Here is a 57,671-nt window from a genome sequence, read left to right on the forward strand (position 1 = left end):
TACCGAATACACACTTCAAGGTCTCCAACATCATTCTGGGGCTGATGCGGATCGTTCCCCTCGCCGACGAAGAGATCCGATCCTTGGTTGGAGCGTCCAGAGAGGCCGGCATAAATTTCTTCGATCACGCCGACGTGTACGGCAGCGAACCCCACGAATGTGAGCGGCGTTTTGGCGACGCCGTATCGTTTTCGGCAGAAGATCGGGCACGTGTCGCCATCCAGTCAAAGGTCGGCATTCGATCGGGCTTCTGGGACTTCTCCAGGGAGCACATCCTTCGATCGGTCGACGAGTCGCTCACGGCGTTGAAGACCGATTACCTCGACATGCTGCTGCTGCACCGCCCTGACGCCCTGGTGGAACCCGACGAGGTCGCGGAGGCGTTCAACATTTTGCACAATGCGGGAAAAGTACTCAATTTCGGCGTCTCCAATCACACTCCGGGACAGGTAGAGCTATTGAAAAGCTCGGTGGCCCAGCCGCTCATCGTCAACCAGGTGCAGTTGAGCATCACGCATGCGCCCCTGATTGCCGCCGGCGTCTCGGCCAACATGGGTGGCCTGGACCAGTCCATCGACCGGGACAACGGCATTCTCGACTACTGCCGACTAAACAACATCACCCTGCAGGCATGGTCGCCGTTCCAGAAGGGTTTCTTCGACGGTATTTTCCTGAACGATCGAGAAAACTATGCCGCGTTGAACAACGTCATCGAGGACCTTGCTCTGACCTACGATGCTCCCCCGGCTGCCATCGCCGTAGCCTGGATCACTCGTCATCCTGCCCACATGCAGGTTGTACTCGGCACGACCAGCGTTCACCATCTGATCGATTCGGCCGCAGGGTCTGATATCGCCCTCACGCGCGAAGAATGGTATCGACTCTTCACGGCCGCTGGACATATCTTGCCGTAGTCAGGCACCTGAAACTCTTGGCGGCAAATGATGGACGTATCGCTCGGTCTTCTCACTCTCGTCGTTGTCGTCTGCGCGGCCAGCGCACTCGGTAGACGCTTGAACCTGTCTGTTCCACTGCTGCTCGTTGTGGTCGGTGTCATCGGCTCATATCTGCCGTTCATTCCAGCGGTGAAGTTGGATCCGGAACTGGTGTTGGTGGGAATTCTTCCTCCACTGCTGTACGCGGCCGCTATCCGTACCTCCCTGGTTGAATTTCGCACGAACCTGCGGTCTATCGGCCTGCTGTCGGTCGGATATGTCATTTTTGGCACCGTGGCGATCGGCCTGATCGTCTGGTGGTTGATCCCAGAAATTCCCGTGGCTGCTGCATTTGCCCTGGGTGCGGTGGTGGCTCCGCCGGATGCAGTCGCGGCGACCACGATCGCGCGCCGAGTTGGGCTCCCGCGGCGGGTTGTAAGCCTTTTGGAGGGTGAGTCGCTGGTCAATGATGCGACCGCGCTGGTGCTTCTTCGCACGGCGATCGTCGCCATTGGCGGGAGCGTCACCGTCTGGCAAGTGGCGTCAGACCTCGCTTTTGCTGCCGGTGGGGCTGTAGTGATCGGCTTGGTCGCGGCGTGGCTCCTGCTGCAGATCCGAAAACGGGTCCGCAACGTGGCCATAAACACGTCTATGTCTCTTGCAGCCCCGTTTGTGGCCTATATTCCTGCTGAGGGAGTCAACGCATCTGGCGTGTTGGCTGTCGTTGTCGCCGGCCTCGTGATCGGTACAAGAACGCCAGCTATGCCCGGCGGTGCGTCGCGATTGAGCCAGCGCAGCAACTGGGCGACGGTGCAGTTTCTGCTCGAGAACTCCGTTTTTCTTCTGATCGGATTACAGGTACGGTCGATCATTGAGGCGACCTCAGGCGACTCGCTCGGTGCCGGGCGTATCTGGGGCGCTTGCGCTGTCATCCTCGTCGCGGTTCTCCTGTTGCGCCCGATTTGGGTGTTCCCAGCGATTTATCTCCCTCGGCTGATACCCAAAATTCGACAGGTCGACCCCGCACCGCCCTGGCAGTTGCCCACCATCGTGTCGTGGGCTGGCATGCGCGGTGTCGTCACCCTGGCTGCGGTGTTCGCCCTACCGGAAGGCGTCGCCCACCGTCCCGTCCTCGTTCTCGCCGCCCTAGGAGTGGTGGCCGGAACCCTGGTTGTGCAGGGCCTGAGCTTGCCGCGGCTCGTTCGCCTGCTGGGGGTACGTGGTCCTGATACCAAAGCGGATGCGCTCAGCCAGGCTGCGCTAATGGATCAGGCCACCGCTGCAGGAATAGAAAACTTGCGGCGGCACACTCGGCCCGACGATCCGCCTGAGGTGCTCGACATGCTCGAACGCCGCACCCAGGAACGCAACCGGGCGGCCTGGGAACGCCTCGGACGATCGGAGTTCGCGGACCGCACTCCCAGTAAACGCTACGTACAGTTGCGGCTGGCTATGCTTGATGCGGAGCGCGCCCGGGTTCTGAAACTGCGCCGCTCGGGAGAATACGCCCACGAGGTAATCAGCGAAGTGCTTGAGATGCTCGATGTTGAAGAATCTATGTTGGACACCTCGCCTGACGACGCGGGCAGCACCTTCAGTGCCGAAGCTCCTGCCGCGATCCGGCCCGACACCGCTGGAGTCCCCCTGGGCGCCGGCGGCTGCGAGCATTTACGGGCCGTCGGTGAGCATCCAGTGCCACCGGACTCGAAATGCTACGACTGTGTACGCGAAGGCACTACCCCGGTACACCTTCGGATGTGCCTACTGTGCGGCAAGGTGGGGTGCTGCGATTCATCCGTCGGTCAGCACGCGACCAGACATTTCCAAGAGTCCGGCCACCCCATCATGTGCAGCGCCGAGCCGAGGGAATTGTGGCGTTGGTGTTACGTTGACGAGCTCCTCGGTTAGCGCGAGCTCGTCGACGCGCCTCGAGATGTGTCCCCGAGGGCTGTAGCCTCGGTAGGGGCGTGCACGAGCTTGAGGCCGACGACGCACCCGATGAGCCCGACAAGCAAAGCGATCTACAGCCAGGAAATGCTCCTGCTGACCATCGCCCAGACCACCGTTAGAGGTGCGCCAATGCCAACCCCGACGGCATAGGCCTTCCCAATTAGGATTTCGCGCATTGCCCCGGCCAGGCCTCCCATGCTGAGCGCGAGCCCTGCACCGAAAATGACGGTCGGCCACAATTTGGTGAAACCCACGGACTTGCCGAGCGCAGTCGTCCAAACGGCCTCCTCGACTATAAGGAGACCCACTGGGCACCCCCGTGCACACTGGCCAGACCCGGGAATGCGGAAGCATCCACTCAGCGCCACTTCGCCCTGACGACTTAGGCGTGCGAGTGGTGAATCACCATTCCGAATTCATTGACCGGCTCGAAAGCGTCTCGGTCCCAGGCGCCGGGGTGCGGAACCGGGCAGTCGACCACGGTATTTCGCGACGAATGGTCGATGGCGTGTTCTCGCATGGCGTGTGAGCAGATCGGGCATGACCGAAAATCGGTCGCGTCCCACTGTTCCGGGCCTCGTGGGGTCTTCCTGTCCTGAATCATGCCATTACGATACGCCGAATTGGACAATTAGGCACGTAACTGCTATACGACTTTGCGGCAAACCTCTGGAGTCTGGCCTACTCTTCCCCGAAACCTGATTCCAACAGTTCTGCGAGGGCGGTGATCGCCGGGCCGGCCGACGGGTCAGTCGACGACAGCTGCACGCTGCTTCCCCGAGCCAGACCGAGGGACATGATGCTCAGCAGGCTGCTGGCGTCCGTGCCGTTCACGGTGATCGGAACCGAGAACGTGCTCACCAGATTCACGAATTCTGCGGCGGGTCGTGCATGCAATCCGTCTTTGTTGACGAGGATCACGGTGCGCGAGACCCCGGCCGGTGCGGGCTGTTCAGCGGCCGGTGGGGCGCTACTCGACGGGTGCAGCGCTGACTGCGCGGCCGCCACGACCGCATCGAGGTCTCCCCCGATCTCTGCGGCCACGGCTGCGGCCACCCCGCCCTCGACCAGCGGCGCGTCCACAATTCGCACCTGGTTTTGCTCGGCATCGTCAAGAAAATCACGCGCGGTTTCCGCGGTCAGAATCGCCGAACCCAAATCACACAGAATCACCACGCCGACGCCGCCGTTCGCCGCGGTGATGCCGTCGCTGATCTTCTCAAAGCTGGTACCGATCCCCCCGGTATCCGTTCCTCCCGCAGCGACCAGTTGCACCGTCGGCGCCATCTGACGCGCAAGTTCAACCAGCCCCGCCGCGATCTTCTCGCTGTGCGAGACAAAAACCAGGCCAACGCGGTCAGCGGATACCGCCGCGCTCACTCGCGGACCATCACGCGGTCGCCAGCACGTCGAAAGCGGCGCGGAGCAGCAGCGACGTCGACTGAGAACCCGGATCCCGGTGGCCGATCGCCCGCTCACCGAGATAGCTCGCCCGTCCCTTGCGTGCCACCAACGGCTCGGTGGCTTGCGCGCCGCGCGCTGCGGCATCCGCTGCGGCCAGCAAGACGACGTCGACGCCGGTACCGGCCGCTTGCGCAGACCACGCCGCGTTCACGGCCGGTGTCCAGGCGTCGATCATGGTCTTATCGCCCTCATCCGCTTTGCCACGCAGCACGATGCCGTCGCGGGCTGCAGCCAGAAGGGAAACCAGAGCGGCAGCATCCACCCACTCGGCGTCCCCGACAGCACCGGAGGCCTTCAGAAAAGCCGTGCCGTACAGCGGACCGGCAGCACCGCCAACCGTTGAGATCAACGTCGTGGCGACCAGTTTCAGCACCGCTCCGGGCGTTGTCTCGTCGGGCAGAGCGTCGAGCTTCGGCAGGATCGCCTGAAAGCCGCGATCCATATTCTCACCGTGATCGCCATCGCCGATTTCCCGGTCGAGGGTATTCAGGGCGGCACGGTTGGCCGCGAGCACCTCAGCGCTTCGGCGAATCCAGCGCACAGTCCAGGCGGTGTCCAGCGTTGGCGCCGCGTCAGCGAAAACGGAGTCTGGTTGATCGTTCAGGGTCATCGAATCTCCTTCTACCGTCCCCACCGTAGCGCCGCAGTCTGCACCGGGGCGTCCCACAGCCCCGTGAGCTCGTCGTCGAGTTTCAGAACGGAGATGGACGTTCCCGCCATCTCGAGGCTGGTCGTGTAGTTGCCGACGAGGCTCCGGGTGACCGTGATTCCCTTCTCTTTGAGCACTTCGGCGGCCCGGCGGAAGACGATGTAGAGCTCGATCTGCGGTGTACCGCCCATGCCGTTGACGAACAGGAGTACTTCGTCGCCGCTTACAAAGGGCAGGTCTTCAAGGATCGGGCCGAGCAGCCGGTCCACGATCGCGTCGGCGGGCTCGAGCTTGATCCGCTCCCGCCCCGGCTCGCCGTGAATTCCAATGCCGATCTCGATCTCATCGTCGGCGAGCACGAAACTCGGCTCCCCGGCGTGCGGCACCACACAGGGAGAGAGCGCGACTCCCATTGTGCGCACGCGGGAATTCACCTTTTCGGCGACGGCGACCACGGCATCGAGGTCATCGCCGCGTTCGGCGGCGGCCCCGGTGATCTTCTCGACCAGAACCGTGCCCGCCACGCCCCGGCGACCTGCCGTGTAGAGCGAGTCCTTGACGGCGACATCGTCGTTAATGATGACCGCGCGCACGTCGATACCCTCAGCGGATGCCAGATCGGCCGCCGTCTCAAAGTTCAACACGTCCCCGGTGTAGTTTTTCACGATGTGCAGCACGCCGGCGCCGCCATCGACGGCCTGGGTTGCCGCGAGGATCGGGTCGGGAGTCGGTGAGGTGAAAACAGCTCCGGGCACCGCGGCATCCAGCATGCCGTAGCCGACGAAACCGCCGTGCAGCGGTTCGTGCCCGCTTCCACCACCGCTGACGATTCCCACCTTTCCCTGCACCGGGGCATCGTTACGCACAATATAGACCGGATCGTGCGAGATACGCACAATGTCACCGTGCGCCGCCTCGAATCCGGCGACGGCCTCGTTGACCACGTTCTTGGGATCGTTGATGAGCTTCTTCATGACCATCCATTCACTCGGTGATGCCACGGTTCGACAGAGAGAGGACCACGGCAAGGCCCGGGCAGCACCGCCCGGGACAGCCATTTTCCCAAAATTACCATACGCGCTGAAACCACGCCCGGAAAGGGGGCCAATGAACCTCGCCAGCCCATTCCCCTCGACGACACCGCGCGCTATGTTATTGCCAACCGCTCGCCGCAGAGGGGCAGCTTCGGCGTCCCCGACCTGATCAGAAAGGTTCTCGTGGAAAATATCGGAGCTGTATTCGTCTCGGAGGTCGTGGGCACTGCAATGCTGGTTCTCCTCGGAACCGGCGTCGTCGCCAACGTCGCCCTGGCCAAGAATAAGGGCCTTGGCGGTGGGTTCCTTATGGTGACCATCGGCTGGGGCTTCGCAGTGTTTGCCGGAGTCGTGGTCGCCTACCGTTCGGGGGCACACCTCAACCCCGCCGTCACCCTGGGGCTCGTCGCCAACGGAGCCAAGGAATTCGGGATGGGAGTCCCCGTCAACGTGGTGTCCGTGCTCGCGTATATCGGGGCGCAGCTGATTGGAGCCATCCTGGGCGCTGTCGCCTGCTGGCTCGCCTACAAGCAGCACTTCGACGCCGAACCCGACCCGGCCAACAAGCTCGGGGTATTCTCCACCGGGCCAGCCATCCGCTCCTACGGCTGGAACCTCGTCACGGAAATCATCGGCACGTTCGTGCTGGTCTTCGTCGTCATCGCCTTCGGTGGAGACCGGCAGGGCGCCAACGGCGGTCTGGCTTCTCTTGGAGCGCTTCCCGTGGCCCTGTTGGTCATCGTCATCGGTACCTCGCTCGGTGGGCCCACCGGGTACGCCATCAACCCGGCCCGTGACCTTGGTCCGCGCATCGCGCACTTCATCCTGCCGATCAAGGGCAAGGGCACCTCCGACTGGGCCTACTCCTGGGTACCCGTAGTCGGGCCCGTCATCGGCGGTCTGCTCGCCGGCTGGGTGGCTATCCCGCTCCTTCCCCTGCTCACCTGACCTGAACAAACGGGCCGGTCCCCGCGGACCGGTCCGTTGTCGTGCGACCAGATCTGCACACGCGCAAACGCCAAGCACACTCACAAGGAGGACACGCACCAATGACTGACTACATTCTCGCCATCGACCAGGGAACTACCAGTTCCCGGGCCATCATCTTCGATAAGGCCGGATCGATCGTGTCGACCGGGCAGCTCGAACACGAGCAGATTTTCCCGCAAGCCGGCTGGGTCGAGCACGACCCGAAGGAAATCTGGGACAACACCCGCGAAGTGATCGGGCAGGCGCTCTCCAAGGCCAACCTCACCCGGCACGATATCAAAGCCATCGGAATAACCAACCAGCGTGAAACCGCGGTGGTCTGGGACAAGACAACCGGAGTCCCCGTCTACAACGCCATCGTCTGGCAGGACACCCGCACCCAGCCCATCGTCGACCGCCTCGCCGCTGACGGTGGGGTCGAACGGTTCAAGAAGAAGGTCGGGCTGCCGCTGGCGACTTACTTCTCCGGCACCAAGATCGTCTGGATCCTCGAAAACGTCGAGGGCGCTCGCGCCAAAGCGGATGCCGGCGACCTTTTGTTCGGCACCACCGATTCCTGGGTCCTGTGGAACCTCACCGGCGGCGTTGACGGCGGAGTGCACGCCACCGACGTCACCAACGCCAGTCGCACGCTATTTATGGACCTTGAAACCCTGCAATGGGACGATGAGATCGTAGCCATCTTTGACGTTCCGAAGTCAATGCTGCCGTCGATCCGTTCCTCGTCGGAGATCTATGGCACTGCGCACACCTCGAGCCTGCTGCGCGAGGTCCCCGTCGCCGGTATCCTCGGCGACCAGCAGGCCGCGACCTTCGGTCAGGCAGCGTTCGATCAGGGCGAGGCCAAGAACACCTACGGCACCGGAAACTTCCTGATTTTCAACACCGGCACCGAAATTGTGCACTCCAAGAACGGCCTGTTGACCACCCTTGGGTACAAGCTCGGCGATGACGCCCCGCACTACGCCCTGGAGGGTTCCATCGCGGTAACCGGTGCGCTGGTGCAGTGGATGCGCGACAACCTCGGCATGATCAGCTCAGCCTCAGAAATTGAGGCCCTCGCGAAAACAGTCGACGACAACGGCGGAGCATATTTCGTTCCCGCATTCTCGGGACTGTTCGCGCCGTACTGGCGTTCAGACGCCCGCGGGGCCCTGGTCGGGCTCACCCGGTTTGTGAACAAGGGGCACATCGCGCGAGCGGCACTCGAGGCGACGGCTTTTCAAACGCGGGAGGTCATCGATGCGGTCAACGCCGACTCGGGTGTCCCCCTCACCGAGATCAAGGTCGACGGAGGCATGATCGCGAACAATCTGCTCATGCAATTCCAGGCCGACATCCTCGGTGTTCCAGTGGTCCGACCGGTCGTCGCCGAAACGACGGCGCTGGGCGCAGCCTACGCTGCCGGCCTCGCCGTCGGTTTCTGGAGCGGCCTGGACGAGCTGCGCACCAACTGGCAGGAAGACAGCCGGTGGACGCCGCAGATGGACGAAGCCGAACGCAGCCGCCAGCTGCGCAACTGGAAGAAGGCGGTCACGAAGACCTTCGGGTGGGTCGACGAGGACGTCCTCTAACGAACAGCCCAAAACTGCGGCGGCCCGGTCTCAGACCTGGGTCGCCGCAATCCACGACGCCAGCTTGGCCGTGGCCGCCCCGGAATCAATCGCCTCGGCAGCCACCGCCAATTTGCTGCGAAAACGGTCCAGGATGGCGATCTGCACCTGCGACGCATCATTGGCCAGGTCGAACGCAACCAGTCCGGCCGCGGCGTTCAGCAGCACGATGTCACGAATTGGGCCCGGCTCGCCGGCGAGCACGGCGTGCACGATATCCGCGTTGTGCTGGGGCGAACCGCCCACCAGCTCGCTGATGTGCGCTCGCTTCAGGCCGAGATCCCGCGGGTCGATGTCGTGTTCGGTCACGAGGCCGCGCGAGACCTCCCAGACGTGACTGTGCCCGGTGGTCGTCATTTCGTCGAGCCCATCATCCCCGCGAAAGACCAGTGCCGTCGCGCCTCGGGTCTGAAAGACGCCGACGAAGAGCGGCACTCGATCGAGGTCGGCGACCCCCACAGCGGATGCCTCCGGCCGCGCCGGGTTGCACAGCGGGCCGAGATAGTTGAACACGGTGGGGATCCCCAACTCCTTGCGGGTGAGGGCCGCGTGGCGGAATCCGGGATGAAAAGCAGCCGCGAAGGCGAAAGTGATCCCGGTTTCTTTGAAGACCTGGGCGACCCGGGTCGCGTCTCGGGACAAATCGATGCCCAATTCGCCGAGTACATCGGATGACCCGGATGCGGAACTGGCAGCCCGGTTGCCGTGTTTGACGACCGGAACACCGGCCGCTGCGCAAACTATAGACGCCATCGTCGAGATGTTCACGGTGCCGAACTGGTCACCACCGGTCCCGACAATGTCGAGTGCCATCGGATTGACCGGCAGCACAATGGCCTGTTCAAGAATCGCATCCCGGAATCCGACAATCTCATCGACGGTTTCCCCTTTGGCGCGAAGGGCAACGAGAAAAGCGCCCAGTTGGGAAGGAGAGGCCTCGCCGAGCATGATGCGTTCCATGCTCCAGGCGGCGTCTGCCACACTCAGGTCCCTGCCAGAAAGAAGAGAATTTAATATGTTGGGCCAAGACTGCGATTCAAGCATGATTCCGATCATAGGAGAACGGGCCCAACTCCCCCGAATTCACGGCCTGTGAGTGCTGAATTTGCCCACCCCGACGGGGTAGAAACTCTCACTTGCACGCCTGTTTGAGAAAAAACTGTGGGAATATCGGCCATAATAGAAGGGTGACCAGCACCTCAATTACTCAGACGGCGAGTGCGCCCGTCGTGAACCGGCCCAACAGCGTGGCTGTAGGCACCATTGTGTGGTTGGGCAGCGAGGTGATGTTTTTCGCGGGGCTCTTCGCAATCTACTTCACGCTCCGTTCAACCTCCCCCGAGCTGTGGCTCTTTGAGGCCGACAAGCACAACTTCACCTTCGCATTGATCAATACTCTGGTGCTGGTGTCGTCGTCGGTGACCTGCCAGTTTGGAGTATTCGCCGCCGAACGGCTGCAGGCTCGTTCAACCGGCTGGAAGCCGAGTGAGTGGGGCATGGTTGAGTGGTTCTTCCTGACCTACGCTCTCGGCGCAATCTTCGTCACCGGCCAGGTGTTTGAATACGCCACCTTGGTGTCCGAGGGTATTTCACTCTCCTCCAACGCCTACGGCTCAGCGTTCTACATCACGACCGGCTTCCACGGCATTCACGTGACCGCTGGCTTGCTGGCCTTCCTTCTTGTGATTGGGCGCGGCTTCGCGGTCAAGAACTTCGGCCATAAAGAAGCCACCAGCGCGATCGTGGTTTCCTACTATTGGCACTTCGTCGACGTCGTCTGGATCGGGCTCTTCCTGGTCATCTACGTTCTCAAATAGAAGTACATACCTAGAAACGGGAGCGGACTACTTCAGCATGACCACGATCAAAACCCCTAGGGCACGCCGGCCACGCAAGACCGGGCGTCGCCATCCACTCGCCAGCGTTGCGCTCATTGCCATCGGACTGCTCTTTACGGGAGGCGCCTATGTCGCCTTCAGCAGCAGCACTGCCCTTGCGACAACGGATGCTTCCTCCCAGCAGACCATCGCCCAGGGTGAAAAACTCTTTGCGGCAAACTGCGCCACCTGCCACGGCCTCAGCGCTCAGGGCTCGTCAGAAGGTCCCAGCCTGATCGGAGTCGGCGCTGCCTCGGTCGACTTCCAGGTCGGCACCGGCCGCATGCCGATGCAGATGCAGGGTCCGCAAGCGCAGAAGAAGCCGGTGCAGTTCACGGCCGAGCAGACTGCAGCGCTGGCGGCCTACGTGGCCTCGCTGGCTCCCGGTCCGGGTATTCCCGCCGCCGAGCTGCTGGACGCTGCCGGCGATGCCGCAACCGGAGCTGAGCTGTTCCGCATCAACTGCGCTATGTGCCACAACGTTGCCGGTGCCGGTGGCGCACTGACCGAGGGCAAGTTTGCTCCTGCCATCGAAAACGTTTCTGCCCAGCACATTTACGAGGCCATGATCACCGGCCCGCAGAACATGCCCGTCTTCAACGACATGAACATCTCGCCTGAAGACAAGCGCGACATCATCACGTACCTCAAGTACGTCGAGGACAACCCGTCACCGGGCGGGCTAGCTCTCGGTTCTCTGGGGCCGGTAGCTGAAGGACTCTTCATCTGGATCTTCGGACTGGGCGCAATCGTGGCCCTCACCGTGTGGATCACTGCAAAATCAAACTAAGAGTCGGTATCCGGTCTTGACACTTCATTCGATACCGATTGAACGTCGCGTAGCACCACAGTGCACAGTATTTACACCCACAAAGGAGACCCATGCCCAAGGACGATAACGGCGCGGAGGACGTAACCGGCGCCGACTCGCCTGGCGCGCAGCTCGCGACATCCGCCGCAAGCACAGCCGTCGTTACACGGGATGCCCTGGCTAACCCAGGATTCCCGCCGCACCGTCCGCGCATCACCGACCTTGAACACAAGGAAGAGCGCAAGGCTGAGCGCACCGTTTATACGCTGTTCTATGTATCCATCGTGGGTAGTGTCTTCGCAATTGCCGCGTACATGGCCTTTCCGATCGTGGCCGAGGATCCGGGGTCGGTTCGACTGAACAACCTCTTCATCGGTCTCGGCCTCAGCCTCGCGTTGCTCGCCATCGGTATCGGCGCTGTTCACTGGGGCAAGGCGCTCATGAGCGACCATGAGGGTGTTGACGAACGCCACCCCGTGCGTGGAACCGAGCCAGTTCGGGCCCGTGCCGTAGAAATCTTCCAGCAGGCCAATGAGGAATCGGGCTTCGGCCGCCGCACACTCATTCGCAATAGCCTCATCGGCGCGCTCGTCGTCTTCCCGCTCCCGGCGGTCGTTCTGTTTCGTGGCCTCGGCCCGATGGACCAGGATCCGGTGGCCCTGCTCAACGAGACCATGTGGAAAAAGGGCGTTCGCCTCACCATGGACCCGAGCGGAACCCCGATCAAGGCAGCGGATGTCACGCTTGGCTCGTCGTTCCACGTCATTCCCGAAGGCCTGTCCGAAATGGGCCACGGCCGTTTGGAAGAGAAGGCGAAAGCAGCCGTTCTGCTCATCCGAATGGATCCGGAAGACCTGATCGAAACGGAAGACCGCAAGTCCTGGTCCTATGACGGCATCGTGGCATATTCTAAGATATGCACCCACGTTGGATGCCCGGTTGCCCTTTATGAACAGCACACGCACCACCTGCTCTGCCCGTGCCACCAGTCGCAGTTCGACGTTGAGAACCACTGCAAGGTCATCTTCGGTCCGGCCAAACGGGCACTACCCCAGCTCCCGATCGCCGTGGACGCTGAGGGATACCTGATCGCGCAAAGCGATTTCACTGAACCAGTCGGCCCGAGCTTCTGGGAGCGAGCATGACCACGATAACCACCCGCGAATCCGCTGAGGACCAAGGCGTCGGGGTGAAGAAAACCGGTGGCTTCACCGCCTCCGCCGCCAACTACATTGACGAACGTACGAGTATCTCGGGCGCAGTCAAGGAGTTGGGCCGCAAGATCTTCCCCGACCACTGGTCGTTCCTTCTCGGTGAGGTGGCGCTGTACAGCTTCGTCATCATTCTGCTCTCGGGGTCATTCCTGACCTTCTTCTTCCAGGCCTCCATGGCAGAAGTCGTCTATAACGGCTCCTATGCCCCGCTCAAGGGCATCCCCATGTCGGCGGCAATGTCCTCCACGATGGACATCTCGTTTGACGTTCGTGGTGGCCTCCTGATGCGTCAGGTGCACCACTGGGCGGCCCTGCTGTTCGTGGCCGCCATCGGCCTGCACATGCTGCGCATCTACTTCACGGGCGCGTTCCGCAAGCCGCGTGAGCTTAACTGGGTCATCGGTTTCATCCTCTTCATCCTGGCCATGGCCGAAGGCTTCACCGGCTATTCCCTCCCCGATGACCTGCTCTCCGGTAACGGACTGCGCATCATCGACGGCCTGATCAAGGGCATCCCGGTCGTTGGTACCTGGGTCTCCTTCCTGCTTTTCGGTGGCGAATTTCCCGGTACCGACATCGTTGGACGGCTGTATTCGTTGCATATTCTGCTGCTGCCGGCCATCATCGTCGCGTTGATCGCCATGCACCTTCTGTTCGTCGTCGTGCACAAGCACACCCAGTACCCGGCTGCCGGACACACCAACCAGAACGTGGTCGGCTACCCGGTTCTGCCGGTATACGCCGCCAAGGCCGGTGGATTCTTCTTCATCGTGTTCGGCGTGGTCATGCTCATCGCCTCGCTCTTCACGATCAACCCGATCTGGAACTATGGCCCATACGACCCGTCACCGGTATCAGCCGGTACCCAGCCCGACTGGTATATTGGCTTCGCCGACGGTGCAATGCGGCTGATCCCGACCGGGTGGGAGTTCGTCTGGCTCAACCACACCTACTCGCTTAACATCCTTGTGGTGCTCATCGTGGTCGGACTGTTCATTGTGACAGTCATGGTCTACCCGTTCATCGAGGCGTGGATCACCGGCGACAAGCGTGAGCACCACGTGCTCGATCGCCCGCGCAACGCTCCGACCCGCACCGCAATCGGCGCGGCCGGCGTGACGTTCTACGCGTCCTTGTGGGCGGCAGCGTCGTCGGATATCATGGCCACGCATTTCCACCTGACCATGGAGGGCGTCATTCACACGCTCCAGGCCACCACGTTGCTTGGACCGTTCCTTGCGTTCTTCATCGCCAAGCGGGTCTGCCTCGCTCTGCAGAAGAAGGATCGCGAGATTGTCCTGCACGGCTACGAATCCGGCCGCATCGTTCGGCTGCCCGGTGGCGAATTCGTCGAGGTACACCAGCCGGTTGACGAGTACGAACGCTGGAAGCTGGTCAGCTACAGCGACTTCAAGCCGCTCATGCTGCGCCCGAACGCTCAGGGCAAGATCGGCCCGGCCGAGAAGGTGCGTGCCGGACTATCCCGCTGGTTCTTCGAGGACCGGATTACTCCGGTCACGCAGGCTGAGCTGAACCAGGCTCATGGCGATCACCCCGCGGAGATCACCGACAAGTAGACAGAAATCAAACAGAACGGGCATCGATGTCACTCCAGACGTTATCGGAGTGGCTTCGGTGCCCGAACTGTTTTCTCCCCCTGCATCCCCGCGGCGAACTCATGCTGGCCTGTGAACAAGGTCATTCCTTCGACGTGAATAAACGGGGGTTCGTCAACCTGCTCACCGGCCCCCGCAAATTCATCGGCGATAGCGCGGCCATGCTGGAGGCCAGGGACCGATTCCTTCGCGCCGGGTGGTACGAACCACTGCGAGACGCCATCCACACTGTCGTCGCCGGTGAGTCCCCCCGGCGGCTTCTCGACGTTGGTTGCGGGACCGGCTACTACCTGGGCGCAGCACTGCCCGCGGGAGCCGACGTGCGAGCGCTGGGAATGGACCTCTCCCCCACTGCCGTGAGTCGCACCATCCGCTCGCACGATCGCGTTGACGGGCTGGTGGCGGATGTCTGGTCGCCCCTTCCCATTCGCGCCGGCGCCGCCGACGTGATTCTGAACGTGTTCGCACCGCGCAACGGTGCGGAATTCCAACGCATTCTGCGGCCCGACGGTCTACTGCTCGTCGTAGTGCCGCAGCCGACGCACCTGCGTCAGCTTCGGGAGTCGGGGCTGGCCGTAGAGATGCAAGCCGACAAAGCCGCCCATTTGACCACGCGCCTGGCCGCCTGGTTCCGCCTCGAGCGTCATGACCAACTCGACCGCACCGTGCACCTGTCACCATTCGAGGTGGCATCACTCATCGGAATGGGACCGTCCTCGCACCATTCCCGCTCTTCCGCCGACGAGGACAGCACGGGTCTCGACCAACTCGTGACGGTTGCCTTCGATATCTTCGGCTTTCGGCGTCGATAGCAGGCCGCTGGATGCCCCGGCGAAACGGGCACGTTAAACGACAATACCGACCACCCGTGAGGGAGATCAGTATCGTCCGCGTAGTGTGCTTAGCGGGCGAACAAGCCCCGGTAGTACTCGTAGACCCAGCCGGTCAGGGCCACCAGGCCGAGCCCCAGTCCGATGAAGCAGATCCAGATTCCGACTGCGAGCCCGAGAAAGAGCAGCGCTGTGGATGCGGCCAGGAAGATCGGCCACCAGCTCCACGGGCTGAAAAAGCCCATCTCCGGGTCACCGTCATCGATGTTGCCATCCAGACGGTCTTCGGGCAGTTCCCCGCCCTGGGCGGCATGGACCTTGTCCAGGTAGAAGGCGATGAACGCTACCAGCAAGGTTGACAACCCCAGCGTGAACGTTCCCGCCCATTCCACTCTTCCGTGGGCTGGGTCGAGCAGGCTCCACGCCACGTAGACGACCGTGACGATTCCGAAGAAGGCGGTGAGGACCCAAAGGATGTTGACGTTGGTCTTCATTTATTTGACCTGATTCGAATCGATGTCGTAGACCGCGGCGTCGGGCGCATCCTTGCCAGGGCCGATGCCGACGGGCAGGCCGGCCTCGGGGTGGTTCAGGTCGAAGGCCGGACGCTCGGAACGGATACGGGGAATAGAAGTGAAGTTGTGGCGCGGCGGCGGGCACGAGGTGGCCCACTCCAGCGACGAACCGTAACCCCACGGGTCGTTCACGGTCACCAGCGGAGCCTTGCGGGCCGTGATGTAAACGTTGAGGAAGAACGGAATCATCGACACGGCCAGGATCATGGCGCCAATCGTCGATACCTGGTTCATCCAGGTGAACCCGTCTTCAGGTGAGTAGGTCGCGTACCGGCGCGGCATGCCCATGACACCGAGCCAGTGCTGGATCAGGAAGGTGGTGTGGAAGCCGATGAAAAGCAACCAGAAGTGCCATTTCCCAAGGCTCTCGTTGAGCATCTTGCCGGTCCACTTCGGCCACCAGAAGTAGAACCCGCTGAACATTGCGAACACCACTGTACCGAAGACCACGTAGTGGAAGTGGGCGACAACAAAGTAGGTATCAGACACGTGGAAGTCGAGCGGCGGCGAAGCCAAGATGACGCCGGTCAAGCCGCCGAAAGTAAACGTGACGAGAAAGCCGATGGCCCAGATCATGGGGGTCTCGAAGGTGATCGACCCTCGCCACATGGTGCCGATCCAGTTGAAGATCTTCACCCCGGTGGGTACCGCGATGAGCATCGTCATGAGCGAGAAGAACGGGAGCAGAACCGAGCCTGTGACGTACATGTGGTGCGCCCAGACGGAGACGGACAGCGCGGCGATCGAGATGGTCGCGTAGATCAGCGTCTTGTACCCGAACATTGGTTTGCGGCTGAAGACCGGGAACACTTCAGAGACGATGCCAAAGAACGGCAACGCGATGATATACACCTCGGGATGGCCGAAGAACCAGAACAAGTGTTGCCACAGGATGGCACCACCGTTGGCCGGATCATAGATGTGCGAACCGAATATGCGGTCGGAGGCTGCGGCGAGCATCGCTGCAGCGAGCACCGGGAAGACCATGAGCGCGAGGAGCGACGTGATGAGAGAGTTCCAGGTGAAGACCGGCATGCGCCACATCGTCATACCCGGGGCACGCATCGTGATGATGGTGGTGATGAAGTTCACGGAGCCGAGAATTGTCCCGAAACCGGAGAGACCCAAACCAACCATCCACAGGTTGCCGCCGACACCCGGCGAGAACGTCGTGCTGGCCAGGGGCTGATAGGCGAACCAGCCGAAGGATGCCGCCCCCTGCGGGGTGAGGAACCCGGCGACGGCGATGAGGCTGCCGAAGTTGAAGAACCAGTACGCGAGTGCGTTCAGGCGCGGGAACGCGACGTCAGGGGCGCCGATCTGCAGCGGAACCAGAAAGTTCGCGAAGCCGAAGAAGAGCGGCGTCGCGAACATCAAAAGCATGATCGTGCCGTGCATCGTGAACAGTTGGTTGTACTGTTCCTTCGTTTGCACGACGTCAAGGCCGGGGGCGAACAGCTGTGCGCGAATGATCAGCGCCATGACGCCGCCGAGGCAAAAGTAGATGAACGAGGTGATCAGGTACATATACCCGATCACCTTGTGGTCGGTGGAGGTGATCCACCGAACAAGGACGTTGCCCTTGCGCTCCGCCGACGTGGAGACCGGCGCGGTCGGGCGAGACTCCACTGGTGCGATGGTCGTAGTCATGGCTTAGTTGCCCTCCGGAGCCGTCGGGGCACTGGTGCCCGGCTGATTCTGATTGCGATCGAACTGATTGTCGAGCTGACCGACGTTACCCGCGGTGCGCAGGGACCCGATGTACGTGTCGTAGTCAGCCTGGGAGACGACCTTGACGTTGAAGAGCATGAGGGAGTGGTATTCGCCGCAGAGTTCAGCACACTTGCCCGCATAGGTTCCGATGCGCTGGGGGGTGACCGACATGTAGTTGGTCTTGCCGGGAATGACGTCTTTCTTGTACAGGAAGTCGATAACCCAGAACGAGTGGATGACGTCCCGAGATTCCAGTGCTATCTCAATGGTCTTGTCGACCGGGAGTACCAGCACGGGAAGCTCGGACTGGTTGATCGCGCCGGTTTCACCGTTGGGATCAAGCTGGCCCTGGATTCCGGGCGAGTACACGTCTTCGTCGACGTAGTTGAAGTCCCAGGCCCACTGCTTGGCCTGAACTTCAATCGTCACATCGGGATTGTCGTAGCGTGTCTCGATGGCGATCTGGTCGCGCACGGTGAAGGCGAAGAAGCCGACGACGAGAATGAGCGGCACGATGGTGTAGAAGATCTCGATCGGCATGTTGTACCGAAGCTGAACCGGAAGCCCGGTCTGGCCCTTTCGTCGACGATAAACGACGATCGTCCAGATGATGAGGCCCCAGGTGATGAGGCCCACGACCAGGAGCACGATCCACGAGGTGGTCCAGAGACCCGCAATGCGATCGGTCTGATTGGTCACCGCCGTCTCGCCCTCTTCTTCAAAGCCGGGCAGGAAACCATGAAGCTGGGCTTGCGTGCATCCGGCCAGTACAACGGCTAACGTCGCTGCGAGCGGAATGGCAGCCCAACGAAGGCGGTGATTATTGCGCACCGGGGACCTTTCGGGAGATTCGAGGACGCTTCTCAGGAAGCGTTTTGTTCGATTCCTAGCCTACTCCGCGAGAGTGCACACGAAGTGCACTCCGGGTCGGGTCGCACACGATTTATGCGCGTGGAACCCTGTTGATGGAGCATTTCCGGGCGAATCCGGTGCAGATTGGGCAGAAAAAAAACGGGGACACCATCAAAATGATGATGTCCCCGCTGGTGGAACTTTTTTTTAGTGGAAGGAATCCCCGCAGGCGCAGCTGCCGCCGGCGTTCGGGTTGTCGATGGTGAAACCCTGCTTCTCAATCGTGTCTTCGAAGTTGATCGAGGCGCCGTCGAGATAGGGAACGCTCATCTTGTCGATAACGACCTCGACACCGTCGAAATCGACGAGCGCATCCCCGTCGAGTACGCGTTCGTCGAAGTAGAGCTGGTAGACGAGGCCGGAGCAGCCGCCGGGCTGCACGGCAACGCGCAGACGCAGGTCTTCGCGACCTTCCTGAGTCAACAGGCTGCGGACCTTGAGCGCGGCTGCGTCGGTGAGTCCGACGCCGTGTGCAGCGTGTGCGGTGTCAGTAGGCGCGGTGTCAGCAACGCTGACGGTTTCTGTCATGGTGTCGGTCATGCTTCTCCTCGGTTCACGCAGTCACGCTCAGTGCGGTCTCATAGATGACGATGTCATAAAGTCTACCTTCGACAACCAGAAAGTCGACGCGGGCATTCCCACGCTCTCACATTTCTTTGGCCGTCGGCAGTTGACCCGGTGTTTGTTCAGTGTCCGTTGCGTTCGTTCAGGCTTCCGAGCAGGAATGCCTCGCTGAGTACGGCGCGTTTAAACACGCCGAGGTGCAAAGACTCATTTGGGCTGTGGGCCCGAGAGTCAGGGTCTTCCACTCCGGTCACCAGGATCTGAGCTGTCGGAAAGACCCGCACCAGCTCGGCAATGAACGGGATCGACCCCCCGACGCCGATGTCGACGGGGGGAACGCCCCAGGCAGCCGTCATGGCGGAACGAGCTTCGGTCACTGCCCAGCCGCTGGTATCGACGAGGAAGGGCTCGCCGGTATCCACATCGTCGATCTCGAGAACCGCGCCGAACGGCGCGTGCTCGTGCAGGTGCGCCTCGATGGCTGCGGCGGCTTCCACCGCGGACTGGCCGGGAGCGATGCGAGTGCTGAGCCGAACCGTCACCGCGGGGGTAAGAGTGTTGGAAGCGTTGTCGACGGTGGGTGCGTCAATTCCGGTCACGGTGAGGGCTGGTTGCGACCAGATCCGGCTCAGGATCGATCCGTGGCCGATCGGGCTGACGCCGGGCAGCAGGCCGGTTTCTGCGCGTAGCTGTTCCTCTGAATAGTCCGGTGTGGGAACGTCAATGGCGGTGAGGCCGTCGACGGCCACCGACCCGTCTTCGTTGTACAACGTTGACAGCAATTTGATGGTGGCGAGCATCGCATCGGGGACGGCTCCACCGAACATACCCGAGTGTGAAGCGTGGGCGAGCGTGCGCACGGTCAACCGAAGCGTCACGTTTCCGCGCAGGGCCGTGGTTATTGCCGGCGTGTTGATGTCCCAGTTGTTGGAGTCGGCTACCACGATGACATCTCCGCGCAGAGCCTCGCGGTTCTCGTCGAGGAACGTGGCGAAGGAGCGGCTGCCGAATTCTTCCTCGCCCTCGATGAACAGCGCGATTCCCAGATCGAAATCGGTGCCGACGGTCGCAACGAGAGCGCGGATGGACGCGACGTGCGCCATGACGCCAGCCTTATCGTCGGCAGCTCCCCGCCCATAGAGTCGGTCGCCGCGCACGGTGGGCGTGAACGGATCGGACTCCCAATCCTCGTCCTGGCCGGGAGGCTGCACGTCGTGGTGCGCATAGAGCAGGACGGTCGGTCGTCCGTTGCGCGCCGCGCGCGACGCCAGAATCGCTGGCTGCCCGAGTTCGGCAGCGCCGCCCGAGTTGCTGGGAGCAATGGCGGCCTGCACGATGTCGACCGACTCGAACACGTCAAGCCCGCGCACCAGCGCGGCGACGGCGTCTGCACTCGCGGCGACGTGCGAACGATCAAAGGCCGCCCAGGACACCGACGGGATGCGCACCAGCGCGCACAGGTCGGCGATCGTGCTGGGGAGACCCCGTTCGACCGCGCCCCGGAGGCCGGCCTGGGTGACCGAATCGGCGGCTGAATTGTCGCCGGAATTGGCGGCAGCGTCGGGCGTTCGGCCAGTGGAATGGGAATTCGTCTGTGGGTTACCAGTCATACCGGTAATCTTAAGGCACCCAATTGCAAGGATTTGATGTGGCCAAGCCTCCCGTAAACCCCGACGCCCAGCCGTCGATTGAAAGTTCCGACGAGACCGCAGCGCGCCTCGGTCTCTCGCACACAGCAGGCAAGGGTCAGGCAACCCCGACCCGCAAAAAGCAGGAAGCGGCCAACAAGCGCCCGCTGGTTCCGGATGACCGCAAACTCGCAGCCAAGCAGGCGCGCGCCAAGTCGACCGCCGCGCGCGACGTCGCGCGTGCCGGAATGGCTGCCGGTGTGGACAAGTACCTGCCGCTGCGGGAACGCGGCTTGCAGAAACGCTACGCCCGCGACTACGTTGATGCCCGGTTCAACGTCGGGGAGCTGATGATCCCGATCATGTTCCTGGTCATCCTCCTCACCACGATCCCGAGCATCTCGAGCTACTCGATCATCGCCCTGTGGGCGTTCTTCATCTTCGCTGTCGTCGACTGCGTCGTACTCGGCTTCGTACTCACTAAGAAGATCGAGGCCAAGTTCGGTTCTGACAAGGCTGAACGCGTGCGTTGGTACGCGGCCATGCGCGCGCTCCAGCTGCGGCCGATGCGGCTGCCCAAGCCGCAGGTGAAGCGCCGCCAGTACCCGGTTTAGCACCGGGTACTCCGCGGGCGGCTTCGGCGGGTTACCGCGCGAAGGCGCCCGCTCGGATCAGCGGCACACGCACTTCCTCATCGGTGAGGGAACCGTGCTGTCCGATCATGCCGCGTGCCTTCTGGTTCGCCGGGCGGGAGTCGTAATACGCGATGGACTTGCGCGCGGCGACCAGCACGTCGCCGATGCGCGGCAACACCTCGTCGGCTACCCGGCCGTACAGGCCGGCCGCCACGGCTTCATCGCGGGTGTAGACCCAGGCGCGGTCCCCCTGAGACGCCCGCCAGGCATCCGCCAGCGTGTCGGCGGCGTTCGAGTCGGACCCGGCCGCTGACCACTGCGGCTCGAGGTAGAGCTGCACGCAGCGCGGGTCCCCCGCAATGTGGCGCACGCCGGCCACGAGCGCTGGCTCGGTGTCAAAGAGCACGTGTTTGGTACTCGGCACGTCGATCACACCGTGGTCGGCGGTGAGCAGCAGGCCCTCGTCGGAGCGCAGAGCGGCAGCGAACCGGGTCACCTCGGAGTCAAGATTCTCCAGCTGGGCCAGCCACCGATCAGACTCCCACCCGTGCGCGTGCGCTGCCACGTCAAGCTCGGCCACGTAGAGGTAGATCAGGGCGGTGGGATTTTCATTCAGGATGCTCCGCGTGGCGGCAAAACGATCGGCCACCTTCTCGGCCGGCACGTACTGGGCGCCGCGCAGTACCGCCTGGGTGAAGCCGGAGGCCACGAATCGTTTGGGACCAATGGCGAAGCTCGGCACGTTGTCATCGGCGGCCAGGTCGAAGACGGTACGGGCCCGCTGCCAGGTGGCCGGCTGCATGCCGTCATCCCAGCCGGTGAGCTGATTCACGACGCGGTCGTTGGCCCCGTCGAGCACCTGGTAGCCGACCAGTCCGTGCTGGCCAGGTTCCACGCCGGTGGTGAGCGTCGCGATTCCCGCGGCCGTCGTGGCCGGGAAGACTCCGTCGATGATGCTCGATTTGTTGAGCCGGGACGACAGGAATCGTGCGTGCCCGGCGCGTGCCCGGATCGAGCTGACGCCGAGCCCATCGGCCAGAATCACGACCGCCTTGCGCACGGCGGGCAGGCCCAGCGGGTTCGGCCGGGCGCAGACGGCGTCGAGGGAACTGGTGAGAACATCGGCAAGGCGCAGAGCACTGAATTGGCGGGCCGGTAGCATGGGGGGCATCGGGTCTCATTCTTTCACAGGGACGAACCCGAGCCCTCCAGCGCTCCCGAGAGCGCTCCCTACGCAGTGCAGCGGTGACCGTTCGATCGGTTGCCGTGGCACGCTTGAAGCAGAATTTTTCAATGAGCCGCTCAGACAGCACCGCACCAGCCGCCAGCACAGCCAGCACAGCCAGCACCGAGCGCATCGAAGACGTCGATGTATCGGTGGAGATGCAGGGGTCGTTCCTCGAGTACGCCTACTCGGTGATCTACTCCCGGGCTCTGCCCGACGCCCGCGACGGTCTCAAACCGGTGCAGCGTCGCATCCTGTATCAGATGAGCGAAATGGGATTGCGCCCCGACAAGGGCCACGTGAAGAGCGCCCGGGTTGTGGGCGAGGTGATGGGGAAGCTGCATCCGCACGGCGATACCGCGATCTACGACGCCCTGGTGCGCATGGCCCAGTCGTTCTCCCTGCGGGTTCCGCTCATCGACGGGCACGGCAACTTCGGCTCGCTCGACGATGGGCCGGCCGCGCCCCGCTACACCGAAGCCCGCCTGGCCGCGCCCGCTCTCGCAATGACCGAGAACCTCGACGAAGACGTCGTCGACTTCGTGCCGAACTACGACAACCAGCTCACCCAGCCCGACGTGCTGCCGGCCGCCTACCCCAACCTGCTCGTCAACGGCACGAGCGGCATCGCCGTCGGGATGGCCACCAACATGGCGCCGCACAACCTGATCGAGGTCGTCGGGGCCGCCCGGCACCTGCTCGCCCACCCGAACGCGACACTCGACGACGTCATGGAATTCGTGCCTGGGCCGGACCTGCCGACCGGCGGCACCATCGTGGGATTGGCCGGCATCAAGGACGCATACAGTACCGGCCGCGGCAGCTTCAAGACCCGCGCCCGCGTCTCGGTCGAGGCGATCAGCGCCCGAAAAACCGGGCTCGTCGTGACCGAACTCCCCTACCTGGTCGGCCCGGAAAAGGTGATCGAGAAGATCAAGGATGGTGTCAACTCCAAGAAGCTGAGCGGCATCTCGGACGTCACCGATCTCACCGACCGCACCAAGGGACTGCGTCTGGTCATCGGTATCAAGACCGGTTTCAGTCCCGATGCCGTGCTCGAGCAGCTCTACCGGTACACCCCACTGGAAGACTCGTTCAACATCAACGCTGTCGCCCTCGTCAATGGAGCCCCGCAGACTCTTGGGCTGCTCGAACTGCTGCACGTCTACGTCAACCACCGCATCGAGGTCGTCACCCGTCGCTCGGCCTATCGACTGGCCCGGCGCAAGGAACGCCTGCACCTCGTGCTTGGCCTGTTGGTGGCGATCCTTGACATCGACGAGGTGATCCAGGTGATTCGCGCGAGCGACGACACCGAGCAGGCCCGCGCCAAACTGATCGACGTGTTCGACCTCAGCCAGATTCAGGCCGAATACATTCTCGAACTGCGGCTGCGGCGCCTCACCAAATTCTCCCGCATCGAGCTCGAATCCGAACGTGACCAGTTGCTCGCTGAAATCGCGAAACTCGAGAAACTACTGTCCTCGAAAGCCGCGATCCGCACCCTGGTGTCAGAGGAACTGGGCGCGGTCGCCGAGAAGTTCGGCACGCCACGTCGCACAGTCCTGACCGAGGCCAAGCCGAGCATTGCCGGCCTGTCGGTGGCTGCCGCCAAACGCCAGGCGGCCGTGCTCGAGGTGCAGGACATCCCCACCCGCGTGTTTCTGAGCGTCACCGGGCGCATCGCCCGGGTCGATCTGGTCGCTGTCGACGATTCGCTGCCGCCGCGGATCCAGCCACCACAGCGCCGCAGCAAACACGATGCCGTGCTCTCGACGCTCGACACAACCAGCCGCACCGAGGTGGGCGCGGTGACCAACCGGGGGCGGCTCATCCGCTTCTCCCCCGTCGACCTGCCTGTGATGCCGCCGACGTCCATTCAGCTCGCCGCCGGGGTGCGCGTCAGCGAATATCTGTTACTCACCGACCAAAAGGAGCGAGTGCTCGCGATCGTCTCGCTGGACTCCGACCGGGCGATCGCGCTCGGCACGCGTCAGGGCGTCGTGAAGCGGGTCACTCCCGGCGACTGGGCCAACAAACCCTCCTGGGAGATCATCGCGCTCAAGCCGAAGGACGAGGTGATCGGCGCGGTGCAGGGTGCAGAGGACGACGACCTCGTCTTCATCACGACGGATGCGCAACTGTTGCGCTTCACCGCCGCCGGTGTACGGCCGCAGGGCCGAGCAGCCGGCGGCATGGCCGGCATCAAGCTGACGACGGGGGAAACCGTCGTGTTCTTCACCAGCCTGTCAGCCGAGGACGTGGCGGCGGCCGTTGTGGCCACCGTGGCGTCAAGCAGTCAGACCCTCCCGGGCACCGACCCGGGGAGCGCGAAGCAGAGCGATTTCTCGGAGTATCCCGCCAAGGGTCGCGCCACCGGCGGTGTTCGCGCCCAGCGCTTCCTCAAGGGTGAGGACACCCTCGCCGTGGCCTGGGTCGGGCGAGCTCCGGCCCGGGCCGTCGGTCCGGACGGCACTCCCCGCACCCTGCCGGACTCCGGCTCCCGCCGGGACGCCTCCGGAGTCATGCTCGACGCGTCAATCGGAGCAATCGGCACCGAAATCTAAGCCCGCGCACCTCGTGGCACGCGTTGGAGAACGCGGCACTGGTTTGAACACGTGCCGGCTTCTCAAATACGTGCCACGAGGGCGCTGGGATGCCTCAGACGTCGATGCGATCGCGGGACAGCTTGTCGGAGCTGTCGATGATGAACTCCTTGCGCGGGGCGACGTCATTGCCCATAAGCAGCTCGAAAACCTTCCCGGCGGCTTCGGCGTCGTCGACACGCACGCGCCGCAGGGTGCGGTGGGCACGTTCCATCGTGGTGGTCGCGAGCTGGTCGGCATCCATTTCGCCGAGGCCCTTGTAGCGTTGGATCGGGTCCTGATACCGACGATTCTTCTTCTCGAGGGCGCTCAGCACCCCGTGCAGCTCGGTTTCGGAGTAGGTGTAGATGGTCTCGTTGGGCTTCGAGCCCGGGTTCATCACGACGACCCGGTGCAGCGGCGGCACGGCGGCGAAGACGCGGCCCTCGGTGATCATGGGGCGCATGTAGCGGAAGAACAGGGTGAGCAGCAGGGTACGAATGTGGGCACCGTCGACGTCGGCATCGCTCATGATGATGACTTTGCCGTAGCGCGCCGCTGACAGGTCGAAGCTGCGACCGGAGCCGGCCCCGATCACCTGGATGATCGACGCACACTCGGCGTTGGAGAGCATGTCGGCGACGGATGCCTTCTGCACGTTCAGAATCTTGCCGCGGATCGGCAATAGCGCCTGGTGCTCGCTGTCGCGGGCGAGCTTCGCCGTTCCGAGGGCCGAGTCCCCCTCCACGATGAACAGCTCGCTCGTGGACACGTCGTTACTGCGGCAGTCGACCAGCTTGGCCGGCAGCGACGAACTTTCCAGGGCGTTCTTGCGCCGCTGGGTTTCTTTATGGGCGCGGGCTGAGATGCGTGACTTCATCTCGGCGACGATCTTGTCTAACAGCAGCGCTGACTGGGTCTTGTCATCGCGTTTCGGCGACGCATACCGCTCCGCCATGGCCTTCGCGACGACGTTGGCGACGATCGCCCGCACCGCAGGTGTGCCGAGCACCTCCTTGGTCTGGCCCTCGAACTGCGGCTCCGGCAGGCGCACCGTGAGCACGGCGGTAAGTCCGGCCATCACGTCGTCTTTGTCGACCTTGTCGCTGCCGACCTTGAGCCGGCGGGCGTTCAGTTCGACCTGGCCGCGCAGGAACTTCAGCAGCCCGGCGTCGAAACCGGCCTGGTGGGTGCCGCCCTTGGGAGTAGCGATGATATTGACGAAGCTCTGCACGATCGTGTCGTAGCCGGTGCCCCAGCGCAGGGCGATGTCCACCTGGCAGTCGCGAGTGAGCTCGGTCGGCACCATGGCGCCCTTGTCGGTGAGCACCGGCACGGTCTCAGTGAAGGTGCCGTTGCCGGTGAGCCGCCAGGTATCGGTGATCGGGGCATCCGTCGCGAGGTGTTCGACGAATTCGCTGATGCCACCGTCGAACTGGAACAGGCTAGTGACGGGCTCCTCGGTGCGACGGTCGGCGACCTCGATCGCGAGGCCGGGAACGAGGAACGCGGTCTGGCGGGCTCGGTTCAACACCTCGTCGGTCTGGAACGCTGCACCCTTGGTAAAAATCTGCCGGTCAGCCCAGTAGCGGATGCGAGTGCCCGTGACGCCGCGCTTGACCTTGCCGATCACGCGCAGCTCGCTCTGGTTCTCGAATGGAGTGAACGGTGCGTCGGGGCTCTTCTCCCCCGAATCCGCGAACAGGCCAGGTTCACCGCGGTGGAACGACATGGCCCAGGTCTTGCCGTCGCGGTCGACCTCGACATCGAGACGTTCTGACAGCGCGTTGACAACGGAGGCCCCCACCCCGTGCAGACCACCCGACGCCGCATACGACCCGCTGCCGAACTTTCCGCCGGCGTGCAGTTTGGTGAAGACGACCTCGACACCGGTCAGGCCGGTCTTGGGTTCGATATCGACCGGGATTCCGCGGGCGGTGTCGCGCACCTCGACGCTCTGGTCGGGATGCAGCTCGATATTGATGCTGGCACCGTGCCCGCCCAGGGCCTCATCGACGGAGTTGTCGATGATCTCCCACAGGCAGTGCATCAGTCCACGCGAGTCGGTGGAACCGATGTACATGCCGGGGCGTTTGCGCACTGCCTCGAGTCCCTCAAGGACTGACAGGTGGCGCGCGGAATAGTCAGAGCTCACAACGACCAAGAATACCGGCCCCGACCGGGAATCTTTCACGCTATGGAGGCACGGCGCGGCAGGCAACCCCCCACGACACGTCTACGCGGTGAGCGAAATACCGGCCAATCATCTCGTCATTGGCCCTGCGGCGTGTTTACATTAGATAAGAGGGTTCATGTAATTCAGTCTGGAGGAGGAGAATATGTCCCAGATAGCCACCGAAAATGGTGCTGTAGACAACCAGGGCACCCCCCACCAGCTCACCGCAGCCGACCGCTGCGACGCGTGCGGTGCCCAGGCTTACATCCGTGTCGTCGTGAAAAACAGTGAGCTGCTGTTCTGCGCGCACCACGGCCGCAAGCACCAGGAGAAGCTGGCAACCATTGCCGAAAGCTGGCATGACGAATCGAGCCGTCTGCTCGAAGACCAGCGCTCCTAGCGGGCTGGTAAGCATTCAAAACGGATGCCGCGCCGGCGGCTGGCTAAGGCCAGCCGCCGGCGCGGTTTTTTCGTCCCTGCGACTTTTCGGTCTACGGAACCGCGCTCAGTCCGCAGCCCCTATTCGGCGTTCTGGCCCAGCCGCACGGCAACTTGGTTGCGGGCCGTCCGCGCGGTGTCATCGACGGACTCGGCCGTCGCGCCGCGCGCATATTCGAGATCGTGGCGCCTAAAGGCTGCCTGCAGCAGGTGGTCGGCGAGTGCGGGATTGCGAGCAAGAACGGGCCCGTGCAGGTGGGTGCAGAACACCTCACCCATGGTCAGTCCCTCAATCTGAGGTCCGCTCGCCGGAGCATCCGCGTTGCCGGTGCCGTAAAGCACCCGGCCGAGCGGGCTGGCTTCAGCACCGACGTAGTCGCGGGCATGGTTTTCGAACCCGATTAGCCGCCCGTATTTTGAGGCGACGATGATGTCGTCGGTAGCGCGTGCGGCGCGTGGCACGGCGTGGCCGGCTACGAGGCCGAGTCCTTCCAGCACGCTGCCGTCGGGGAGGTCGCTCCCCCAGCTCAGCAGTTCCCACCCGGTGCCGACGGCCAGGATGGGCACGCCGGAATTGGACCAGAGGCGCAGTTCTTCCACGAGGGTACGAAGGGCGTTCCTGGCCGGCAGAAGTGCAGCATCCGTTCCCGAACCGATCGACACGGCATCCACGTGCTCGGGCAGGTCGGCCCGGGAATGCACATCGACCACCCGCGCGTCGTGGCCGCTCCACCGAACGCGCTGCGCGAGCACACGCGCATTGCCGGCATCACCGTTCGTGTTCAGCAGGCGCGGCAGCAGCGAGACGACCGTGAACGGCCGGTCCAGCGAAGTGGCAGTCATACCGGCTCCTCAGAGTTGGAGACGAGGCCGAGGTGCGCGCGGGTGCGCCGCATTCCGTCGGCGGAGAAGATGATGGTTTTCACCCCGGAGACGGGATTGGGCAGGGCCAGGAACGCGTCGAGAGCGGTCGGGACATCGGGCTCGATGCGATCGACGGTGACGTCGTCGTAGGCCAGCTGCAGGGCGATGTCGTGCGCCTTGAGCCCGGAGGCGATGAGTACGTGGCCGAGCCCGGAGGTGTCCACCGGCCAGAAGTACGACGGGTCACGCACGTCGGAGCCGATGATCACCAGAATCTGCTCGGTTCCCGGTTCAAGACTGTCCACGTTGAGCTGAAAACTCGACGGGTTTTGCACGAGCACAAACTCAACGGTCTTGCCGCCAACGGTGACGACCTCGCCGCGTCCGAAAACGGCCGGCATGGCCGACAGCGCCGTGCAGGCGATGGCCGGATCAAAACGTACGCCCAGAGTCGACTGGGCCGTGCTCAGCGCGGTCAGCGCGTCGACGGCGTAGTGGATGCCGCGAGCCGGCAAGCGGATGCTGTGAACGCCCGTGGCAAACTGCACGTCGGCGTCCAGGCCGGCCACCCGGGTGAGCTGGAGCCCGGTTCCGTTCGGCAGGCGAATCGGTGCGGTGTCGGCGTAACCGAGTCCGCGTGGATACTGAGCGAGAACCTCGGCGGTTACACCGTAGCGGGCTACCGAAACGCCGGGTTCGAGATCGTGACCGAGATCGGCCAGGTAGCTGTCGTCAGCGTTGAGTACGACCGACTCCGTAGCCCGTGCAGCGATTTTCGCCAGCAGGGCGGCGACCATTTCGGAGTCGTGGAACCGGTCGATCTGGTCAACCATGACGTTGGTCAGGGCGACGACCCGCGGAGTCAGCGAACCGGCGATGAACGCGCCGTGTCCCTCATCCATTTCAAGCACGGCAACGTCGCCGGCAATCGTGCCGGACAGGCTGACCTGTTCCAGAAGGGCGCTGGTCAGCCCCTGGCTGATGTTGGCCGTCGACTGGTTGGTGAACACGGACAGGCCGTGCGCGCGTAGAACGGCGACGAGCATCTTGGTCGTGGTTGATTTGCCACTGGACCCGGTCACGATTACCAGGCCGAGCGGAAACCCGTTCAGCGCCGCGGCCAAAAAGCTTGGGGCGATGCGGTTGACGACGACGCCGGGAATGGCCGAGCCACCGCCCGGTTTGCGCCAGCGCGCGAGCACACGAACGGCCCGACCGATGAGAATCGCGGGGGCGTACCGAAGGGAACTCACGAATCGCACAACGCAATCCGGGTGGGACCTGTCACTGTCACGTTTACTCGAGATAGTCGCGCAGGGACTGCGACCGGGACGGGTGACGAAGCTTGGCCATCGTCTTGGACTCGATCTGGCGGATGCGCTCGCGCGTGACCCCGAAGGTGTCGCCGATCTGGTCGAGCGTTTTCGGCATGCCGTCGCCGAGGCCGAAGCGCATGCGAATCACACCGGCTTCACGTTCGGACAGCGAGTCGAGCAGGCTCTCCAGCTGCTTCTGCAGCATGGTGAAACCCACGGCATCGGCGGGCACGACGGCTTCGGTGTCTTCGATGAGGTCACCGAATTCGCTGTCGCCGTCTTCACCGAGCGGGGTGTGCAGCGAGATGGGTTCGCGACCGTACTTCTGAACCTCGACGACTTTTTCGGGCGTCATGTCGAGTTCGCGGCTGAGCTCTTCAGGGGTGGGCTCGCGACCGAGGTCCTGCAGCATCTGGCGCTGCACACGGGCGAGCTTGTTGATGACCTCGACCATGTGCACCGGAATACGGATGGTGCGAGCCTGGTCGGCCATGGCCCGGGTGATGGCCTGGCGAATCCACCAGGTGGCGTAGGTGCTGAATTTGAAGCCCTTGGTGTAGTCGAATTTCTCGACCGCACGAATGAGGCCCAGGTTGCCCTCCTGGATCAGGTCGAGGAACTGCATTCCACGACCGGTGTAGCGCTTGGCGAGCGACACGACGAGCCGCAGGTTGGCACCGAGGAGGTGGCTCTTGGCCCGGGCGCCGTCCTTGGCAACCCACTGCAGCTCACGGCCGAGCGCGTTCTTCTTCTCGACATCCGTCATCTCCGACAGCTTGTCTTCGGCGAACAGGCCGGCTTCGATGCGCATCGCGAGTTCGACCTCTTCGGCCGCGTTCAGCAGGGCGACCTTACCGATCTGCTTGAGATAGTCCTTGACCGGGTCGGCCGTGGCGCCGGTGATGGCGCTGGAATAGACCGGGACCTCGTCGTCATCGTCGACCAGGGAGAGTACGAGGGCGCCGCTGGGGAGCGGCTCGGTCGATGCCGTGCGCTTGGTGCTGTCCTCGTCTGACTCGTCGTCATCGGCGTCCGCTCCACCGTCGACGTCGGCTTCGTCGTCTTTCTTGACGACCTTCGCCTTGGTCGCGCGCTTCTTCGGGGCCGGCTTCTCGGCGGCCAAACCGGCGGCCGCGGACTTCTTCGTCGCTGCGGCCTCGGCTGCTGCTGCCTTTGCGGCTGCAGCCTTGGTGACGGTCTTCTTGACCGGCGGTACTACCGGAGTCGTGACGGACTCGTCGGTTACCTCGGTCTTGACGGTGGTTGCCATTCGAACACCTCTCATGCGGAGTCGTACCTGCTTCTGTGCGACCGGTGACGGTGCCAGATGCGTTTTTGGGCAGAACTTGGACCCATGTCAAGTCCCGGGATGCTCACGCCGAAATGATTTCGGCGTGCCCCGGACCAGAACGGGTCCTAGAAATTATTATTGCACGGTTTGTCTGGACGACAAGCCACGACACGTACTACGATCGTTCGTTACGCCGTTTCCAGGCGCGTGATAGTGCAACCCAGATCGGTGCGACTTCTATTCCCTCGTCGCGAGAGAGCTGGCGTCTGGTGCGCCGCCGGGCGTGCACGAGAAAACCGATGCCGATTCCGACGACGAGGTATTGCACCGTGAATGCCACCCGAAATGCGTCGAGCGCGTACAGGTCGCTCGCTGCTCCCCCGGCCACGCGCCATCCGTTCTGCAGGTCGAGCAGCAGCCCGATCAGATACATCATGACGAAGCTCGCGGTGAAGCCACCGACGTTGACGACGCCGTTGGCCGAGCCCAGGCTGCGCTGCGGATTAAAGGTGCGCGCGAAGTCGAAGCCGATCAGCGAGCCCGGCCCGCCGATGCCGAGCACGACCAGCAGCAGCACAATGCTCCACAGCGGTGGAACGCCGGGCCAGAGCAGCACGATCGCCCACGCGATTTCGATGCCGGTCACGATACCAAGCACGATATTGCTGCGGCGCAGTGGGTAGCGTGCGGTCAGCAGGCCGAGGATCGGCCCGAACACGAGGCCGGCGCCGACCAACACGGTCAGCATTCCGGCGGCGAACGCCGGTTCGTAGCCGAGGCCGAAGACCATGAAGGGATAGCCCCAAAGCAGACTGAAGACGGTGCCGGATGACTGCGTCACGTAGTGCGACCAGAATCCGAGCTGGGTGCCCGGGCGCCGAAAACTGTGTCGCAGCTGGGTCAGCGCGATGCCAAGGCTGTTGGCACGCACGTGCTCGGTGACGTCTCTGGGGCGGTCCTGCACGAAAATGATGACCACGATCAGGGCGATTACGGCCACGGATGCCGCCGAGAGGAAGGCGGGTTTCCAGCCGCTGGTGTGGAGAAGCCAAGCCAGGGGCACCGCGGAGAGTACCTGGCCGAGTTGACCGATGTTGCCCATCCACTGGGACAGCAGGGGGACGATGCGACCGCTGAACCAGGAGCTGATCAGGCGGATCATCGAGATGAAGATGGTCGCGTCTCCGGCGCCGACCAGGATGCGGCCGATGACGGCGACCGAGATATCCGGTGCCAGCGCCAATGTCACCTGGCCGATGACCATGAGCGCCGTTCCGGTGATCATGAGCACTCGCGGCCCGTACCGATCGATCAACACCCCGACCGGAATTTGCGCGGCGGCGTAGACAACGAGCTGCACGACGGCCAGGCTCGAGAGGATGGCGGCCGAGCCGCCGAATTTCTCCGTGGCGGCTACCCCGGCGATTCCCATCGAGGTGCGCTGGAGTACGGCCGACAGGTACGCGAACGACCCGATGATAAAGATCAGGGTGGATCGACGCGAGTTCACTCGCTCTAACCTATCGCGTTCCTGACCAGCCGGTCAGGCGTGGCGACCAGATACTTCCAGCTGCGTTAGCTGGCGGCACCGTCATCGCGGCTGCGCCGCAGGGCGAGGAAGTTCTCGAGTTCGGCGGCGATTTCATCGGCCGACGGCAGCTCGCCATCTTCGTCGGTGAACGGCGACCGCAGCGGGCTTCCCTCCATGTAGGCGTCGTAGCGCTGCTCCAGTGTGCCCACCAGCTTGGCCAGCTCCGGGTTGTTCCGCACCTGGTCATCGATGCGTGCCACGAATTCTCGATTGGCTTCCCGCAGGCGATCGGTCGGAAAGATCAATCCGGTCGACGCGCTCGTGCTCTCTAGCGCGGTGAGGGCTGCGGCCGGAAATTCGGTGTCACCCAGGTAGTGCGGAATGAGCAGCACGTAGCCGACCGTGGAGGCGCCACGTTCCTGCAGGCGGAACTCCAGGAGGTGCAGAACGTTGGCCGCGACCTGCGTGTGCGGCCGCCAGACCGATCGGTTCTCGATGAGATCGGAACGGTTGCCGCTGACGGTGACACCGATCGGTCGGGTGTGCGGAACGGGCATGGGGATGGCGTGCACCCAGGTCGCCCCGGCGACCGTGAATCGGTCGACGAGCTGCAGCACGGCGGCAGTGAACTGCTCCCAGCGGAAGTCGGGTTCGAAACCGGTCAAGAACAGGAACGGCTGCCCGATCTCATCGCGGGCCAGGTACAGCTGCAACGTCGGCGGCTGATAATTGGTGAGATGATCCTGGTCGAAGTAGATGATCGGGCGCCGCGCCCGATAGTCGAGCAGAGTGTCGGTGTCGAACGACGCGACGACGGTGTGATCCAGGGTGGTCAGCAGATAGTCGGTGAACTGGGCTACCGCACCACCGGCATCCGCGAAGCCGGTCAGGCCCATAATCAGGTGCAACCCCTGCGGGACGCCAGCGGCGTCGGCGGTGAGTTCGTAGAGCTCCTCGGGGTCTGACATTCCTTAACTCTAATCCGAGGGGCACCTTTGTGCTGTGTTTTGGGGCTTTCACCATCGTGCCCAGAGCGAACAGCCTGGTGACGGCCCCGGATAGCATCGAGTTATGACTGTTCCCACCCTGTCCCTGTCCACCGAGTCCGCGCTGGGCTCCCCCGCCGACATTCTCATCCTCGCTGCGCTGCAAACGGATGATGGGGTGCAGCTAGTCGCGGACGTCACCCTCGGTGACGCCCTGATCGCGTCGGTGACGGCTCAGCTGCCGCTCCTGAACGCCACCGGAGCACGCGATGAGATCGTGCGTCTGGTGTCGAGTGTCGGCAGTCCGCGCAGCATCGCCGTCGTCGGACTGGGGCGTGTGCTCAGCACCGCAGCCCTTCGCCACGCGGCCGGGTCTGCCGTTCGGCAGCTGACCGGCGCGACCTCGGTCGCCTTCGCCATTACCCTTGGCGACGCCGATCAGGTCGAGGCCGTGCTCGAGGGCGCCGCGCTCGGTGGCTACTCCTACACTGCCTACCGCCACAGCTCACTGGCCGCCACCAAACTGCCGGCCCGAAACGTCGTGGTGCACACGACGACACCGGCGGCATCCGCTGTGGACCGCGCCCAGGTCAGCGCCGAGGCCATGGCCCTGGTCAAGGACCTGGTGAATATGCCGCCGCTCGACCTGTACCCGGCAGCGCTGGCCGAGCTGGCGATCGAGGCCGCCAGCGGACTGCAGCTCGAGGTGACGGTCTGGGACGAGCAGCAGCTCGCTGCCGACGGGTTCGGCGGCATCGCCGGGGTCGGAGCCGGCTCGACCCGCCCGCCGCGCCTGGTCAAACTCAGTTACACCCCGAGCGGAGCCGGCAAGCACCTCGCCCTGGTCGGCAAGGGCATCACATTCGATACCGGCGGACTCTCGCTCAAGCCGCCGGCATCCATGGTGGGCATGAAGTACGACATGACAGGTGCCGCCACCGTTCTGGCCGTGGTCGTCGCCGCGGCCCGGCTGCAGCTGCCGGTGCGAATCACCGCGTGGATGTGCATAGCCGAAAACATGCCGTCGGGCTCGGCTATCCGCCCCAACGACGTGCTGCGCATGCGCGGTGGCCGCACCGTCGAGGTGCTCAACACGGATGCCGAGGGCCGTCTGGTACTCGCCGACGGCCTCGTCGCAGCCGGCGAAGAACACCCGGACGCCATCATCGACGTCGCGACCCTGACCGGGGCCCAGGTCGTCGCGCTGGGCAGCCGGTATTTCGGCGCCATGGGCGATGACGCTCTCGTTCAACACGTGCTCGCGGCCAGCGCTGCGGCCGGCGAGAACGCCTGGCCGATGCCGTTCCCGGAAGAATTGCGCGCCACCCTCAACTCGGACGTCGCTGACATCGCCAACGCGAAGATCGGCAGCTCGGCCGGCGGAATGCTGCTCGCCGGGGTCTTTTTGAAAGAATTCATCGGAACGGATGCGGCCGGCCAGACCATTCCGTGGGCTCACCTCGACATTGCCGGACCGGCCGAGAACTCCGGCACGGGCTGGGGATTCACCGCTGCCGGCCCGACCGGGGTGTCCGTTCGGGCGCTGATTCGACTGGCCGAGGACTTTTCACGCCCGTAGTACAGTCGTAGGGGCAAGAAAAAGCTTGTCAAACCACGCGGCCGAGCAGCATAATCTGTCGGCCGTCGTGACAAAGCGTAATGCGCGAGGGAGTAGCTGAGTGTCGGAACAGAATTTTGACATTGTCGTTCTCGGTGGCGGAAGCGGTGGATACGCAGCAGCGCTGCGTGCCGTGCAGCTGGGATTCACCGTTGGTCTGATCGAGAAGGGCAAACTCGGCGGCACCTGCCTGCACGTCGGTTGCATTCCGACCAAGGCCCTCCTGCACTCGGCTGAAGTTGCCGATTTCAGCCGTGAAGCCGCCAAATACGGCGTCAAGACCGCGTTCGAGGGCATTGACATCGCTGCCGTCACCGCGTTCCGCGAGGGCATCGTGGCCAGCAAGTACAAGGGATTGCAGGGCCTGATAAAGGCTCGCGGAATTACCGTGATTGAGGGCGAAGGCCACCTGGTCTCCCCCACGACCGTTCAGGTCGGCGAAGACATGATCGTCGGCAAGAACGTCATTCTGGCTACCGGCTCCTACTCTCGCTCGCTGCCCGGGCTCGAGATCGGCGGCCGCGTCATCACGAGCGAAACCGCTCTCGCCCTGGACTACGTTCCCAAGAAGGTCGCCGTGCTCGGCGGCGGCGTCATCGGCGTCGAGTTCGCGAGCGTCTGGAAGTCTTTCGGCGCCGACGTCACAATCATCGAGGCTCTACCGCACCTCGTGCCCAACGAGGAAGAGTCGATCTCTAAGCAACTCGAGCGTGCGTTCCGCAAGCGCGGTATCGAGTATTCCCTCGGCATCCGCTTCCAGAGTGTCACGCAGTCCGATTCGGGCATCGTGGTCACTCTCGAGAACGGTGCGACCGTCGAGGCCGACCTCTTGCTCGTGGCCGTCGGCCGCGGACCGGTCACCGCAGGCCTCGGCTTCGACGAAGTCGGCGTCACCATGGACCGCGGGTTCGTCATCACCGACGAGCGCCTCGCCACGAACATCCCCGGCGTGTACGCCGTTGGCGACATCGTTCCCGGCCTGCAGCTCGCCCACCGTGGCTTCCAGCAGGGCATCTTCGTCGCCGAAGAAATCGCCGGACTGAACCCGATCATCGTCGAAGACGTGAACATCCCCAAGGTCACCTACTGTGACCCCGAGGTTGCCTCCGTCGGCTACAGCGAAGCCAAGGCGGCCGACAAGTTCGGTGCCGACCAGATTTCCACCTACGAGTACAACCTCGGCGGAAACGGCAAGAGCTCGATTCTGGGAACTGCCGGTTCGGTTAAGTTGGTGCGCGTCAAGGATGGCCCCATCGTGGGCATCCACATGATCGGCGCTCGCGTCGGCGAGCTCATCGGCGAAGGCCAGCTCGTGGTGAACTGGGAAGCGTACCCGGAGGACATCGCTCCGTTCCTGCACGCGCACCCGACGCAGAGCGAAGCGATGGGTGAGGCCTTCCTGGCTCTTGCCGGCAAACCGCTTCACGCGATGTAGTCGGATTCCACAATTTTCATTGATTTTTCAAATAAGTAAACGGTTTTGAAGGAGACATACGCATGAGCGAATCCGTCAGCCTCCCGGCACTCGGAGAGAGTGTCACAGAGGGCACGGTCACCCGCTGGCTCAAGAACGTGGGCGACCGCGTGGAGGTCGACGAGCCGTTGCTCGAGGTATCGACCGACAAGGTGGACACGGAAATCCCGTCCCCGGTCGCCGGCATTATTGAAGCCATCCTGGTGCAGGAAGATGAGACCGTCGAGGTCGGCACCCCCCTGGTCACCATCGGCGACGGATCCGGCGCGGCCGCACCGGTCGCTGAGGCACCGGCTGCAGAAGCGCCGGTCGCTGAGGCACCGGCTGCAGAAGCGCCGGTTGCTGAGGCGCCCGTTGCCGAGGCACCCGCGCCGGTTGCAGCACCCGCACCCGTTGCGGCACCGGTTGCAGCACCCGCACCCGTTGCGGCACCGGTTGCAGCACCCGCACCCGTTGCGGCACCGGTTGCAGCACCCGCACCCGTTGCGGCACCGGTTGCAGCACCCGCACCCGTCGCGGCACCAGTTGCAGCACCCGCACCCGTCGCGGCACCAGTCGCTGCACCAGCGCCCGTTGCAGCAGAACCAGAACCGGTCGCTGCAGCCCCGGCAGCAGCACCCGCACCCGTCGCAGCCGCCCCCGCGGCACGCGGTTCACACGCCGGCACCAGCGGCTACGTCACGCCGATCGTGCGCAAGCTCGCCAACGAAGCCGGCGTTGACCTGGCGACGATCAGCGGCACCGGAGTGGGCGGACGTATCCGCAAGGAAGACATCGTGCAGGCGGCCTCGGCCGTCGGCACGAGCGCTGCCGCACCGGTCGTCGAGGTCTCACCGCTGCGTGGCACCACCCAGCCGATGTCGCGCCTGCGCAAGGTCGTCGCCGAGCGTGCTGTCATCTCGATGCAGTCATCCGCTCAGCTCACGACCGTGGTCGAGGTCGACGTCACCCGCGTCGCTCTGCTCCGCGACCGGGTCAAGGGCGCTTTCGCCGAGAAGACCGGCAACAAGCTCTCCTTCCTGCCGTTCTTCGCCCTCGCTGCCGCTGAGGCCCTCCGTGCCATCCCGATTGTGAACGCCACGATCGAGGGCGACACGATTGTCTACCCGGCGCAGGAGAACATCAGCATTGCCGTTGACACCGAGCGTGGCCTGCTGACCCCCGTTGTGCGTAACGCCGGGGATCTCGACTTGGCCGGTTTCGCCGCCCAGATCGCCGACCTCGCCGCTCGCACCCGCGACAACAAGCTGAAGCCCGATGAACTGAGTGGCGGAACGTTCACGCTGACCAACACCGGTTCGCGCGGCGCGCTGTTCGACACGCCCGTCGTGTTCCTGCCGCAGAGCGCCATTCTGGGCACAGGCATCGTGTACAAGAAACCGCTCGTTGTCACCAACGACGGTCTCGACTCGATCGCGATCCGTTCCAGCGTGTACCTCGCGCTGTCCTACGACCACCGCATCATCGACGGAGCGGATGCAGCCCGCTTCCTCACCACGATGAAGGCGCGGCTCGAAGCCGGTGCGTTCGAGGGCAACCTCGGAATCTAACAGCACGAGCTGTCGGAAGTTTCGGCCTGGGACACCTCAGTAGTCGAAGATCTCACGAAGACGCCAGCCGCCCTCGCCCTTGACCACCAGGACCGAGGCCGGCTGGCTTTTTTGCTGCCCGGACGCCGGAGTCAACACGACCACGGCCAGGTTACCGCTCCGTTCTGCCAGGGACGGCAGGTAGGGCGCGTAGTCGGCGACCTCCCGGCCGGATCCGCCCTGCTGCCGTTCGCGGGCATCATAGCTGTCCGCGGCCAGAATGGCCGAGCCGGTCTGATCCACGTCGACCAGGCAGACCAGGGAAGCAGCGACCAGGCACGCCGCCCGGCGCACGAGGAGCACCGGCACGGCCGATACCGGGTCGTCCCCCGCTATCGCCGCCAAGCCTGCCGCACGAGCGGCATCCGCGGAGTCCGCGACCGTTGGTACGGGGACCGGAGTGCCGGTGGCCCCTGCACTGTTCCTCGACGTGCCGTCGGCACCCGAAGCGCCGGGTAACGCGCTGTCACCGGCACGGCCCGATACCGGGAACAGGGTCAGGGCGAGCACGAGAATGCTCGCGCCGCCCAGTGCTGCCACCAAAAGCGGCCGGTGGTGCCCATACAGTCGTTTGCGCAGGGCGTGCGCCACAGCCTTGAGCGGATGCGAGTCGATCACAGAATCAACGACGGTCGCCAACGACCGACCAGGACGCGACTGCGGCTGGAGCCGGCGCAGGCTGGCTGCGCCCCAAGCCATGAGACTGCTGAAGGCATCGCCACCGTCGCCGAATCGCGCGGGTAACGACCTGTCGTCGAACAGCTCGTCGATCGTGTCGGTGAACTCATCGTTGGACGTGTCGTCGAACCCGTGATCGGATCCGTCGTCGAATTCGTGGCGGCGGAGTTGCACCACGTTCACCTGACCAGTCCCCGCCTCGAACGCGTCAGCGCTCACGTTCTGTGCTTGGGCCTCCAATCGGTGGGTGAGGCGAAAGGCGTCAAGCGGTTCGGCGTCGGCCCAATCGAAAAGGTCATGCTCCAGTGTGCCGAGGACCGAACCGACCCCTGCCGCGCCAGCTGCCCCGTCTGAAGATTTCGGAGAAACGGCCGGGTCGATGGCGCCCCGAAAGCGCCGCAGGAGCGCCGCGCCGCTCGCGCGGTGCGTGTCCGTTACATCGACGGCCTCGACGAGGGCTTCCATCACGATAGCCAGGCGTTCGTAGTCGGCGCGGAGCCGCCGCATCCGCTCCCTGGGTATGTCAGTGAGCCGCGCGACCGCACCGAAACCGTTCACCACCGCCCGGCCGCTGGCATCCAGCAGAATTGTCGCCTGGCTGATGGCCCCGTGCGCGAACCCGGCCGTGTGCATGGCGCGCAGGGCGACGATGATCGGTGCCAACAGGGTCACGGCTTCGCCGGGAGACAGTCGAGGGTGTTCGACCAAGTACCTGGCCAGGGATCCTCCGGTGAGTCGTTCCAGGACTAGACAAATGCGACCATCCCCGAGCTGCGCAACGTCGAGCAGGCGCACGAGTCCCGGCGCTGCCCCCGAGGTCAGCACGGCAATGTCGAGTTCGATGCTCGTCGACTCGGTGTCGGCGCGGAAGACCTTGAGGGCCACCGCGCTTGCCGCACCGGAATGACCCAGGTACACCACGGCTCGATCCCCGGCGCCCAGCAAACGGATCACGCGGTGTCCGGCGACAATCCCCTCCGGGTGCACCGGTTCTGTCGTGGCGGAAGCGCCGTCGGCCTTAGGGTATGCCGCGCGCTGGCCGGGACGGGAGTCGCGGCCTGCTGTGTCATCGGCCGAAGTCGGAGGTTGTTCAGAGCGTCGTCTCACCTGCCCATGATCGGCCGCTGGGCCGGCCAGAGCGCTCAGGTCCCCCGCTCTCGTGCAGAACGGGCGATCTGTGCCGCTGTGGAGGAGCCGGTCCGGGTGGCACCGGCGCCGGCTGCGCCCGTGTGCTCGCTGCGCCCAAACTGCCAGCGACGCCCCTAGACTGGGCACATGCTCGACTTTGTCGTCGCGGGGCTAAGCGCCAACTCCGTGCCGTATGTTGAGGGCCTAGAGCTCCAACGCGCAGTCCATCGTTCCGTCGTCGCCCACGAGCGACCGGACACCGTCCTCCTCCTGGAGCATCCGGCCGTGTATACCGCCGGAAAACGCACTCTGCCGGAGGAACGCCCCGTCGACGACACGCCGGTTATCGACGTCGACCGGGGCGGCAAGATCACCTGGCACGGCCCGGGCCAGCTCGTCGGGTATCCCATTCTGCACCTCGCAGAACCCGTCGACGTCGTCGGCTACGTTCGGTCCCTTGAGGCAATCCTGATCGAGGTCCTGATCGACTTCGGGATCGATGCCGTACGCGTTGCGGGACGCTCAGGGGTGTGGGTGGGACCCGACGGCCACGAAGATAAAATAGCCGCGATCGGAATCCGAGTTGCCCAGGGAGTGACCATGCACGGTTTCGCGCTCAACTGCAGCAACTCGCTGGACGCCTATTCGCGCATCATCGCCTGCGGAATTCGCGATGCCGGGGTGACCACGATGACCCGTGTGCTCGGCCGCACCGTCGACCCGAGCGAATTGATCGATCCGATCACGGCCGCTTTCCGTCGCACGATGGGCCTGAATGCCGCCCCGGTGGCCCCTGTAAGCATGACCCCAGCCAGCCTAAATACCGTCAGGACGAACGCATGAGCGCAGTACCCGAAGGCCGCAAACTGCTGCGGCTGGAAATTCGCAACGCGGAAACGCCGATCGAGCGGAAGCCCGCCTGGATCAAGACCGTCGCCAAGATGGGGCCGGAATACCAGAAGCTACAGGCGCTGGTGAAGAGCGAAAACCTGCACACGGTGTGTCAGGAGGCCGGCTGCCCGAATATCTTTGAATGTTGGGAAGATCGCGAAGCGACCTTCCTCATCGGGGGTTCACAGTGCACCCGCCGTTGCGACTTCTGCCAGATCGACACCGGCAAGCCCGCAGACTATGACACGGACGAGCCGCGTCGCGTCGGCGAGTCCGTCGTGTCGATGAACCTGCGCTACGCCACCGTGACCGGCGTCGCCCGTGACGACCTCCCCGATGAAGGCGCTTGGCTCTACGCCGAGACGATTCGTCAGATCCACCAGCAGAGCCCCGGCACCGGTGTCGAGATTCTGGTCCCAGACTTCTCCGGCAATCCGGAACACCTCGCCCAAGTCTTCGACGCCAAACCCGAGGTCTTCGCCCACAACGTGGAGACCGTGCCACGCATTTTCAAGCGCATCCGCCCGGCCTTTCGCTATGACCGCTCGCTCGACGTGCTCACCCAGGGCCGCAACGCCGGGCTGATCACCAAGTCCAACCTCATCCTCGGCATGGGTGAAGAACGCGCAGAAATCACCCAGGCACTGCACGACCTGTATGAGGCCGGTACCGACATCATCACCATCACCCAGTACCTTCGCCCGAGCGCCCGGCATCTTCCGGTGGCCCGCTGGGTGCGCCCGGAGGAATTCGTCGAGCTCAACGAGGAAGCCAAGGAGATCGGCTTTCTCGGCGTCCTGTCCGGTCCGCTGGTGCGTTCGTCCTACCGCGCCGGTCGGCTGTGGGCCCAGTCCATGGTCGCAACCGGTCGCCAGATCCCGGCCGAATTGCGCCAGCTGGCGGATGCCCAACTTGGGTTCGCCCAAGCCGTCTCCTGATGCGAGCACACAGGCGAATTCGGTCACGGGGCATTCGAGTGACTGGGTAGTCTTATACCCATGGCACGCAGCAAGGAAAAGTCCCCCAAAAAACCAAAACAGCCCGGCCGCTTGAAGCAAATGTGGCAGGTATTCCAGATGACGAGACGCTACGACTCGAACATCGTCTGGATTCTGGTTTTGGCCTTCGTCGTCCCCGTTCTGATCAGCCTGGCCCTCGCCCTGCTGATCCCGGGGAGCAACGTCTTCACGATGGTGCTCTGGATCGTCGCCGGCGTGCTCGCCGGTATTCTGGCGATGCTTATCATCCTGGGTCGTCGGGCCGAGAAGGCCGCGTATTCCCAGATCGAGGGTCAGCCCGGTGCCGTGGGGGCGGTATTGCGCAGTTCACTGAAGCGTGGCTGGGTCGGCAGTGAAATGCCGGTAGCGGTCAACGGCAAGACGCAGGATGCGGTCTATCGTGCGGTCGGTCGCGGCGGCGTCGTGCTGATCAGCGAGGGACCTAAGACGCGCACTGCCCGTATGCTCGACGAAGAAAAACGCAAGATTGTGCGCATCGGCGGCAACGTCGGCATCACGGTTATTTCCGTCGGACCCGACGAGGACGCCGTGCCACTGCACAAGCTGGCTCGCCGCCTGACCAGGATCAAGCCCACGCTGACTAAGGCCGAGGTGCTCGCTGTGAACAACCGCCTCAACTCTATGGGCACGAAACTTCCCATTCCCAAGGGCGTCGACCCCATGAAGGCGCGCCCCCAGCACGGCTGACCTCAACAGACAACAGAACGGCCGGGCGTCCATCGCCCGGCCGTTCTTCGTCATCGCAGTGCTATTACTCCCGGATGAGCGCCGTTCCGGCAATTTTGTCGTGGAAGCCACGCTGGTCGGAATCCCAGACCAACGCCGGGAGGGCAATTCCGAGCAACAGCGACCGCACCACGGGTCGCCAGAGACCAATCCAGCCCCCGTGGATAGAGATGAGTCGGAGGCCCACCAAGCGGTGACCGATGCTGGCCCCGATGGTCGGGATGAAGACGATCTGCAGGATGACGAAGATGATCAGGTTCGCCGCCGGGTCATAGTTGAAGAAGATCGCTGAGACGCCGATGGCGATGGCCCAGTCGATGGCGAAGCCGAGCATCCGTCGACCGGGGCGGCCGATGGAACTCGGCCCGATCTGGGGTAATCCGAGCCGCTCCCCCGGCCATCTACTGGGTGGAAGCTGACCAAAAGTGTTCGGGCGGGAGTCGGAGGCTGGCACCCGATGAGTCTACCGATGGGGCCTGCCTGTAACATGGGCGAAACATAAGCGTCACGGACAAGTAACGCAGCGCTACTAATCTCAATGAAGCCGATGTGTCCGATTCGGCCGTTTCCACGCCCTCGTCGTCTGGAGTTATTCCGCATGTTCCGCGATTCGTCCGAAGTGCTTAAATTCATCAAAGACAATGACGTCAAGTTTCTTGACATCCGTTTCACCGATCTCCCCGGTGTGCAGCAGCACTTCAACATTCCGGCATCCACCGTCGATGAAGAGTTCTTCACCGTTGGCCAAATGTTCGATGGTTCCTCGATCCGCGGTTTCGCGTCGATCCACGAATCCGACATGCAGCTCATCCCCGACGTGTCGACCGCATACCTGGACCCGTTCCGCACCGAGAAGACGCTCATCATGCTCTTCGACATCTACAACCCGCGCAACGGTGAGATCTACTCCAAGGACCCGCGCCAGGTAGCCAAGAAGGCCGAGAAATACCTCGCCTCCACCGGCATCGGCGACACCGCCTTCTTCGGCTCCGAAGCCGAGTTCTACATTTTCGACGACGTGCGCTACGAAGTTAACCAGCACACCAGCTACTACAAGGTCGACTCCAGCGAGGGTGCCTGGAACTCGGGTCGTAAGGAAGACGGCGGAAACCTCGCCAACAAGACCCCGTTCAAGGGCGGCTACTTTCCGGTCAGCCCGGTCGACCAGCACGTCGACATGCGCGATGACATCTGCCTCAAGCTGATCGAATCGGGCCTCGTGCTCGAGCGCAGCCACCACGAGGTCGGCACCGGCGGCCAGGGCGAGATCAACTACAAGTTCGACACCATGGTGCACGCGGCCGACGACCTGCTCAAATTCAAGTACATCGTCAAGAACACGGCGCATGACTGGAACAAGACCGCGACCTTCATGCCTAAGCCGCTCTTCGGCGACAACGGCTCCGGTATGCACACCCACCAGTCCCTGTGGGCCGACGGCAAGCCGCTGTTCTACGATGAGGCCGGCTACGGCGGACTGTCCGACGTGGCGCGCTGGTACATCGGAGGTCTGCTCAAGCACGCCCCCGCCGTGCTCGCCTTCACCAACCCCACGGTCAACTCGTACCACCGTCTCGTCCCCGGCTTCGAAGCCCCGGTCAACTTGGTCTACTCGGCCGGTAACCGTTCGGCGTCGATCCGTATCCCGATCACCGGCACCAACCCCAAGGCCAAGCGTCTCGAGTTCCGCGCCCCCGACGCGTCTGGTAACCCGTACCTCGCCTTCGCCGCTCAGCTCATGGCCGGCCTCGACGGTATCAAGAACCGCATTGAGCCGCACGAGCCGGTCGACAAGGACCTCTACGAGCTGCCGCCCGAAGAAGCCAAGAACATCCCCCAGGTGCCCGCGTCACTCGAGGAGGCCCTGCAGGCCCTCGAAGCCGACCACGACTTCCTGATGGCCGGAAACGTCTTCACACCCGAATTGATCGAGACCTGGATCGAGTACAAGCGCGAAAACGAGATCAAGCCGCTCGCCCAGCGTCCGCACCCGTTCGAGTTCGAGCTCTACTACGGCGTCTGAGCAGTAGATGCGCGCGGTTCGTTCATCGGGCCCGCGTGACTGGGAAGGGACTGCATCTTCGGATGCGGTCCCTTCTGTGTTGCAAGGTGCCGCGTTGCCGCGTGCTGTGTTGCCGAGTGCACTCCTGTCACGCGCCTCGTGCCGGATCAGCCGACAGTGGGCCCCGGACGCTCCACGGGGCCGTAGAACAGTCGCTCGAACACGGCGCGTGCCCGGCGGGTCACAGCAAGATAGTCGTCCTCGAGCTGATTGCCCGAGCCGGGCGGGTATTCCATGACCCGGGCGATTCCTTCGAGGGCCGCACGATCGGTCGGCAAGACGTTCGAGGTTTGATTGGTCCACAGGGTGATGGCCGACCGCGCACGGGACGCGAAGATCCACGCGCTGCGCAGCACCGCGGCATCCGCTGCCGGAATCAGGCCGGCACTGACCGCCTCGGCCAAAGCTGACAGCGTCGACGTCGTGCGGAGCGCCGGAATCGTTGCCGCGTGCTGCAACTGCAAAAGCTGCACCAGCCACTCCACGTCGCTGAGCGAGCCGCGCCCGAGCTTCAGGTGCCGGTTGGGGTCGGCGGCCTGCGGCAGCCGCTCGTTCTCCACCCGCGCCTTGATGCGGCGCACCTCGCGCACGGCCTGTTCGCTGATCGCGGTGGGATACCGCACTTCGTCGGCGACGGCCGTGAAGTCGCGCAATAGAGCAGCGTCGCCGGCGACCCCACGGCCGCGAAGAAGCGCCTGCGCCTCCCAGGTGAGCGACCAGCGCCGGTAGTAGGCCTGGTAGGACTCCAGTGACCGGACGACAGGGCCGTTGCTGCCCTCAGGCCGCAGCCCAATGTCCAGGTCCAGTGGCAGACGCGAGTCCTCGGTGAGCCGGTTGAGCTCGCGCACAATGTAGCGGGCCCGATCATTGGCAGCTTCGCCGTCGAGGGTGCCGGCACGGAAGACGTACATGACGTCGGCGTCGGAGCCGAAACCCAGCTCGGCGCCGCCGAACCGGCCCATGCCGATCACACCGAACTCAATACCGTCGCCGCCGGACGACCCGTCGGCGCCGCCCTGATCGTTCAGGTCTCCCCCACGGATGGCGGCGATCACGCCCTGAATATAGGTCGCGTTGACGTCGGTCAGGCCCTGGCCAAGCTGGTCGAGATCGATCTGGCCGAGTAGCGAGGCGAATGCCAGACGCAGCATCTCACGGCGACGGGCGGCGCGCAGGATGGTGGCGGCAGCATCTGGGCTTTCATGCCGGCCCAGCACGGCTCGGGTCTCATCCTGCAGGGATTTGCGCGGCCGTGGCTGCAGGTCGGCCTCGTCCTCTAGCCAGGCCACCGCCTCCGGGATCTTTTCCAGGAGCTCGCCGATGTACCGGCTTCCGGACAAGACTCGGGTGAGTCGCTCGGCGGCGCCCGAGGAATCCCGCAGCATGCGCAAAAACCAGTAGGTCGAGCCGAGGTTGTCGCTCAGGCGACGAAAGGCCAGAAAGCCGTAGTCGGGGTCAGCTCCCTGGGACAGCCACTGCAACAGCACGGGAAGCAGGTGCCGCTGGATCGCCGCACGCCGGGACACCCCGCCGGAGAGAGCGGCGATGTGGGCCAGTGCACCCTTGGTATTGAGGAAGCCGATTGCGGCGAGACGGGCCTCGGCCTGTGCGCTCGTCAGGTTGAGGCCGTCGGCCGGCAGCGACGCCACCGCCGACAGCAGGGGCCGGTAGAACAGCCGCTCATGCAGGCCGCGCACCCTTTGTTTGGTCTCCGACCAGCGGATGGTCAGCCCGTCAGCGCTCGTGGCCAGACCGGTCGAGCGAGCCAATACGCGCAGGTTCGCTTCGTCCCGCGGCACCAGGTGGGTACGGCGAAGCTTTTGCAGCTGCAGCCGATGCTCCATCAGGCGCAGCATGCGGTAGTCCTGGGCAAATTCGGTGGCTTCGGCCCGGCCCACATACCCGGCGGTGGCCAGGGCGGTCAGCGCCGGCAGGGTACCGGCCTGTCGAACGTCGGGGTCGGTCTGGCCATGCACGAGCTGGAGCAGTTGCACCGTGAACTCGATATCGCGCAGCCCGCCAGGGCCCAGCTTGAGCTGAACGTCGACCTCGTCGTCGGGAATGTTGTCGGTGACGCGCTCGCGCATCCGCTGCACCGATTCGACGAAATTCTCCCGGCTGGCGCTGCTCCAGACCTTGGGCGTGACCGCATCGAGATAACGCGCCCCCAGCGCGCGGTCACCGGCCAGTGTGCGGGCCTTGAGCAGTGCCTGGAACTCCCAACTTTTGGCCCAGCGGTCGTAGTAGGCCAGGTGTGATTCGATCGAGCGTACGAGTGCACCGCTCTTGCCCTCAGGGCGCAGGTTGGGGTCGACCTCCCACAGCTCAGGTTCGATGCCGGATTCGCCCAGGCCGCGCATGATGAGCACGGCCAGTCGGGTGGCGATCTCAACGGCTCGGGAGCTTTCCAGCCCGGCCGCTTCGTCCCCATCGGCGACGAAGATGACGTCGACGTCGCTCACATAGTTGAGTTCGCTCGCGCCGGCCTTGCCCATTCCGATAATGGCCAGGCGGGTGGCACGCACCTGTTCGGTTGGAAAAACACCGCGCCCGGCCGTGTCACCGCTCGACATGGTGCGGGCGACCGCGAGGGCGGCTTCGAGCGCTGCGGTGGCGAGGTCGGACAGGGTGCGGGCAACGCCGTCGAGCCCCGCCACGGGGTCGGCCTGTTCGAGGTCGAAGGCCGCCAGCTGCGCAAGTCGGCGACGGTAGCGCACCCGCAGGGCAAACCAGGCCGCGTCGTCGACCAGCTCCGAGAATCCCTCGGTCGCACCGACCGAGTCCAACAGGTCGCTGACCAGGTCGCCGAGGCTGGGTAGCACCGCTAGAGGCGTTGCCAGAACCGAGAGTTCCGCCGGATGCCTGAGGAAGAATTCGGTGAGTCCGCTGGAGGCTCCAAGAATCTTCAGAAGCCGCCCGGTCGCCGTGGCTGACTGCAAGAGCTCAAACAGTTCGGGCGACCCCGGTCGCAGCAGGGCGACCAGCGCTACCAGCGCGGCATCCGGGCTGGCCGTCACCGCGAGGAGCGGCAGAAGCGCCCGCGTCTCGGTCAGCCTCCCCGCCGAATCCGGGTCAGTGTGCGGGCTGACCGCACCGAGCTCGGCGACCTCATCGAGACGAGCACGCACCTCGGCAAGGTCGACGAAACCCGCCCGAACGAGTTCGGTCAGGGTCAACTGCAAACGCTCCATCGCGGGTGATTCCTTCGGTCATCGACCACTGGCGAGTTAGAGCATCTCCAGGTTTTTTTTCAGTTCGAACGGGGTAACCTGCGACCGGTAGTCGCGCCACTCCTGCCGTTTGTTCAGCAGAACATAATTAAAGACCTGTTCGCCGAGGGTCTCGGCGACAAGCTCTGACTCCTCCATGAACTGGATGGCGTGATCGAGGCTGGCCGGCAGTTGCGTGTACCCAAGCGCACGACGTTCGGTGTCGCTGAGGCTCCACACGTTGTCTTCGGCCTCCGGCGGCAGCTCGTAGCCTTCCTCGATGCCCTTGAGGCCGGCGGCCAGCATAAGCGAATACGCGAGGTATGGGTTGGCCGCGGAGTCAATGGCGCGGTACTCGACGCGGGCGCTCTGGCCTTTGTTGGGCTTGTAGAGCGGTACGCGAACCAGCGCGGAGCGGTTGTTGTGGCCCCAGCAGACAAAGCTCGGGGCCTCGTCACCGCCCCACAGCCGCTTGTACGAGTTGACGAACTGGTTGGTCACCGCAGTGATCTCCGGGGCGTGCTTGAGCAGCCCGGCGATGAACTGACGGCCAATCTTGGAAAGCTGGTACTGGGCACCGGCCTCGTAGAACGCGTTCGCGTCCCCCTCGAACAGCGACATGTGCGTGTGCATGCCCGATCCGGGGTGTTCCGACATGGGCTTGGGCATGAACGTCGCGTACACGCCCTGCTCGATCGCGACTTCCTTCACCACGGTACGGAAGGTCATGATGTTGTCTGCGGTGGTGAGCGCGTCGGCATAGCGCAGGTCGATTTCGTTCTGGCCCGGACCGGCTTCGTGGTGACTGAACTCGACAGAAATACCGAGGTCTTCGAGCATGCGCACCGACCGGCGGCGGAAGTCGTGGGCGGTGCCGCCGGGAACGTTGTCGAAGTAGCCGGCCGAGTCGACCGGAACCGGCCCGTTCTTGCCGTATTTCGACGACTTGAGCAGGTAGAACTCCACCTCGGGGTGAGTGTAGAACGTGAACCCGCGGTCGGCTGCCTTGGCGAGGGTGCGCTTAAGCACGTTGCGCGGATCGGCCACGGCTGGCTGACCGTCGGGGGTGGTGATGTCGCAGAACATGCGGGCGGTGGGGTCGACCTCGCCGCGCCAGGGCAGGATCTGGAAGGTCGTGGGATCCGGGTGCGCCAGGACATCCGCTTCAAACGAGCGGGTGAGGCCTTCGATGGCTGAACCGTCGAAGCCGAGGCCCTCGTTGAAGGCACCTTCAACTTCGGCTGGCGCGATCGCCACGGATTTGAGGGTGCCGACGACATCAGTGAACCAGAGTCGAACGAACTTGATTCCTCGCTCCTCGATGGTCCGAAGAACGAAGTCGCGCTGCTTGTCCATTCACGCTCTCTCTGATTGCTCAAACAGGTAGCCAGCAAAACAACTACCGACCCCAATAACTACTGTCTAGGCTACTGGCTCCAGGCACGATTGCTTGCCTGACTACACTTGTCGCATGCCAGAGTTGACAGCACCCGAGCCCGATTCCACGGTTTCTTCCGCCCATGCCGCAGTGCAGCATCCCTACAACGCGGCTTCCGGGCCGAAGCGAGTGCGCACCCGCCACTTTCAGAACGCCAAGGCGCAGGGCATCCCCATCACCGGCCTGACCAGCTACGACATGTTGACCGCCCAGATTTTCGACGAGGCCGGAATCGATTTTCTGCTCGTGGGCGACTCAGCCGGCAACAACGTCTTCGGGTATGAGACCACCCTGCCGGTCACGGTGGACGAGCTCATCCCGCTGACCCGTGCCGTTGCCCGGGCGGTGACTCGCGCCCTGGTCGTGGCCGATATGCCGTTCGGGTCGTACGAGAACGGGCCGGACCAGGCCCTGGCGACCGCCGTACGGTTCATGAAGGAAGCCCAGGCCCACGCGGTGAAGCTCGAGGGCGGCCAGCGCAGCCACAAGCAGATCAGGCGTATTGTCTCGGCCGGAATCCCCGTGATGGGACACGTCGGTTTCACCCCGCAGAGTGAACACGGTTTGGGCGGCCACATCATTCAGGGCCGAGGGGATGCCGCCGACGAGCTCATCGCTGACGCTCTCGCCGTGCAGGACGCCGGCGCTTTCGCCGTCGTCCTGGAGATGGTGCCGGCTTCCGTCGCAGCTCGCGTGACCAAACGACTGTCGATCCCGACGATCGGGGTCGGGGCGGGACCATCCGTTGACGGCCAACTCCTGGTATGGACCGACTTCGCCGGCATGACCAGCGGCCGGGTGCCCAAGTTTGTGCGGCAGTACGCCGACGTTCGAGCGGTACTGACGGATGCTGTTCAGCGGTTCACCGCGGACGTCGCCTCTGGCGCGTACCCCGCGCCAGAGCACAGCTACGAGTAGAACGGCTAGCGAGCGTCCCGAGCGTCGTCTTCCGACCACTTGGCGCTGTTCGCGCGCAGCTTCTCCAGAGCGTGGGCTGCCTCGTCACGGGTGGCGAACGGCCCGACCCGATCCAGCGATGTCGACTGGAGGCCGTGCTCCACTTCGCCCGTGCGCATGTTGTACCAGAATGCGTGTTCTTTGTCGTCGGCCATAAGCTTGATCCTATGCCTAAGGATTCAATCGGTCACCTCATCCCGGGAACGGTGTCACCGACCCGTTCCGTTCCATCTCACATCGTTCGCCCGGAGTACGTGGGCAAGAAGGGGCCGAGCCCCTTCACCGGCTCTGACGTATATTCGACCGAGAAAATCGAGCTCATTCGCGAGTCCGGCCGCATCGCCGCCGAGGCGATCGCCGTTGTCGGCCGAGCCATCGTTCCCGGCGTCACCACCGAGCAACTGGACCAGATCGGTCACGACTACCTGGTGGCCAACGATGCCTACCCCTCGACCCTCGGGTACCGCGGATACCCCAAATCGTTGTGCAGCTCGGTGAACGAGGTCATCTGCCACGGAATCCCCGATAACACGGTGCTCGAAAACGGCGACATCGTCAACATCGACATCACCGCGTACAAGAATGGCGTTCACGGTGATACCAACGTCACCTTCATCGTGGGCGAAGCCATCGATGAGGTGACGCTGCTGGTCGAACGCACCAGGGAAGCGCTCGCCCGGGGTATCAAGGCCGTGGCCCCTGGGCGTCAGGTCAACGTGATCGGACGAACCATCGAGTCCTACGCCAAGCGCTTCAACTACGGCGTTGTGCGCGACTACACCGGCCACGGCGTGGGCGAAGCCTTCCACTCCGGTCTGATCATTCCGCACTATGACGCACCGCAGTACGACACGGTGATGGAGGTCGGGATGGTCTTCACCATCGAGCCGATGCTGACCCTCGGCACGAGCGACTGGGACATCTGGAGCGATGACTGGACCGTGCTGACCCGTGACCGCAGCATGACCGCGCAGTTCGAACACACCCTCGTGGTGACCGAACGCGGTGCCGAGATTTTGACCCTGGTCTGACCGACCTTTTCGAACGGATAGAGGATCAACACATGACGGCACAGACCGCAATCGGCATCGACATCGGTGGCACGGGAATCAAGGGTGCGGTAGTCGACCTGGCCACCGGCGCGCTCCTCTCTGACCGGGTGAAGTTGCCCACTCCCAAGGGTGGTCGGCCGCAGGACATTGTCGAGACCACCCGAACCCTGCTCGCCACCGTCTCGAAGGACGTCGGAGACCTCCCGGTGGGCGTGTGCTTTCCCGCGGTCGTGAAGAACGGTCACACCATGTCGGCCGCGAACGTGTCGTCGAAGTGGATCGGCCTCGCCGCGGAAGCCCTGTTCGAAAAGGGTCTCGGCCTGCCGATTCACTTCGTTAACGATGCGGATGCTGCAGGCTACGCCGAATCACAGTTCGGTGCGGCCAAAGACGTCGGCGGCGTTGTGCTGCTGACCACGCTCGGTACCGGGATCGGTTCGGCGCTGCTGAACGACGGCGTGCTCGTGCCCAACACTGAGCTGGGCCACCTGCAGATCGACGGCTACGACTATGAAACCCGTGCGGCATACTCCGCCAAGGAACGTGACGACCTCAGCTGGGACAAATGGGCCGCACGCTTGCAGAAGTATTACTCGACCCTCGAACTGCTCTTCTCCCCCGACCTGTTCATCGTCGGCGGAGGAGTCTCGAAACACCACGAGAACTTTCTGCCTCTGCTCAACCTGAAGACCCGCATCATCCCTGCTGTGCATCGGAACAACGCCGGTATCCTCGGCGCGGCCGCCCTCGCCGCGCGCTTCCCGGGCTGATTTTCGAAGCTTAGCGACAGCAGGATTCCCACATCGACCTGCGTGAAGTTGAGCGAGAATGCACCGAGCGCGGCGACGGAGGTGCTCGGTGCGGCGCTGGCCAGGATGATGGCGGACACCGGCGAGAACGACGAGACCGTGCTGGCGGTCCAATGATGCCGTCGTCGACGGTCGTCTGGTCGGCCGAGTGCTGATTCTGCGGGACCGCATCGAGCTGCACCAGCTCATGCAGGATCTGGACGGCGCCAGGGATGTGACGAAGGCGTTGCGGGCGCAGGCCCACGAATTCGCGAACACGATGCACATGATTTCGGGGTTGATTGAACTCGGGCGCACGGAGCAGATCGTCGATTTCGTCACTCGGTTCGGCCATGGCGGTTCCGTGCTGTCCCGGCGCTCTCCCCCGGCATCACCCACCCGGATGTTGCGAGCCTGCTCATGGCCAAGAGCACTATCGCGGCCGAGAAGGGCATCCGTTTGGTCATCGATGAAGGGTCAATCCTCGCGCCCGACGGCACGACCGATCCGGTCACTGTGCTCGGCAACCTCATCGACAACGCGATGGCCGGCGGCGTCATGCATTACCTGGTCAAGCTATTCACCTCGACCGTTCTGCTTGAGCGACTCGACCAGTGCGTTCAGCACCGGCAGGAACTCCGAGATCACGCCGCGATCGCACCATCGATGCTCGATCAGGCCCGCATCGACCGGATGCTGCAACCCGGCGCGTTCGCGCCCGCCGCCCTTGCCGCCGGTGCAGCTGCACCGACCGTTCCCGCTGGCTCCACCGGGTTGTCGCTCTCCAAGGGGCTGTCCGAGGTGACCCTCGATGCCGTTGTGGCAACACTCAAGCGCGTCGTGGTGGGCATCTCGGCGAGCGATGTGGCCCAGCATCTGGGCCTGGCCCCGCTCAGCGCCCGCCGGTATCTCGAATATCTGCTCGCCGCCGAACGCGCCGACATCACCCAGAAGTATGGCCGGGCCGGGCGGCCGGAAAAGCTCTACCACTGGACCGCGGCCGGTTGATCGGCCGCGGTCCAGCAAAGAAGTGGAATGGGCCGGCTAGTACGCCGGGTTCTGTTCAGGTGTTCGCACACCGTCGACGGCCATCTATCTCGTGACTACGTTGCCGCAGCCCTCTAGCGGTCTACCCGAAAGCTCGGCGAGCCGCCTCAACGCTTTCTGTCTGACCTTGCTCCGGACGAGGTTTACCGAGCCGACCAGGTCACCCTGGCCTCTGGTGGTCTCTTACACCACCGTTTCACCCTTACCACCAGCTCGCGCTGGTGGCGGTCTACTTTCTGTGGCACTGTCTCGCGGGTTGCCCCGGGTGGGCGTTACCCACCATCCTGCTCTATGGAGCCCGGACGTTCCTCGGCATCCGCTCGATCCGAAGATCTAACGAATGACGCGACCGTCTTGCCGACCCATTCCGTAAATTGAGTCTACCGGGCGCGCGGGCTGCCGCCGAACGCACGCCCCATCGGTACTAGATTCCGGACTCTTCGGTGCGCACCAGCACTGCGCCACAATCGGGGCAAAAAATGACCTCGTCGGCCGGTGCCTGGCGGGCATCGGCGAGGTCGCTGCCGGTGAGGGTCATGGTGCAGCCACTGCAGGTTCGGGCGCGCAGCAGGGCCGCGGCGTTGCCGTGGCCCGTGATGCGCAGACGCTCGTACAGCGCCGCGAGGTCGTCGGGGATGGTGGCCGCTACGGTGGCCCGGTCGCGCGTGAGTTCGGCGAGTTGGCGGGTGAGGTCGACCAACACCTCGTCGCGCGCGGATTCGGTCGCGCTCACACGTTCGGCGATGGCGTCACGCTCCTTTTCCACCACGGCGACGGCAGCCTCGTGCTCTTCCTGGCGCTCCAGCACAGCGATCTCGATCTCTTCGAGGTCGAACAGGCGTTTCTTGAGCGAGGCGACTTCGGAGTCCAGAGCCTGGATGTCCTTGATCGACGAGGTGTGCTGCAGGCGGTCGGTGTCGCGCGCGATTCGCTTCTCCACGACCTCGACGTCGCTCTCGATGCGTCCCAGTTCGGTGCGCACGTCGTCAAGCTCGCCCGACCGACCGAGCAGTTTCATGCGGCTGGCCTCGGCTTCACGATTGAGGTCGGCCAGCTCGGCGTGCGCCGCGAGCGATTTTGACTGGTGACTGAGCTGAAGAACCTTGATGTCCAGGGCCTGAAGCCGCAGAAGTTCCTTCTGCTGGAGTGGTGATGCCTTCACGATGTCCTGACCTAACGCTTTTGATGAGATGTGGTACGAAAAAATGGGGATGACTCGGAGATTAGTGCACTAGTTAGTGCACGACGGCGAAGGACCACGGATCGGTGTTCAGTTCGCTGACGGTGACTACGACCCCAGGAAGAGCTGTTCGCAACTGCTCGGCCGCCGGTTCCAGCCAGAGCCACTCACTGGCCCAGTGCGACACGTCCATGAGCGCGGGGCCGCCCGTGCAGAGCGCTTGCTCTCGCGCTTCGGAGGAGGGGTGGTGACGCAGATCGGAGGTGATGTAGACATCCGCTGTCAGCACTCTGGGATGGCGCAGCAATGAATCGCCTGCACCGCCGCACAACGCGACGGTGGTGACCGGTGTCAAATAGTCGCCCGCGACGCGCACGCCCGACGCAGTCGCCGGCAGCAGGGCCAGCACGGTGTGCGCGAGGTGCCCCACGGTTGTCGGCTCGGCCAGGCGTCCAACGCGACCGATGCCGGTTCCGGGCGCGGCACTGTCGGTGATGGGTAGGGCGTCGATCAGTCCCAGCCGGGTGGCGATCACGTCGGACACGCCGTCAGCGACGACGTCGGCGTTGGTGTGCGCGGCGAGCAGTGCGCAGTCTGCGCGAATCAGGCGACTGAGCAGGGCGCCCTTGTAGCCGTCTTCGGCAATGCTCGTGACACCGCGCAGCAGCAACGGATGATGCGTCAGCAGCAGGTCGGCGCCGGCCTCGACGGCCTCATCGACGGTGTCGGAGACGGCATCGACAGCCAAGTGGATGCGGCGAATCGGCCGGTTCGGATCTCCGCTGACCAGGCCAGGTGCGTCCCAGGCCTCGGCACCGCCCAGGGGCCACAGGGTATGGGCGACGCGGATAACGTCGGCTAGCGAGAATGACACTCGTTCAGCCTACCGGGCGCCCGGCGCTGGGGCTTCGCCGGACACGGTGCAACCCAATGCTCCGGTCCGGCGAAAGATAAGTCAGTAGTCGAAGTCGTCGAACTGGGCGACGGCCGATTCCTCACGGGTCCAGGCAGCGGGAATCATGGCCCCGGTTTGGGCTTTGCGGTGCAGAAAATCGGTGGTCTCTGGTTCAACCAACTCCGGCGACGGACTGTCGGCCGTCACGCTGACCAGCTGGCTGGCCGAACCGATCAGGAACTGGGCACGCAACAGGTGTCCGTCATCTCCCATCACCGGGATGTCGACGACGTCGACCTGCCGGCGGTTACACAGTGCTTCGGCGTAAAGGAGTACGGCATCAGCCAGATCGCTGCCGGTTATTACTGAACCGCCCGGGTGAAATATGCGTTTCATGATCGCCCCTCGAAAGCCCACGGAAAATTCAGGTGCTTCCAGGGTCCGGGGTCGCTCTAGCAGTATATGCCCGGTCTACCCCCACGACGATGGAAACTCGGCTATCTCGCATAAACGCACTGGACCGCAGTGTTACAGCGTGAGTGCGCGATTCACGATCCGCTCGGCGACGTCCGCGAGGGGAAGGCCGTTGTTGCGGGCATATCCGCGAATCTTGTCAAACGCATCGCCCATGTGCACCCCGTGGGTATAGGCCACCACACCCTTGGCCTGCTCGATCAGCACCCGACTGCTGAGAGCATGCTGGAGTTGCTGGCGAACAATATCGCTCTCCCGAATAGCCCGTTCCTGCAGGATGCCGATGGTCGCGACGTCAGCGAGGGCCTGCACCGTGTTGGTGTCTGCAGTGCTCAGCCCGCCGGTGCGATCCCAGAAGAGGTTGAGCGAACCGATCGTCGTCGCGCGCAGGCGCAGCGGTACGGCATGCATCGACGCGAATCCCTGAGCTAGAGCTCCCTGCCGAAACTTGGGCCATTTGTCACCGGTGTTGTCGATGTCCGGAATAGCCACAGCCAGCCCGGTCGTGAAGCTTTCGACGCAGGGGCCGCTTCCGGCACGCAACTGCAAAATTTCCACCAAGCGGCTGCGTTCGTTGGTCGACGCCATGACTTCGAGTTCACCGTCGCCAGCTGAGAGGATGATGCCCGCCGCCGAGGCTTCTAATAGTGCGACACATTTCTCCACCAGCGTGTGCAAGAGGTCGACAACGTCGTAATCGGCGACGAGTGTGTCGGCCAGGGTAACGAAGGTCTCAAGGAGTTGACCTTCCCGGGTTTTTGTCACCATATTTCCATTCTAAGACTCGGGAATCGACGAAAAATCCAGCTGTCGTGTCACTACATCAGCGGCGACTTCCCGAACAGTTCGTCCATGAGCAAAAGCATGTCCATGAATTATCAGAAGCGCGTCAGCGGCGGAAAGATTGAGCTGGGCCAGAACCATTCCGGTCGCTTGATGAACGACACGCCTCGAATATCCTTCATTATCTTCCAGATTCGTTTTAAGTGTTTGCAACGCGAGGGAACCACGTAAAACCTGCACGGAAGCAATGTGCACGAGCACTTGCGCATCGAGAATCTGTGCGGGAGATAGCCCGTCGGAATGGTTCGAAAACAGGGAAACGGCACCGATATCGAGCGACCCCAAGCTCAGCGGAAAGGCGTAGACGGCATGCACACCGGTGTGCCTGGAGGCCTTCATTAGTGTCGGCCAGGTCGCGCCCGTGGACGTCTGAAAATTATTAACGAGCAAGGGGCGCCGAGTGTGCAGCGCGTCCCAGGATGGCCCTTCACCCAGGTCCGATTGCAGCTCATCAAAGAGCGCGGCCATCGAATTGCTCGCGCAGACTGTTTCGCGTCCAAATGGATTCACGAGCGTGCAGACGGCTGCGGCGTTGACCGGCAGCACCTGAAGAAAAGGGTCACAGATGCTCGCGCGACTCTCGTGAGCGAGCGACAGCTGTTCCACCGCGGCACCGAAGGCCAGCCGATCAGTCACTGAGCACGCACCCAATCCGGACGCACGTGCATCGTGCGTGTCATTCGACCTCACGATCACAAGCTGTGGGAGAAATCTCTGTGGGCCCTACCGGGCTCGAACCGATGACATCCACGGTGTAAACGTGGCGCTCTACCAACTGAGCTAAAGGCCCCGGCGACGACGTTTGTCGCGGGCGTTCTCAGTATAGGTCAGAGTCGCTGCGCGATTGGCGACCCGACGGGTTCAGAGAACCGGTGCCAACTGCTCGAGCGCGGCCCGATACGACTCGATCGACCGCGCCTCGCCCGGTGCGGTGATGAAACTGGAACGGATGATGCCGCTCGGGTCGATCAGAAAAGTCGCGCGATTGGCGAAGCCCTTCTCCTCGAGAAAGACGCCATATTCCTTCGCGACGGCGCCGTGCGGCCAGAAATCCGCAACCAGGTCAAAGGTGTATTTCTCCTGCTCACCAAAGGCCCGCAGGGCGTGTCGGGAGTCGACCGAAATGCCAATCAGTTCAACGCCGCCATCGTCGAACAGAGCGAGGTTGTCGCGCAACTCAC

General features: G+C 63.7%; 51 protein-coding genes, 1 tRNA gene, 1 other RNA gene and 1 pseudogene (2 of these 54 cut by a window edge). 24 read left to right on the forward strand and 30 right to left on the reverse strand.

Features of this window, described 5'->3' with window-relative positions; all coding sequences use genetic code 11:
• Together E3T35_RS01775 and E3T35_RS01780 are read left to right on the forward strand one after the other, a co-directional pair.
• Positions 1 to 914: the 3' portion of an aldo/keto reductase family oxidoreductase gene (locus E3T35_RS01775; protein WP_134377706.1), read on the forward strand. The gene continues 16 nt to the left of window position 1, outside the view; only the last 914 of its 930 coding nucleotides appear in the window; its start codon lies beyond the left edge, outside the window; it ends in the stop codon at positions 912 to 914.
• A gap of 30 nt (positions 915 to 944) precedes the next feature.
• A complete protein-coding gene (locus E3T35_RS01780; RefSeq protein ID WP_134377759.1) occupies positions 945 to 2,843 on the forward strand; it encodes a Na+/H+ antiporter in 1,899 nt (632 codons plus the stop codon).
• A 113-nt stretch (positions 2,844 to 2,956) separates the two neighbouring features.
• Here E3T35_RS01780 and E3T35_RS01785 read toward each other — a convergent pair whose 3' ends face one another.
• The 4 genes from E3T35_RS01785 to dhaK all read right to left on the reverse strand — a co-directional run bounded on the left by E3T35_RS01785 (position 2,957) and on the right by dhaK (position 5,972).
• Positions 2,957 to 3,193, reverse strand: a complete 237-nt coding sequence (locus tag E3T35_RS01785; RefSeq protein ID WP_134377707.1) for a multidrug efflux SMR transporter — start codon at positions 3,191 to 3,193, stop codon at positions 2,957 to 2,959.
• Positions 3,194 to 3,566: 373 nt separating this feature from the next.
• Positions 3,567 to 4,265: a dihydroxyacetone kinase phosphoryl donor subunit DhaM gene (gene dhaM / locus E3T35_RS01790; RefSeq protein ID WP_241987894.1), complete on the reverse strand. Its 699-nt coding sequence runs from the start codon at positions 4,263 to 4,265 to the stop codon at positions 3,567 to 3,569.
• A 10-nt stretch (positions 4,266 to 4,275) separates the two neighbouring features.
• Positions 4,276 to 4,959 (reverse strand): dihydroxyacetone kinase subunit DhaL, encoded by a 684-nt coding sequence (gene dhaL / locus E3T35_RS01795; protein ID WP_134377708.1) that lies wholly within the window; start codon positions 4,957 to 4,959, stop codon positions 4,276 to 4,278.
• A gap of 11 nt (positions 4,960 to 4,970) precedes the next feature.
• Positions 4,971 to 5,972 (reverse strand): dihydroxyacetone kinase subunit DhaK, encoded by a 1,002-nt coding sequence (dhaK, locus tag E3T35_RS01800; protein ID WP_134377709.1) that lies wholly within the window; start codon positions 5,970 to 5,972, stop codon positions 4,971 to 4,973.
• Positions 5,973 to 6,215: 243 nt separating this feature from the next.
• Here dhaK and E3T35_RS01805 point away from each other — a divergent pair, with 243 nt between their 5' ends.
• Both E3T35_RS01805 and glpK read left to right on the forward strand, forming a co-directional pair.
• Positions 6,216 to 6,980 (forward strand): MIP/aquaporin family protein, encoded by a 765-nt coding sequence (locus E3T35_RS01805; protein WP_134377710.1) that lies wholly within the window; start codon positions 6,216 to 6,218, stop codon positions 6,978 to 6,980.
• Between the two features lie 101 nt (positions 6,981 to 7,081).
• A complete protein-coding gene (gene glpK / locus E3T35_RS01810; RefSeq protein WP_134377711.1) occupies positions 7,082 to 8,596 on the forward strand; it encodes a glycerol kinase GlpK in 1,515 nt (504 codons plus the stop codon).
• Positions 8,597 to 8,626: 30 nt separating this feature from the next.
• Here the strand turns inward: glpK and trpD are convergent, their stop codons facing one another.
• Positions 8,627 to 9,679, reverse strand: coding sequence for an anthranilate phosphoribosyltransferase (gene trpD / locus E3T35_RS01815; RefSeq protein WP_092340222.1), 1,053 nt, complete (start codon positions 9,677 to 9,679; stop codon positions 8,627 to 8,629).
• A gap of 143 nt (positions 9,680 to 9,822) precedes the next feature.
• Between trpD and E3T35_RS01820 the strand changes: the two genes are divergently transcribed.
• From E3T35_RS01820 to E3T35_RS01840, 5 genes are all read left to right on the forward strand, one after another.
• Positions 9,823 to 10,452: a heme-copper oxidase subunit III gene (locus E3T35_RS01820; RefSeq protein WP_233197528.1), complete on the forward strand. Its 630-nt coding sequence runs from the start codon at positions 9,823 to 9,825 to the stop codon at positions 10,450 to 10,452.
• Positions 10,453 to 10,489: 37 nt separating this feature from the next.
• Entirely contained in the window at positions 10,490 to 11,302 is an 813-nt protein-coding gene (locus tag E3T35_RS01825) for a cytochrome c (protein ID WP_134377712.1), read from the forward strand.
• A 92-nt stretch (positions 11,303 to 11,394) separates the two neighbouring features.
• Complete coding sequence (locus E3T35_RS01830; protein WP_134377713.1) at positions 11,395 to 12,468, forward strand: ubiquinol-cytochrome c reductase iron-sulfur subunit; 1,074 nt, start codon at positions 11,395 to 11,397, stop codon at positions 12,466 to 12,468.
• Positions 12,465 to 14,114, forward strand: a complete 1,650-nt coding sequence (locus E3T35_RS01835) for a ubiquinol-cytochrome c reductase cytochrome b subunit (protein WP_134346923.1) — start codon at positions 12,465 to 12,467, stop codon at positions 14,112 to 14,114. Before E3T35_RS01830 ends, E3T35_RS01835 begins: the two co-directional genes overlap by 4 nt.
• 26 nt (positions 14,115 to 14,140) lie before the next feature.
• Positions 14,141 to 14,965, forward strand: a complete 825-nt coding sequence (locus tag E3T35_RS01840) for a putative RNA methyltransferase (RefSeq protein WP_134377714.1) — start codon at positions 14,141 to 14,143, stop codon at positions 14,963 to 14,965.
• 89 nt (positions 14,966 to 15,054) lie between these two features.
• On the opposite strand, the gene E3T35_RS01845 is transcribed toward E3T35_RS01840, so the two are convergent.
• The 5 genes from E3T35_RS01845 to E3T35_RS01865 form a co-directional block, all read right to left on the reverse strand.
• A complete protein-coding gene (locus tag E3T35_RS01845) occupies positions 15,055 to 15,477 on the reverse strand; it encodes a cytochrome c oxidase subunit 4 (RefSeq protein WP_134346921.1) in 423 nt (140 codons plus the stop codon).
• Positions 15,478 to 17,208 carry a cytochrome c oxidase subunit I gene (gene ctaD / locus E3T35_RS01850; protein WP_134377715.1) on the reverse strand — a complete coding sequence of 577 codons (1,731 nt, stop codon included), beginning with the start codon at positions 17,206 to 17,208 and terminating at the stop codon, positions 15,478 to 15,480. It lies immediately after the preceding gene.
• A gap of 3 nt (positions 17,209 to 17,211) precedes the next feature.
• A complete protein-coding gene (gene coxB, locus E3T35_RS01855; RefSeq protein ID WP_134346919.1) occupies positions 17,212 to 18,102 on the reverse strand; it encodes a cytochrome c oxidase subunit II in 891 nt (296 codons plus the stop codon).
• Positions 18,103 to 18,330: 228 nt separating this feature from the next.
• A complete protein-coding gene (locus E3T35_RS01860; protein ID WP_134346964.1) occupies positions 18,331 to 18,711 on the reverse strand; it encodes an iron-sulfur cluster assembly accessory protein in 381 nt (126 codons plus the stop codon).
• 158 nt (positions 18,712 to 18,869) lie between these two features.
• Complete coding sequence (locus E3T35_RS01865) at positions 18,870 to 20,357, reverse strand: dipeptidase (protein ID WP_134377716.1); 1,488 nt, start codon at positions 20,355 to 20,357, stop codon at positions 18,870 to 18,872.
• A gap of 38 nt (positions 20,358 to 20,395) precedes the next feature.
• Here E3T35_RS01865 and E3T35_RS01870 point away from each other — a divergent pair, with 38 nt between their 5' ends.
• Positions 20,396 to 20,989 carry a DUF3043 domain-containing protein gene (locus E3T35_RS01870; protein ID WP_092340179.1) on the forward strand — a complete coding sequence of 198 codons (594 nt, stop codon included), beginning with the start codon at positions 20,396 to 20,398 and terminating at the stop codon, positions 20,987 to 20,989.
• 31 nt (positions 20,990 to 21,020) lie between these two features.
• On the opposite strand, the gene E3T35_RS01875 is transcribed toward E3T35_RS01870, so the two are convergent.
• The gene (locus tag E3T35_RS01875) at positions 21,021 to 22,181 is read right to left on the reverse strand and encodes an alkaline phosphatase family protein (protein ID WP_134377717.1); all 1,161 of its coding nucleotides are present in this window, start codon (positions 22,179 to 22,181) and stop codon (positions 21,021 to 21,023) included.
• A 122-nt stretch (positions 22,182 to 22,303) separates the two neighbouring features.
• On the opposite strand from E3T35_RS01875, the gene E3T35_RS01880 reads away from it, so the two are divergent.
• Entirely contained in the window at positions 22,304 to 24,802 is a 2,499-nt protein-coding gene (locus tag E3T35_RS01880) for a DNA topoisomerase (ATP-hydrolyzing) subunit A (protein ID WP_134377718.1), read from the forward strand.
• A gap of 94 nt (positions 24,803 to 24,896) precedes the next feature.
• Here E3T35_RS01880 and E3T35_RS01885 read toward each other — a convergent pair whose 3' ends face one another.
• The gene (locus tag E3T35_RS01885; RefSeq protein ID WP_174776442.1) at positions 24,897 to 26,975 is read right to left on the reverse strand and encodes a type IIA DNA topoisomerase subunit B; all 2,079 of its coding nucleotides are present in this window, start codon (positions 26,973 to 26,975) and stop codon (positions 24,897 to 24,899) included.
• A 184-nt stretch (positions 26,976 to 27,159) separates the two neighbouring features.
• Here E3T35_RS01885 and E3T35_RS01890 point away from each other — a divergent pair, with 184 nt between their 5' ends.
• Positions 27,160 to 27,396, forward strand: coding sequence for a hypothetical protein (locus tag E3T35_RS01890; RefSeq protein WP_134346915.1), 237 nt, complete (start codon positions 27,160 to 27,162; stop codon positions 27,394 to 27,396).
• A 119-nt stretch (positions 27,397 to 27,515) separates the two neighbouring features.
• Here E3T35_RS01890 and E3T35_RS01895 read toward each other — a convergent pair whose 3' ends face one another.
• From E3T35_RS01895 to E3T35_RS01915, 5 genes are all read right to left on the reverse strand, one after another.
• A complete protein-coding gene (locus tag E3T35_RS01895; protein ID WP_134377719.1) occupies positions 27,516 to 28,277 on the reverse strand; it encodes a type 1 glutamine amidotransferase in 762 nt (253 codons plus the stop codon).
• The gene (locus E3T35_RS01900) at positions 28,274 to 29,551 is read right to left on the reverse strand and encodes a MurT ligase domain-containing protein (RefSeq protein ID WP_134377720.1); all 1,278 of its coding nucleotides are present in this window, start codon (positions 29,549 to 29,551) and stop codon (positions 28,274 to 28,276) included. Before E3T35_RS01900 ends, E3T35_RS01895 begins: the two co-directional genes overlap by 4 nt.
• A 43-nt stretch (positions 29,552 to 29,594) precedes the next feature.
• Entirely contained in the window at positions 29,595 to 30,899 is a 1,305-nt protein-coding gene (locus tag E3T35_RS01905; protein ID WP_370449197.1) for an RNA polymerase sigma factor, read from the reverse strand.
• Positions 30,900 to 31,080: 181 nt separating this feature from the next.
• Positions 31,081 to 32,415, reverse strand: a complete 1,335-nt coding sequence (locus E3T35_RS01910) for a nitrate/nitrite transporter (protein WP_134377721.1) — start codon at positions 32,413 to 32,415, stop codon at positions 31,081 to 31,083.
• A 65-nt stretch (positions 32,416 to 32,480) separates the two neighbouring features.
• Positions 32,481 to 33,404, reverse strand: a complete 924-nt coding sequence (locus tag E3T35_RS01915; protein ID WP_134346910.1) for a proteasome assembly chaperone family protein — start codon at positions 33,402 to 33,404, stop codon at positions 32,481 to 32,483.
• A 103-nt stretch (positions 33,405 to 33,507) separates the two neighbouring features.
• On the opposite strand from E3T35_RS01915, the gene E3T35_RS01920 reads away from it, so the two are divergent.
• From E3T35_RS01920 to E3T35_RS01930, 3 genes are all read left to right on the forward strand, one after another.
• Positions 33,508 to 35,001, forward strand: coding sequence for a leucyl aminopeptidase (locus E3T35_RS01920; protein WP_134346909.1), 1,494 nt, complete (start codon positions 33,508 to 33,510; stop codon positions 34,999 to 35,001).
• A gap of 100 nt (positions 35,002 to 35,101) precedes the next feature.
• Positions 35,102 to 36,475 carry a dihydrolipoyl dehydrogenase gene (gene lpdA / locus E3T35_RS01925; protein WP_134346908.1) on the forward strand — a complete coding sequence of 458 codons (1,374 nt, stop codon included), beginning with the start codon at positions 35,102 to 35,104 and terminating at the stop codon, positions 36,473 to 36,475.
• 62 nt (positions 36,476 to 36,537) lie between these two features.
• Complete coding sequence (locus tag E3T35_RS01930; protein ID WP_134377722.1) at positions 36,538 to 38,064, forward strand: 2-oxo acid dehydrogenase subunit E2; 1,527 nt, start codon at positions 36,538 to 36,540, stop codon at positions 38,062 to 38,064.
• 36 nt (positions 38,065 to 38,100) lie between these two features.
• On the opposite strand, the gene E3T35_RS01935 is transcribed toward E3T35_RS01930, so the two are convergent.
• Complete coding sequence (locus E3T35_RS01935) at positions 38,101 to 39,888, reverse strand: protein kinase (protein WP_166789800.1); 1,788 nt, start codon at positions 39,886 to 39,888, stop codon at positions 38,101 to 38,103.
• 168 nt (positions 39,889 to 40,056) lie between these two features.
• Between E3T35_RS01935 and lipB the strand changes: the two genes are divergently transcribed.
• From lipB to E3T35_RS01950, 3 genes are read left to right on the forward strand one after another with little or no spacing between them, the layout of a single operon-like run.
• Entirely contained in the window at positions 40,057 to 40,752 is a 696-nt protein-coding gene (lipB, locus tag E3T35_RS01940) for a lipoyl(octanoyl) transferase LipB (protein ID WP_134346905.1), read from the forward strand.
• The gene (gene lipA, locus E3T35_RS01945) at positions 40,749 to 41,738 is read left to right on the forward strand and encodes a lipoyl synthase (RefSeq protein WP_092342195.1); all 990 of its coding nucleotides are present in this window, start codon (positions 40,749 to 40,751) and stop codon (positions 41,736 to 41,738) included. The genes lipB and lipA overlap by 4 nt, the downstream gene beginning before the upstream one ends.
• Before the next feature lie 60 nt (positions 41,739 to 41,798).
• Positions 41,799 to 42,506, forward strand: coding sequence for a DUF4191 domain-containing protein (locus E3T35_RS01950; protein WP_134377724.1), 708 nt, complete (start codon positions 41,799 to 41,801; stop codon positions 42,504 to 42,506).
• Positions 42,507 to 42,570: 64 nt separating this feature from the next.
• Here E3T35_RS01950 and E3T35_RS01955 read toward each other — a convergent pair whose 3' ends face one another.
• Positions 42,571 to 42,999, reverse strand: a complete 429-nt coding sequence (locus E3T35_RS01955; protein WP_241988690.1) for an RDD family protein — start codon at positions 42,997 to 42,999, stop codon at positions 42,571 to 42,573.
• Between the two features lie 144 nt (positions 43,000 to 43,143).
• Between E3T35_RS01955 and glnA the strand changes: the two genes are divergently transcribed.
• Entirely contained in the window at positions 43,144 to 44,568 is a 1,425-nt protein-coding gene (glnA, locus tag E3T35_RS01960) for a type I glutamate--ammonia ligase (protein WP_092342201.1), read from the forward strand.
• Between the two features lie 146 nt (positions 44,569 to 44,714).
• On the opposite strand, the gene E3T35_RS01965 is transcribed toward glnA, so the two are convergent.
• A complete protein-coding gene (locus tag E3T35_RS01965; protein ID WP_134377725.1) occupies positions 44,715 to 47,798 on the reverse strand; it encodes a bifunctional [glutamine synthetase] adenylyltransferase/[glutamine synthetase]-adenylyl-L-tyrosine phosphorylase in 3,084 nt (1,027 codons plus the stop codon).
• A gap of 36 nt (positions 47,799 to 47,834) precedes the next feature.
• Positions 47,835 to 49,172, reverse strand: coding sequence for a glutamine synthetase family protein (locus E3T35_RS01970; RefSeq protein ID WP_134346903.1), 1,338 nt, complete (start codon positions 49,170 to 49,172; stop codon positions 47,835 to 47,837).
• 115 nt (positions 49,173 to 49,287) lie between these two features.
• On the opposite strand from E3T35_RS01970, the gene panB reads away from it, so the two are divergent.
• The gene (panB, locus tag E3T35_RS01975; protein ID WP_134377726.1) at positions 49,288 to 50,172 is read left to right on the forward strand and encodes a 3-methyl-2-oxobutanoate hydroxymethyltransferase; all 885 of its coding nucleotides are present in this window, start codon (positions 49,288 to 49,290) and stop codon (positions 50,170 to 50,172) included.
• 5 nt (positions 50,173 to 50,177) lie between these two features.
• Here the strand turns inward: panB and E3T35_RS01980 are convergent, their stop codons facing one another.
• Positions 50,178 to 50,366 (reverse strand): SPOR domain-containing protein, encoded by a 189-nt coding sequence (locus E3T35_RS01980; protein ID WP_105036849.1) that lies wholly within the window; start codon positions 50,364 to 50,366, stop codon positions 50,178 to 50,180.
• Between the two features lie 12 nt (positions 50,367 to 50,378).
• On the opposite strand from E3T35_RS01980, the gene map reads away from it, so the two are divergent.
• From map to E3T35_RS19650, 4 genes and pseudogenes are all read left to right on the forward strand, one after another.
• A complete protein-coding gene (gene map, locus E3T35_RS01985; protein ID WP_134346901.1) occupies positions 50,379 to 51,242 on the forward strand; it encodes a type I methionyl aminopeptidase in 864 nt (287 codons plus the stop codon).
• 32 nt (positions 51,243 to 51,274) lie between these two features.
• Positions 51,275 to 52,033 carry a polyphosphate--glucose phosphotransferase gene (gene ppgK / locus E3T35_RS01990; RefSeq protein WP_134346900.1) on the forward strand — a complete coding sequence of 253 codons (759 nt, stop codon included), beginning with the start codon at positions 51,275 to 51,277 and terminating at the stop codon, positions 52,031 to 52,033.
• 226 nt (positions 52,034 to 52,259) lie between these two features.
• A pseudogene (locus tag E3T35_RS19645) lies at positions 52,260 to 52,331 on the forward strand (hypothetical protein); the annotation flags it as partial.
• A 140-nt stretch (positions 52,332 to 52,471) separates the two neighbouring features.
• Entirely contained in the window at positions 52,472 to 53,059 is a 588-nt protein-coding gene (locus E3T35_RS19650; RefSeq protein WP_241987906.1) for a response regulator, read from the forward strand.
• Between the two features lie 24 nt (positions 53,060 to 53,083).
• Here the strand turns inward: E3T35_RS19650 and rnpB are convergent.
• The 8 genes from rnpB to E3T35_RS02040 form a co-directional block, all read right to left on the reverse strand.
• Positions 53,084 to 53,463, reverse strand: an RNA gene (gene rnpB / locus E3T35_RS02005) — RNase P RNA component class A.
• A 59-nt stretch (positions 53,464 to 53,522) separates the two neighbouring features.
• On the reverse strand, positions 53,523 to 54,260 hold the full coding sequence (locus E3T35_RS02010) for a zinc ribbon domain-containing protein (protein WP_134346897.1): 738 nt from the start codon (positions 54,258 to 54,260) through the stop codon (positions 53,523 to 53,525).
• Between the two features lie 73 nt (positions 54,261 to 54,333).
• Positions 54,334 to 55,152, reverse strand: a complete 819-nt coding sequence (locus tag E3T35_RS02015) for a Nif3-like dinuclear metal center hexameric protein (protein WP_134346896.1) — start codon at positions 55,150 to 55,152, stop codon at positions 54,334 to 54,336.
• Positions 55,153 to 55,233: 81 nt separating this feature from the next.
• Complete coding sequence (locus E3T35_RS02020; protein ID WP_092342224.1) at positions 55,234 to 55,569, reverse strand: hypothetical protein; 336 nt, start codon at positions 55,567 to 55,569, stop codon at positions 55,234 to 55,236.
• A 132-nt stretch (positions 55,570 to 55,701) separates the two neighbouring features.
• Positions 55,702 to 56,415, reverse strand: a complete 714-nt coding sequence (locus tag E3T35_RS02025; protein WP_174774985.1) for a GAF and ANTAR domain-containing protein — start codon at positions 56,413 to 56,415, stop codon at positions 55,702 to 55,704.
• 9 nt (positions 56,416 to 56,424) lie between these two features.
• Entirely contained in the window at positions 56,425 to 57,126 is a 702-nt protein-coding gene (locus E3T35_RS02030; protein ID WP_134377728.1) for a GAF and ANTAR domain-containing protein, read from the reverse strand.
• 81 nt (positions 57,127 to 57,207) lie between these two features.
• A tRNA-Val gene (locus E3T35_RS02035) sits at positions 57,208 to 57,280 on the reverse strand.
• Between the two features lie 71 nt (positions 57,281 to 57,351).
• On the reverse strand, positions 57,352 to 57,671 hold the 3' portion of the coding sequence (locus E3T35_RS02040) for a peroxiredoxin (RefSeq protein WP_092342228.1). Its footprint extends 151 nt past the window's final position; 320 of the gene's 471 nt are visible here — the last part of the coding sequence; the start codon falls outside the window, past its right edge — the gene reads right to left on this strand; it ends in the stop codon at positions 57,352 to 57,354.

Source organism: Cryobacterium sp. TMT1-2-2 (assembly GCF_004403505.1).
Taxonomy (GTDB): Bacteria; Actinomycetota; Actinomycetes; order Actinomycetales; family Microbacteriaceae; genus Cryobacterium; species Cryobacterium flavum.

Excerpts from the sequence above, each read along its gene's own strand:
- E3T35_RS01830 (WP_134377713.1), top strand. The coding sequence starts at position 11,395 with ATGCCCAAGGACGATAACGGCGCGGAGGACGTAACCGGCGCCGACTCG.
- E3T35_RS01965 (WP_134377725.1), bottom strand. The coding sequence starts at position 47,798 with ATGGAGCGTTTGCAGTTGACCCTGACCGAACTCGTTCGGGCGGGTTTC.
- dhaK (WP_134377709.1), bottom strand. The coding sequence starts at position 5,972 with ATGAAGAAGCTCATCAACGATCCCAAGAACGTGGTCAACGAGGCCGTC.
- E3T35_RS01980 (WP_105036849.1), bottom strand. The coding sequence starts at position 50,366 with ATGGCCGACGACAAAGAACACGCATTCTGGTACAACATGCGCACGGGC.
- glnA (WP_092342201.1), top strand. The coding sequence starts at position 43,144 with ATGTTCCGCGATTCGTCCGAAGTGCTTAAATTCATCAAAGACAATGAC.
- E3T35_RS01970 (WP_134346903.1), bottom strand. The coding sequence starts at position 49,172 with ATGGACAAGCAGCGCGACTTCGTTCTTCGGACCATCGAGGAGCGAGGA.
- E3T35_RS01875 (WP_134377717.1), bottom strand. The coding sequence starts at position 22,181 with ATGCCCCCCATGCTACCGGCCCGCCAATTCAGTGCTCTGCGCCTTGCC.
- E3T35_RS01845 (WP_134346921.1), bottom strand. The coding sequence starts at position 15,477 with ATGAAGACCAACGTCAACATCCTTTGGGTCCTCACCGCCTTCTTCGGA.
- dhaL (WP_134377708.1), bottom strand. The coding sequence starts at position 4,959 with ATGACCCTGAACGATCAACCAGACTCCGTTTTCGCTGACGCGGCGCCA.
- E3T35_RS01840 (WP_134377714.1), top strand. The coding sequence starts at position 14,141 with ATGTCACTCCAGACGTTATCGGAGTGGCTTCGGTGCCCGAACTGTTTT.
- E3T35_RS01920 (WP_134346909.1), top strand. The coding sequence starts at position 33,508 with ATGACTGTTCCCACCCTGTCCCTGTCCACCGAGTCCGCGCTGGGCTCC.
- lipA (WP_092342195.1), top strand. The coding sequence starts at position 40,749 with ATGAGCGCAGTACCCGAAGGCCGCAAACTGCTGCGGCTGGAAATTCGC.
- E3T35_RS01950 (WP_134377724.1), top strand. The coding sequence starts at position 41,799 with ATGGCACGCAGCAAGGAAAAGTCCCCCAAAAAACCAAAACAGCCCGGC.
- E3T35_RS01825 (WP_134377712.1), top strand. The coding sequence starts at position 10,490 with ATGACCACGATCAAAACCCCTAGGGCACGCCGGCCACGCAAGACCGGG.
- panB (WP_134377726.1), top strand. The coding sequence starts at position 49,288 with ATGCCAGAGTTGACAGCACCCGAGCCCGATTCCACGGTTTCTTCCGCC.
- E3T35_RS01780 (WP_134377759.1), top strand. The coding sequence starts at position 945 with ATGGACGTATCGCTCGGTCTTCTCACTCTCGTCGTTGTCGTCTGCGCG.
- E3T35_RS01865 (WP_134377716.1), bottom strand. The coding sequence starts at position 20,357 with ATGACTGGTAACCCACAGACGAATTCCCATTCCACTGGCCGAACGCCC.
- map (WP_134346901.1), top strand. The coding sequence starts at position 50,379 with ATGCCTAAGGATTCAATCGGTCACCTCATCCCGGGAACGGTGTCACCG.
- E3T35_RS01835 (WP_134346923.1), top strand. The coding sequence starts at position 12,465 with ATGACCACGATAACCACCCGCGAATCCGCTGAGGACCAAGGCGTCGGG.
- E3T35_RS01915 (WP_134346910.1), bottom strand. The coding sequence starts at position 33,404 with ATGTCAGACCCCGAGGAGCTCTACGAACTCACCGCCGACGCCGCTGGC.
- E3T35_RS02025 (WP_174774985.1), bottom strand. The coding sequence starts at position 56,415 with ATGGTGACAAAAACCCGGGAAGGTCAACTCCTTGAGACCTTCGTTACC.
- E3T35_RS01930 (WP_134377722.1), top strand. The coding sequence starts at position 36,538 with ATGAGCGAATCCGTCAGCCTCCCGGCACTCGGAGAGAGTGTCACAGAG.
- trpD (WP_092340222.1), bottom strand. The coding sequence starts at position 9,679 with ATGCTTGAATCGCAGTCTTGGCCCAACATATTAAATTCTCTTCTTTCT.
- E3T35_RS01905 (WP_370449197.1), bottom strand. The coding sequence starts at position 30,899 with ATGAGAGGTGTTCGAATGGCAACCACCGTCAAGACCGAGGTAACCGAC.
- E3T35_RS01880 (WP_134377718.1), top strand. The coding sequence starts at position 22,304 with ATGAGCCGCTCAGACAGCACCGCACCAGCCGCCAGCACAGCCAGCACA.
- E3T35_RS01890 (WP_134346915.1), top strand. The coding sequence starts at position 27,160 with ATGTCCCAGATAGCCACCGAAAATGGTGCTGTAGACAACCAGGGCACC.
- ctaD (WP_134377715.1), bottom strand. The coding sequence starts at position 17,208 with ATGACTACGACCATCGCACCAGTGGAGTCTCGCCCGACCGCGCCGGTC.
- E3T35_RS19650 (WP_241987906.1), top strand. The coding sequence starts at position 52,472 with ATGGCCAAGAGCACTATCGCGGCCGAGAAGGGCATCCGTTTGGTCATC.
- lipB (WP_134346905.1), top strand. The coding sequence starts at position 40,057 with ATGCTCGACTTTGTCGTCGCGGGGCTAAGCGCCAACTCCGTGCCGTAT.
- E3T35_RS02020 (WP_092342224.1), bottom strand. The coding sequence starts at position 55,569 with ATGAAACGCATATTTCACCCGGGCGGTTCAGTAATAACCGGCAGCGAT.
- E3T35_RS01860 (WP_134346964.1), bottom strand. The coding sequence starts at position 18,711 with ATGACAGAAACCGTCAGCGTTGCTGACACCGCGCCTACTGACACCGCA.
- ppgK (WP_134346900.1), top strand. The coding sequence starts at position 51,275 with ATGACGGCACAGACCGCAATCGGCATCGACATCGGTGGCACGGGAATC.
- glpK (WP_134377711.1), top strand. The coding sequence starts at position 7,082 with ATGACTGACTACATTCTCGCCATCGACCAGGGAACTACCAGTTCCCGG.
- E3T35_RS01895 (WP_134377719.1), bottom strand. The coding sequence starts at position 28,277 with ATGACTGCCACTTCGCTGGACCGGCCGTTCACGGTCGTCTCGCTGCTG.